This window comes from Stenotrophomonas sp. P2112, assembly GCF_041897515.1.
GTDB lineage: Bacteria > Pseudomonadota > Gammaproteobacteria > Xanthomonadales > Xanthomonadaceae > Stenotrophomonas > Stenotrophomonas sepilia.
Genome location: NZ_CP169216.1, coordinates 225376 through 279886, shown reverse-complemented (window position 1 = coordinate 279886; position 54511 = coordinate 225376). Strand labels below are relative to the sequence as shown.

Below are 54511 nucleotides of genomic sequence, written 5' to 3'. Positions count from 1 at the left end.
CTGGCGCTCAAGGTTCTCGCGCTCGCTTTCGATGAAGGCGTTGATGCTGTCGGTCAGCGGTTCCAGCTCGCGCGGGTGGCGCTCGCTCATGCGCTCGGTCTCGCCGCGCTGCACCTTGGTCAGCTCGGTGATCACCCGGCGCAGCGGGCGCAGGCTCCACTGCAGGATGACGGTCTGCAGCAGCAGCAGGATCAGGCCGATGCCGCCCAGGTAGAACCAGACGCGGCCACGGAACACGCGCAGCTGCGCACCCAGCGCGCGCGAGTCTTCCATCACGTAGATGGTGTACGGGAATTCGGTGGCGGGGTCGGCGTCGGCGCCCCACACCAGGCCCAGGCCATAGCGGTACACCGAGCCCTGGCTGCCATCGATCTGGATCATCGGCAGCGGACCTTCGAACACTTCCTGGCGCGGCGCCAGCAGGCCGCCACCGACGGTGGGCAGCATCGGGCCTTCGGCGGACATCGAATTGCCCTTGCCGTGCGGCATCACCACCTGCAGGTACAGGCCACTGCCCGGTACGTCGAAGCGCGAATCCGGCGGCTGCTCGCGGATGTACAGCGAGCGGTCGCGGGTGAAGTCGATGCCGGCCGCGTAGGAGGTGGCGTAGTTCTTCAGGCGCTCACGCAGGTTCGCCTTCGCCGTATCGGCGAAGGCGGCGTCGAGCGCGTAACCGGCCAGCGCCAGGAACGCGACCAGGCCCACGGACGCGGCGAGCATCTGGCGCGCCTGCAGTGAGCGCGGCCGCCAGCGTCGGAAGAACCACAGACGGCCGGACATCGTGTTATCGCCAGGGTGAGCCGGCTCAGCCCTCGTTGCGCGGGATCGCGAAACGGTAGCCGCGACCGCGCACGGTCTCGATCGGCTTCAGTTCTCCATCCGGGTCCAGCTTCTTGCGCAGGCGGCCGATGAAGACCTCCAGCACGTTGGAGTCGCGGTCGAAGTCCTGCTGGTAGATGTGTTCGGTGAGGTCGGCCTTGGAGACCAGTTCACCGGCATGCATCATCAGGTACTCCAGCACCTTGTACTCGTAGCTGGTCAGGTCGACATTGCTGCCGGCCACGCTGACCGTCTGGGCAGCAAGGTCCAGGGCGACCGGGCCGCATTCCAGGGTCGGCTTGCTCCAGCCGGCGGCGCGGCGCAGCAGCGCGTTGACGCGGGCCAGCAGCTCTTCGACGTGGAACGGCTTGACCAGGTAATCGTCGGCGCCCTGCTTCAGGCCCTCGACCTTGTCCTGCCAGCTCGAACGCGCGGTCAGGATCAGTACCGGGAACTTCTTGCCTTCGTCACGCAGGGCCTTGATCAGCTCCATGCCCGACATCTTGGGCAGGCCGAGGTCGATGATGCCGACATCGAACGGAACTTCGCGCCCCATGTAGAGGCCTTCCTCGCCGTCCTGCGCAGCATCGACGGCAAAGCCTTCGCGCTTGAGCCGGGCTGCCAGGGTCTCACGCAGCGGGGCTTCGTCTTCGACCAGAAGGATACGCATGAACTCTCCCTAGTGTCCTGGGTGTGGCCCGGAGGCCTGTGGGGTACGGGTTGATACCGACGACTATCCCTGTTCAGGGGTTATCGCCGCGTAGTGATGACATATCCGACCGCGGCGTGCGCGGCTGTGAACGCGACGGGGCGGGGTCGTCCATGTAGCGGACCCGGCCCCGGTCGTCCATGTACTTCACCCGGTTGATATCACGACCATCGAACGGCACGCGCTCGGCGCCGAGGATGTGGCCGCCGGTGCTGCGCTGCACGCGGCGCACGGCATCGGACAGCGAACGCTCGTCGCCACGGTTGCCGCGCTCTCCCCGATCCATCATTTCCGCCCGTGCCTGCTCGCCGCGCGGCGGCTGTTGCGCCAGCGCCGACGACAGCGGCGCAGCCGACAGCACCACGCAGGTGGCCAGGGCAATGCGGCAATGGAAGGGAGCGGAAGACATCGATGCGATCCTAGCCGAGCACGGCGATTCGTTCAAAAGTCGTAAATCCGGGAGCCGGGTGCGGGACCCGGCCTTTACAATTCCTTTGCAAATTCTTGGTTTGGGGCAGTGAATCCGGTCTGAACTTTTCCGGCCGCAGCCCTGCGATGTTCAGCTAGGTGAACATTCGGGACGAATCGCCGTCCCTTGTCAAGTCAGGAATGTGACTGCGGTCACGCTGCGGCACGATCGGCATCGCGCTCGGTGACCGACAGCGCCTGCTCGACCAGGCTCCAGTCGGCGCCCGGGCGGTGCGCGCCCTCGCTCAGCACCTGGCGGAACGCGCGGCCACCGGGCTGGCCGTGGAACAGGCCGAGCAGGTGGCGGGTGATGTGCTTCAGTGCCAGACCTTCGCCCAGGCGCGCTTCCACGTAGGGACGCAGCGTGCGCAGCAGGTCACCGCGCGCCTGCAACGGCGCGCCGGTCTGCAGCGCCTCCAGCTGATGCAGCAGGTAGGGGTCGTGGTAGGCCGCGCGGCCCAGCATCACGCCATCGACGTGCGCGGCCTGCGCCTGCACCGCCTCGATGCTGGCCAGGCCGCCATTGAGCACCACCGGCAGCGCCGGGCGCTCCTGCTTCAGGCGGTAGGCCCAGTCGTACTTCAGTGGCGGAACCTCGCGGTTCTCCTTCGGCGACAGGCCCTTCAGCCACGCGTTGCGCGCATGCACCACCACCATTGCGGCACCGGCGGCGACCTGGCGGTCGACGAAGGCGGCGAACACGTCATAGTCGTTGTCCTCGTCCACGCCCAGGCGGCACTTCACCGTCACCGGGATCCCGATCGCGTCGACCATCGCCGCCACGCAGTCGGCTACCAGCGCCGGCTCGCGCATCAGGCAGGCGCCAAAACGCCCGGCCTGCACGCGGTCGGACGGACAGCCGCAGTTGAGGTTGACCTCGTCGTAGCCCCACTCCGCGGCGATGCGCGCGGCCTGCGCCAGCAGCGCCGGGTCGCTGCCGCCCAGCTGCAGCGCCAGCGGCTGTTCGCTGCGGTCGAAGCCGAGCAGGCGCTCGCGGTCGCCGTGGATGACCGCGTTGGTGTGCACCATTTCCGTGTACAGGCGCGCACCCGGCGCCAGCACGCGGTGGAACACGCGGCAATGGCGGTCGGTCCAGTCCATCATGGGGGCCACGGACAGGCGAATTTCATCACTTCTCAACGTTTTCATATACTTAAGACCTGTCAGGGGCACAGCAAAGCACCCAATTTTTCCCAATTTTTCCCGGTGATTCCCATTCATCTGTACCATCCGTGTGCCAAGCCGGCCTTGGCACAACACGGACTGGCACAACGATGGCAACACTGCAGAATCGGAACGGCCGCTGGCGCGCTATGGTGCGCCGCAAGGGCCACAAAGAACAAACCCGCACATTCCCCACCAAGACCGCCGCTAAGACCTGGGCTGACCGCGTAGAGCGCGAGATGGCCGACCTTGAAGCGCGAGGCGGGACCGCCGGCGACGAAACCACGATCAACGAACTCATCGCCTGGCGCACGGAGACCCTGTCCAGCGTAAAGGCGGTGTCGAAGACACAGTCCGGCAACATGACCCGCCTGCAGGAGAGCCTGGGGCACATCGCGGCCAGACAACTTACGGCCGGCGACGTGATCGAGCACGCTCGGCGCCGGGTCACCGGAAACCACATGACCGGCAAGGGGGTCATTATCCCAGCTTGCTCGCCGGCAACCATGAACGTAGAGCTGGGCTACCTCTCCGAGCTGCTGAAGCTGGCCGCACCCCTGAAAGGCGTAAAGCTGCTGGTGGACCCAGTCGCGGAGGCCCGCCCCGCCCTGCGGCTGCTTGGGCTGGTTGGGAAGTCCAAGCGGCGCGACCGAAGGCCGACCGATGCGGAGCTGGAGCAGCTGCGCGACCATTTCATGCAGGCGGCCTGGCGCTCGCAGATTCCGATGGCGGACATCATCGATTTCGCGATTCTGTCGGCGAAACGCGAAGGCGAAATTACCCGCCTACTGTGGTCAGACATCGACGTGGCCACGCGGACCATCCTCCTGCGTGACGCCAAGCATCCAAGGAAAAAGGCGGGCAACCATAAGCGGTTTGCGCTGCTGGGTGATGCCTGGTCAATCGTGCAGCGGCAGCCGCGGACCGAGGGGGAAGACCGTATCTTCCCCTACAACACGAAATCGATCAGCACATCATTTACGCGGGCCTGCATCCGTTTAGGCATCGTGGATCTGTGCTTCCACGATCTCCGACACGAAGCCACGTCGCGGCTGTTCGAGCAGGGCTACGATATCCCCGAGGTGGCCTCGGTCACCCTACATGAGTCATGGAATGAGCTGAAGCGATACACGCAGCTTCGCCCTGAGTCATTGCATCGCCATCCGGAGTAGAAACGGTCCATCAGGAGAACATTGGACATGCGGCTGTACAAGTTCAAAGGAAGTGCGGATTCGCTGTACGCGCTTGATATTGCCATTCATGAGCGCCTTTTCTGCTCTCCATACGAGGCGTTGAATGACCCTTTTGAAGGGCAGTTTCGAACCCTCGTGTCGGGACCACCCTCGCGGGTTTTTGGCATGCAATTCGGGGGGAACTTCGGCCCAGGTAGAGGCCGCGAGGTTTATACAAATGCCGGCCTTGCGCGCCTCACCGGCGGCAAGAACGTTTGCAGCCTTACCACTGCCTGGCAAGACGTTAGGATGTGGGCGCTCTATGGCGACAGTTTTCGCGGCCTCGCGTTTGAGTTCGAGGTCGATGACAACCACCCCCAGCTCCGACAGGTTCAGTATGTCGACCGCTTACCGAAGATCCCCACGGGCCTGCTCACTTCCAGCACCGTCGAGGACGCCCTTAGCTACAAGACGCACCACTGGGAGTACGAGGCGGAGTGGCGCTTCATCACTGACCAATCCTATGTTCTTCTAGAGGGTCGATTGCGAAGCATCCTGCTTGGGACACGTGTGCCTGATGCGGTGAAGGAAGCGATCCTCAAGATCGCGCCCCCCGATTGCACGGTGCATCAGGTTGGCCTAGACCCCGAAGGCATCCGAGTGACCCGCCACGTGCAGCTACCGCGACCTCAGCGCAACGTCTAACTGGCGCTGGAATCCGGCCTGTGCACGTGGGCTCCACGTGCCATGGCCTTACGCTGCGTCTCATGTGCGGTCGATTCGTCCAGCGCCCTGTCCTCGACTTCGGTCTGCCGTCGCTGGTCGACCTCGCGCCGGCGTTGGCCGAGATCCCACCCAGCTACAACCTGGCGCCTACACAACGGGCGTCCGTAATCCTCGATCGAGGAACGGGCAGGCAGCTGTCTCGGCTCGCGTGGGGCCTGTTGCCGTTCTGGGCCAAGACCAAGAGCCTGCAGGGCTCCACCATCAACGCCCGCATCGAGACGGTGGCCACCAAGAACAGCTTCCGGGCCGCGTTCAAGAAGCGCAGATGCCTGGTGCCAATGGCGGGCTACTACGAGTGGTCGATCAGCGACGTGGACGGCAAGAAAGATCCATGGTTCATCCACGCCGACGGTCCACTTTGGGCTGCAGGTCTGTGGGAGGACACCAGCCCGCTGCTGCCAGACGACAACCTGGGTACCTTCACCATCATCACGGGCGACAGCAGCGGGGTGTCGGCCGATATCCACGACCGGATGCCTGTCTGGATCGACCCTGGCCAGCTCGACGCGTGGCTCACGGCTGAGCCGGAGGAAGCGATGGCGATGCTGCTGGCTTCCGAGCCGCCCGCTATGCAGGCTTACCGCGTGAGCCGGGCTGTGAACACCCCACGCAACAACACCGAGCAGCTCCTGCAGCCCGTAGCCTGAGCGTATGCCGGCAGGCGTCTACCCCTGCCAGCCGAAGGGCGGCTCGATGTGCAGCTTCTTCAACCTGTTCGCCCGCACCGCCTCTCGATAGGCCTCGATCTTGGCCACATCCTCTCGCAGGCGGTTCTCGTGCCTGGTCACCCACATCTCGGCGCCGGCACGCCCCTGCTCGTAGCTGGTACACCAGCGGAACGGCCCGCCGGGACCATGCCGGTGCCGGTCAAGACTGGCGATCCAGATCCCGTCGTTCACCCGTTGCATCAGTGCGACCACCCACACGCCGCTGCAAGCGATGACCGTAGGGGCATCGTCGGGGAGGCTGGCAGAGCGCGTCGTCCAGTAGAAGTCGGGGGGAAGCGGCATGGCCGGCAGGATACGGCTGGGCGTCGCAAACGCTGCGACAAGGGCGCGAGTTGCGGGCGTGAGCGCGTGCGGCGGCAGGGAAGCTGATGGCCCCCCTTACGCGCGATAGAGTGCGATTTTTGAGGTGACCACGGGAAAGAGGTAACAAAGGTAATCAACCCATCGAATTCTGCCAATTAACTTTTAAAATCAATTACTTATATGATCTTCATGAAGGTAACAATCGGGTAACCTTGGAGTAACCCGATTACCTATTGGGGAGGTAACATCGGCAGAGTAGAAATTCCTTATGAATCAATGACATTACTTTGTAGGGGGCAGAAAATTACCTCCCATCACCTCAAAAGGTAACCACCTTTATTCTTTTGAAATCACAGGCTTAGACCATGTTCTGGGCCGCGTGTTACCTGGTTACCTCCTTCCCGTGGTCACCTGAAAAATCGGGCCTTTCGAGAAGGGCCAGGGAACGGCCGCAGAGGGCCTCGCAGGCGCCGCTCTTGCGCAGGGAACCGCAGGACCGGGCGCTGGCTGGAAACCCCGGAGAACGCCACACAGGGCCGGGCTGGGCTTTGCCGCAGGGAGTGCAGAAAAAGCACGCTATGAAGTGCGCAGGCGTGGCGGGGAGACGAGTGCGCACGTGGAGGTCTGGACGGCCTGACCGTACGAATTGAAATCCATCCGTACGCAATCACAACTTCAGGCACACTGGCGGCGTAGCCACCACGCCCAAGAGGCCATGACGCCGCTCATCACCCAAACGCTCGCGCTCGCGACCGAACAGTTGACCGCAGTGAACACGCTGATCGGTTGCATGCGTCCGCCCCTGGCTCCGCCTGGCCGCCCTCAATGCGCCTTGTTCCTGACCGTGGCCGAGCAGTTCGAAGCGGCGGTCCGGTTGGCCCATGCCGGCCTCATTACCCACAGCGCGGTGCATGTACGCTCAATGCTGGAGGCCACGGCTGATCTCCATCTGCTCGGGCAGGACAGCCAGCACGTGGAGCGCATGAGGTATAAGCAGGCTCGCGGTGAGAAGCGGTTCTATGACCAGATGCTCGCCTACGAGGGTTTGCCGGATGGCGTCCGGACAATGATTGATGGCCGGATGGCCGATTGCCTCGCTCGCTACGAACCTCTCCACGAAGAGTTCGCGGGAACGCTGCCCACCCAAGCTGCGAGCTTCAAGGCGGCAGGCATGGACTTTGTCATTGGCCTCTACACCATGCTGTGCGGCTTTTCGCACAATGATCTGAGCGCGTTGGCGCTACGCCACCAAGGCGACTCTACGATGATGCATAGGGCAGAAGTGCCAGAGGCGGTCGCCTCACTGATCCTCTCGCTTGCCAGTACCGCGCTGATGCACGCTACCTATCCCATGAATGGCATAGCCTGGACACCCGAAGGCGAATTCGACCGGCTCTTCGGCACAATGAACGACTTGCACGGGAAGATGATGGATCTCCGCGACGCGTCACAGACTGCAGACGTGCAGTAAGAAAGCCGCCCGAGGGCGGCTTGTGGTTGGCTCAGTTGCGACGTGGGTTACAGCTTGGGTAGGCGCGCCCTGGCCACGTCGAAGTAGTGCGCGGTCATCTCGATTCCGGTCCAGTTGTACCCCTCGGCATCTGCGGCCACCAGCGTGGTACCGGAGCCGGCGAACGGGTCAAGGATGCGGCCACCCTGCTCGCAGATACGGACAAGCTGGCGCATGAGATCGGTGGGCTTGCCGGTCAGGTGATGCTTGTCGGCTTTGCGTACCGCCTCGCGGAACACACCCGGCAGCGTGGGTGCCGCCCGCCCCAGCGGCATCCCGCCCTTGCTGCCCCACACTACGTACTCGGCCTGGTTGGAGAAGCGGCCACGCTGCGGTCGCACGCCGCCCGTCTTGTCCCACACCGCCACACCGCGCCAGGTGAAGCCGGCGCACTGCATTGCGTCGGTAGTCAGCGGCAGCTGCCTCCAGTCGGTGAACAGCAACACGGGCGCACCATCGCGCAGGACGCGGTGGCACTGCGCGAGCCACAGGTGCATCCATGCCAGATGTGATCGCTGGTCGCGTTCGTCGCTTGGGAAGTCGGCATGCAGGTGTGGGCCACCGCTCTGCATGTACTTCTCGTTGGGGCTGCGCTGGCGAGCGGAGGCGTGGGTGCCGCCGCTGGCGTATGGCGGGTCAGTGATGAGCGCGTCGAAGCTGTTGGCCGGCAGGGTCGGCAGGACGGTCAGCGCATCGCCGTGGATCAGTTCGTTCTTCATGGATAGAGCCTTCTTCGTGGTGTCGCTCGCGGCGATCCGTGGAGAGGCTCTGGGCCTTCATGTGGTTCATATCCCCACACCGGGGGCACTTCATCTGTAGGTCGTAGTCGCCAGCCGCTTTGGCCAGCAGGCGCGCACAGGCGCCGCAGCGGAGGTTCTGTCGTGCTTGATTCATGCCGCTGCCGCTCCCAGCTCGAAGGCGTCGAAGCGGATCACCTCCTGCCCCAGCCACTCGTTGATCGCGGTCATGCGCGTCTGCAGCGGGGCAAGCTCCATCGCCGCCCACACCGCCGCTGCGTCCCGGATCGATCCAAAGCCGCCGCTGTTCTGGGGCACGATGCCCAGCAACTGCGGCGGTACACGTAGCGCTGCCAGCATGTCGTCGCGGGTCACGCTCTTGATGCCGGTGAATTCATCCCTTGCCGCCACCTCGCTGACCGGGATCACCTGCAGGCCGTCCTTCTTTCCGTTGGGCGAGTGCACGAACAGGTTCTTGAAATTGCCCGGCCCGCGCGACTGTCGCAGTGCGTCCCGCAACGCATCCACGTCCATTCCCTCGGGTTGGGGGTCGGTCATGTAGAGGATGTAGCCGGCGTGCGATCCGTTGTTGTAATACTTCCGCCGGAACAGCGTGGCCGACTCGTTCAGCAGCGCGGCCTGTACGGCTGGCATCCATTCCGGCAGACCGTAGATTTCCTGATCGGCATCTGCCTCCCGCAGCTGGAACACCTCACCGGCCGGAAACTCATGCTCTACCCGTCCGGCGCGCACCTGGAAGAACTCACCGGGCCGCACGCCACGGCGCACGTACTGCGCCAGCGGCACGGCCAGGCTGTGCGCGGTACCGGACATAGCGCGGCGGCGTTCGACGTAACCCATACCAAAGGTGGTGTAATCCAGCGCCAGCTGCGAGAACGCCTCGCGGCTCAGCAGCCGGTGCGGCCGGAACGTGCGCACCAGCATGTTGCGTTTGAACGTCAGGCCGCTGTGCAGGTAGGGGTTGGAGCGCGTGGTGCGCGACAGCCCTTGCAGATCCACCGGCGGCTCGAAGTAGCGGCCATTACGCCAGCATTCGAGGTAGTCGAGGAAGCCACGCGATTCCAGCACGGGGCTGGCCTCGCCAAAGGTGAACGCTTCGATACTCACCGGCGGCGCGGCCATGGCGCCCTGGTCGGTGTCGGTCATCAGAAAATCTCCATGGTGCCGCGCGCAGCCTGTCCGCCTTCCAGCGGCTCGTTCTGCAGCGCGTGCATGAGTGCCCAGGCCAGGTCAGCATGGCCAGTGGTGCGCGAGCGCCCGGCGGTGTAGGTCACCTGGCGCCCGCTCGGGGTGATGGTTTTCTGGATCGCCAGCAGTGACTGCGTGAGGTCGGTCCAGCCTGCGTCGTATTCCAGCCGTTCGTCATTGATTACGTCGTAGGCTTTCAGCACCAGCCGCGTTTTCACCTCGGGCGAGTAGTTGAAGACGGTCACACCGGGGAAGAACTGGCGCACCAGCTGTGCAACGCCGGTGCCCATGCCGGTCGCGTCCACGCCGATGTAGGTCACCCAATAGCGCTTGGTGATCTGCTCGATGAACGCGGCCTGGTCCTTGAACTCCATGCCCTTGAACTGGTGCCGCTCCAGCACGCGGAACTTGCCCCCGGGCACCAGCGGCGGGGCCACCACCACAATGCCCGCGCTGTCGCCGGTCTCGGCCGGGTCGTAGCCGATCCACACAGCGCGGTCGCCGTAGGGACGGACGGCAAACGGCTTATAGTCGTCCGCCCACTCGACCCAGCTGTCGACCTGGCAGGGCTGCAGCATGGTTAGCGGGAACACGCTGGCGCTGTCATCCACGAACTCGCACATCAGCAGATTGGCGAATTCCTCGGCGCTGTAGTCGCGGCGCAGTTCCTCGATATCGAACAGGTCACAGCCACGGCCCGCCGCATCGAGAACGGTCACGATCTGGCGCCAGATCGCGTCCTCACAACGCCGGCCCCCCATCAGGCGCGCGTGGCTCACATCCAGCTGGATCTGCTGGGACACCGAGCGTCCCTTGTTGAAGCGCTCGCCGGTCCAGAAATCGAAGGCTTCATGCGCCATGGTGGACGGCGTGCTGAAGTAGGTCTTGCGCCACTTCTTGTGCATCGCCATGCCGCTGGCGACCTTGTTCAGCTGGTTGAAACCGTAGGTCCAGAAGAACTCGTCAAAGTAGAAATTGCCGTGGTAGCCCTGTGCGGTACGGGCGTTGGTGCCCAGGAAGAACAGCTCGGCGCCATTGGCCAGGGTGATCGGGTCGCCGGTCAGGTCACGGTCCAGCACCTCACGCACGAAGCCCCGCATGTAGCTGAGGAAGATGTGCGCCTGGCTCTTGGATGCGCTCAGGAAAATCTGGTTGCGGCCGGTGGTCAGCGCGTCGATCAGCGCCTCGCGGGCGAAGTAGTAGGTGGCACCGATCTGGCGCGACTTCAGGATGATGCGCGTGCGTTCGCTCCCCGCCCGGTACCAATCGCGCTGGTAGTCGAAACAGCCATCTACGAACGCCGTCTGCAGGCGCTCGATCTCTTCCTCGCTGAACTCGTTCTTTCGCGCCTTCTTCTTGGGCGCTGCGTTGCGGTTGGCCACTGCCGGATTGAGGTCGGCCTCGTTGCCACCGCCCTGGTACCGTTGAATGCGCGCCTGCCGTTCGAGCTGGCGGTGCAGCAGATCAATCTCTTTGAAGTCACCGCCGGTCTTGCCTTCCTTGTGGATCAGGATGGCCAGGCGTGCCTCCAATGCGCCGCCGATGCGCTCGACGGTGTCGGCGCGGTCCCATTCGTCGCGCGCCTTCCAGCTGTGGACCGTCTTTTCCTTCTCGCCGATCAGCGAGGCGATATCGCACACGCGCCAACCCATCCAGTACAGGAACTTGGCTTGGCGTCGTGGATCGACGTGGAGTTTTTCGGCTACGCTGGTCACGTGAACAGGTTGCCCGCAGCCACGCGCGCGCGACACGAAAAACCCACGTAGAACAGCGGCTTACAAACTGACCGCGTTGCCGCTACAGCGCCCTCATTCGACCATGGGTCATCGCATCGAGAACCGATGCGCAACGACACCAGCAGAGGGCGAGATGGCCAGCAAAACCAAGAAGCGTTCCGAGTTCTTTCGTGTTGCCGTCGAAGGCGCCACCACCGATGGGCGCGTGATCGAGCGGCAGCAGATTGCCGAGATCGCCGAGACGTACAACCCGGAGGTCTATGGCGCCCGGATCTGGATGGAGCACATCCGCAGCTCGCTGCCGGATAGTCCCTTCCGCGCCTACGGTGACGTGCTGGCAGTCAAGGCCGAGGAGGTCGATATCGCCGGCAAGAAGAAGCTCGCCCTGTTTGCGCAGGTGGAGCCAACTGACGACCTGGTGGAGATCGTCAACAACCGTAAGCAAAAGGTCTTTACCAGCATCGAGATTTCCCCGGAGTTCGCCGACAGCGGCAAGGCGTACCTGTTCGGCCTGGCCGTGACCGACTCCCCCGCCAGCCTGGGCACCAGCATGCTCGCGTTCTCGGCCCAGCACCCGGAGAGCAGCCCGCTCAAGGACCGCAAGCAGGCCCCGGAAAACCTGTTCACCGAGGCCACCGAGACGGTCATCAAGTTCACCGCCGAGGATGAGCCGGAGGGTCGCCCCGGCCCGGTCGCCGCGTTCCTTTCGAGCCTGGGCCTGGGCAAGAAGGCCGCGCCGGCGCCTGCCAAGGAAGATCCCGAGTTCAACGTGGCCGAGTTCGCCGCTCAGCTGCTCGGCGCGGTGGGTGAACAGGATGCGGCCATGGCCAAGCTCGGCCAGGACAACCGCGCACTGCGCGAGCGGGTGCAGACGCTGTCCACTCAGGTTGCTGGCCTGCGCAAGAGGCTGGACGACACCCCGCAGGCATTCACCCAGCGTCCGGTTGTTCCGGGTGGCAAGGACGTGGACGCCGCCAACATCACCGACTGCTGATCGGCCTCTCTTTCACCATCTACGGAGCTTCCCATGCGTACCGAAACCCGCCGCCTGTTCGAGGGCTACACCCAGCAGGTTGCCACGCTGAACAACGTCAGCGGTGTGGCCAACACCTTCTCTGTCGAGCCGACCGTGCAGCAGAGCCTCGAAGCCCGCATGCAGGAAAGCAGTACCTTCCTGCAGGCGATCAACATGGTCGGCGTGAACGAACTGAAGGGCCAGAAGGTTGGCGTTGGCATCACCGGCACCATTGCCGGCCGCACCGACACCAGCGGCGATGGCGAGCGCAACCCGTCCGATCCGACCTCGCTGGTGTCCAACACCTACGAGTGCCAGAAGACCGACTTTGACACCGCCCTGCCCTATGCCCGTCTGGACGCCTGGGCACATCGCCCTGAGTTCCAGACCCTGATCCGCGACGCGATCATCCAGCGACAGGCACTGGACCGGATCATGATCGGTTGGCACGGCACCAGCATTGCCATCAACACCAACCGCGTCGCCAATCCGATGCTGCAGGATGTGAACAAGGGCTGGCTGCAGAAGTACCGCGAGCATGCGCCCGAGCGCGTCATGACCGAAGGCGTCGATGGCAGCGGCAAGATCAAGGTGGGCGGTACCGACGCTGACTACGGCAACATCGATGCCCTGGTGATGGACCTGGTCGCCAACCTGATCGACCCGTGGCATCAGGAAGATCCGAGCCTGGTGGTGATCTGTGGCCGCCAGTTGGTGCACGACAAGTATTTCCCGATCATCAACCGTGACAACGCCCCCACCGAGAAGGTCGCGGCCGAACTGATCCTCGGCGCCAAGCGCATCGGTGGCCTGCAGCCGGTCATCGTGCCGTTCTTCCCGGCCAAGTCGCTGATGGTGACCAGCCTGAGCAACCTGTCGCTGTACTGGCAGATTGCCTCGCGCCGCCGTCACATCATCGAGCAGCCGAACAAGAACCGCGTCGCCAACTTCGAGTCGTCCAATGATGACTATGTGGTGGAGGACTACGGTCTGGGCGCGGTGGCCGAGAACATCGAGTTCGGGATCTGACCATGGCCGACACCCCCGCCAGCCGCCATGTGAAGCGTGCGCTCGCCTCGAAGGAGGCGGCGCGCACCGCCGGCAGCAACCTGATGGAAGGGACCACGATCTACCAGCAGATGCAGGTGCGCTTGGCTTCCGACCGCGCCCGGCTGAAGCAGATCCAGTCCACGCAGGGCAAGGCTCAGCTCAAGACTGCGCTGCTGCCGTCCTATGCCCCGTATCTTGACGGCGTGTTGTCGGCGGACGCCGGCGGCAAGGACGATATCGTCTCCACGCTGATGCTGTGGCACTTCGATGCCGGGCTGTTCGATGCCGGCCTCGACATTGCTCGGTATGTCCTGGCCCATGGTCTGGATATGCCGGACACCCACAAGCGCACAGCGGCCTGCGTGGTGGCTGAAGAGATCGGGTTGGCCGCTCTGAACGCGCTCAAGACCAGCGCCCCGTTCGACCTGGATGTGATCGACCGGGCGGCCACGCTCACCGAGGGCCAGGACATGCCCGACGAGGTGCGTGCCCGCCTGCTGCTGGCGCGTGGACGCAGCCTGCTGGCCACCGATACCGAGGCTGCGCCGCTGAGCGCCGACGCCGTCGCACGGGCCATCGAGGACCTGCGCACCGCCATCCAGCTGCATGACAGCTGCGGCGGCAAGGAAGACCTCAAGCGCGCCGAGCGTCTGCAGAAGAAGTTCGAGGCCAGCCAGTCCAACGACTGACCTCACACCGAGCGTACCCCGCGACCCCGCCGGCTCGGGGCCGATCACCAAGACCTCTCTCCCTTGGTGTGACGCCCCGACCACCGGCGACCTACGGACACACCATGAGCGCATTCACTGCCAACGCTTCCCCTGCTCCCAAGCTCGATCCCGTCTCCGCCGGCGCATTCTGGCCGGAGGTCGACGTAGAGGCGCTACGCGAAGCCATCCGGGTGCCGGGTGACGTGCTGGCGGCGCGGCTGCGCAACACCGTGGTGCTGGCCGTGGCCTCGGTGACGCGGGAGCTTGCGTCGTGGCAGGCCCGCAAGGAAGCGGACGGCTACTCGGCGCTGGCAGACGTACCGGCGCAGCAGCTCGACGGAGAGTCGGTGCTGCTGCAGCTGTACCGGCGCGCAGTCCAGTGCTGCACCGCCGTGGAGCTGCACGAACGCTACCGCTCCTATGACGCTACCGCCCAGGGCAATCAACGTGCCGACGATCTGACTCCGACCATTGATGAACTGCGGCGCGATCAACGCAACGCCATCAGCGACCTGCAGGGGCTGCGCCGGGTCACGGTGGAGCTGATCTGATGCGCGTCATTGCCCAGCAGGGGGACACCCTCGACGCACTGTGCTTCCGCCACCTGGGCACCACCGCCGGCATGGTCGAGAAGACCCTCGCATTGAACTACGGCATCAGCCTGCTCGGGCCGGTGCTGCCGATGGGTACCGAGGTCGATCTGCCCGACGTTCCCGCATCACCCACCGGCGCGGCAACGCGTCCCCTTGTTCAGCTATGGGATTGAAGATGACCGAACCCACTTCCACCGGCAGCATGGCCGCCCTGGCCACCGGCGTCGGCCTTGCCTCGCTGCTGCCTGGCATCGAAACCGACGCCTTCATCGGCGCCTTTGCCGGGGCCACGTTGTTCGTGGTGTCGGCCAAGGATCTGTCGCTGTTCAAGCGGCTGATCTATCTGGCCATCAGCGTCGTGGCCGGCTACATGGGCGGCACCGAGGTCATGCGCCGCTTCGATGTGGCCTCCAGCGGCCTGGCTGCCTTCCTGTGTGCGGCCACCATCATCACCCTCACCTTGGCCCTGATCGAGCGCAGCCGCAGCGCAGATCCGAGCCGTCTGCCGCGCGGAGGCTCCGATGGCTGAGCTGCTGACCACCGCCACGCTGCTGTGCTGCGTGGCCATCTGCGTGCGCCTGCTGACCTACCGGCCGGCGCCCAACGCCAACCATCGCCACGGCATCGCCTGGTGCGCCTGGCTGCTGATTGCCAGCACCGGCGGGCAAGCCCTGCAGATCATCCTGCAGGGCGCCGGCGCCCGCGTCACCGGGTGGCAGCTGGCACTGCTGCTGGTGCTGCTGGTGGCCGTCTACCGGGCACGCGGGAACGTGGCCCACCTGTTCGGGAGCAACTGACATGCTGACCCCCACCCTGCTCGCTCAGATCATGCAGTGCCCGCTGCAGCGCGCACAGCGCTGGGCCGAGCCACTGAACGCAGCCATGAAGCGCTTCGGCATCAACACGCCGGTGCGCGCGGCCTACTTCCTGGCGCAGCTCGGCCACGAAAGCCTCAGCCTGTCGCGCGTCGAAGAGTCGCTCAGCTACAGCCGCGAACGCCTGCTGGAAGTGTTCGGCCGTTACATCACGCCGGCCGAGGCAGCCGGGTTCGTTCATCAGCCGGCAAAGCTCGGCAACCGTGTCTACGCCAACCGCAACGGCAACGGTAGCGAGGCCAGCGGCGACGGCTATCTGTTCCGCGGCCGTGGCCCGCTGCAGCACACCGGCCGTGCAAACTACGAGCGCATTGGCCAGCTGATCGGCCAGCCACTGGAAGATCAGCCCGGCCTGCTGATCGAGCCGGAGATCGGCGCCATGGCGGCGGCGGCGTTCTGGCGAGACAACAGTCTCAACGGCTACGCCGATCAGCGCGATGTGCTGGCCGTCAGCCGCGTCATCAACCTGGGCAACGCCCGCAGCCGCGCCACGCCCAATGGCTTGGCCGACCGCACCGCCCGCACCATGCGCGCCCTGGCCGCGCTGGAAGCGCGCTGATGCTCTACCGCGCCCTCGCATTGGCCGCCCTGGTGCTGGCCACCGCCGGCCTCTTCAGCTGCCAACAGGGGCGCGTCAATCGCGCCACCACCGCGCTGGACAAGGCCAACCTCGATTTGGCCAAGGCCAGGGCCGAAAACGCCGCCTTGGCCAGCAGCCTCAAGCTGGCCGAAGGCACCACCCGCGTCGTGACCGAGTACGTGGACCGCGTACAGCGGGTGCATGAGCGCGGCGACACCATCGTCAAAGAGGTCCCCATCTATGTCACCGCGAACGCTGATGCTGCCTGTACTGTTTCTGCTGGCTTCGTGCAGCTCCACGACACCGCCGCGAGCGGCAGCGCCACCGCCGGCCCTGCCGGAGATCCTGATGCGCCCGCCTCCGGCACTCCGCTCTCTGCCGTCGCCGAAACCGTCACTGGCAACTACGCCATCTGCCACGCCACCGCCGCGCAGGTAGTGGCCCTGCAGGAGCTGGTACGCAATCTGCACGCCGAGCTTGAGCGGCAGGCAGGTACGCCGTGAAGAAGCCGCAGCTGCTGCGGGACCACCTGGTCGCCGCCGTCCCCGCGCTGGCCAACGACCCGGACAAGCTGCTGATCTTCGTCGACAGTGGTGGCCTGGCCGGCACCTACCGCCCCGGCCTGGCGTTCGAGTACCGCTACACACTCGACCTGGTGCTGACCGACTTCGGCGGCGCCCCGGAGGCGGTCATGGTGCCGCTGCTGCAGTGGCTGACCCGCCACCAGCCCGAACTGCTGGCCAACCCTGCCAACCGCGAGAAGCTGACCTTCGAGGTGGACGTTCTCAGCGACAACCTGGTGGATCTGGCCATCAAGATGCCGCTCACCGAACGGGTGTTGGTCACCCGCGCCGCCGATGGCAGCGTGCAGCTGCAGCACCTGCCCGAGCCTCCTGCGGAGGATGCGCACGCTGACGCGCTATCCGGCGGCGCCTTGGTCGCGGACGGGATCCATATCGCCACCCTGCCGGCGATCACCGGGTGAACGAGGATCTGCAGCGGTTGGAAGCCTGGGCGGCGCCGCTCTTGCGGCGCCTGCAGCCGGCCGAGCGCGGCAAGCTGGCGCGCAGGGTCGGTACGGCGCTGCGCCGGGCGCAACAGCTGCGCATCACCGCTCAGAAGAACCCCGACGGCACGCCCTACGCGGCGCGCCGTGCGGCGCCCCTGCGCCGGGCCAAGGCAGGACGCATCAAGCGCGGAGCAATGTTCGCCAAGATCCGGCAGGCTCGGCACCTTCGCGTGCGCGTGACCCCCAATGAGGTGGCCGTCGGCTTCACCGGCCGCGTATCGCGCATTGCACTGATCCATCAGGAGGGCCGCAGCGATGCGGTCAGCAAGGGCGGTCCCCGCGTCACCTATGCACGCCGGCGTCTGCTGGGCTTCTCCCCTGCCGATGAGCAGCTGGTGCGCGATCTGATCCTCGATCATCTGCGCGAGCTGTAGCGTAATAGCTGGATCTACACAGCCTGCGCCATGACCACGCGCGCGCGCGATGGGAAGCTGCCACCACGCTCCCAGCCGATGCCGCCGTGTCCACCTTCACCGCCGTTGACCTCTCCCGCCTGCCGCTGCCGGATGTGTTCGAGCAGCTGGATTTTGAACAGCTGCTCGCTCGTCGCGTGGATCAGTTCCGCACGTTCATGCCTGAGTACGACGCCCTGGTCGAGTCCGATCCGGTGTACAAGGTGCTGCAGGTCAGTGCCTACAACGAGCTGATCCTGCGCGAGCAGTTCAACCAGCGCGCCAAGGGTCTGTTTCTGGCGTATGCCCAGCGCGGGGATCTGGACAACCTGGCGGCGCCCTTCGGTGTGACCCGCAAGCAGCTCGCCCCAGCCGATCCGGAAGCGGGGACGCCGGCGGAGTTTGAAACCGATACGGAGTTCCGTCGCCGTATCCAGCTGGCGCCGGAGGGGCTGTCTGTGGCCGGGCCGGAGGGCGCGTACATCTTCCACACTCTCTCGGCCGACAATGCCGTGCTCGATGCGAGCGCAACCAGCCCCGCCCCCGGTGAGGTCGTGGTCACCGTGCTGGCGCGCGATGGAGACGGTACGCCGTCCGATTCACTGCTGGCCACCGTCAATGCCGTGCTGCAGGACGGTCAGGTACGCCCGCTGACCGACTTCGTGCGCGTGGTCGGCGCCCAGATCCTGCCCTACGTCGTGGAGGCGGATCTGTACACCTTCGACGGCCCGGATGCGGCCGTGGTCATTGCAGAAGCTCGGCGCCGCTTGGAGGCTTTCATGGCTGACTCGCACCGGCTGGGGCGCGATGTGGCGGTGTCGGCCATCTACGCGCAGCTGCACGCAGAGGGGGTGCAACGGGTAGTGCTCCACGCCCCGGTCGCTGACCTGGCCGTGGAGCGTCACCAAGCCGCGTACTGCACCGCGCTGACACTGAAGCACCGGGGCAGCAATGAGTAGCCTGCTGCCGCCCAACGCGACACGACTGGAACGTGCTGTCGAGGCGAGCGATGCCCAGGTGTTGGGCATGCCGATGGGGCACAGGTGGATCAAAGATCCGCAGCGTTGCCCTGTCGATCTGTTGCCATGGCTGGCTTGGGAACTGTCGCTGGATACCTGGGACAGCGAGTGGCCCGAGCACATCAAGCGCCAGCGCATTGCCAGTGCCATCACCATCCAGCGCCACAAGGGGACCGCCGGCAGCGTTCGCGACGTAATCGAGTCGTTCGGTGGCAGCGTGCAGATCCGCGAGTGGTGGGAACAGCAGCCACCCGGCCAGCCGCACACCTTCGATCTGACCCTGACGCTTTCCGGGCGCCCCGGCGTTGACCCATCGGCCAAATACGTCGAGGACGTAATCGCCGAGGTCAACCGGACCAAGCCGGTGCGCGCCCACTTCACGTTCACCCAAGGCGCCGAGTTCTCCCAGCGGCTCGGCCTCGCCGGCTCGCTGCGCCCCGCCGTCTATCGCCGCCTGCAGCTGGCACAGGAGTAACCCAATGCTTTTGCAGTTCACCACCGCCGGCCGCGCTGCCCTGGTCAATGCACAGCACACCGGCACCCGCACCGTCACCGTGACCCAGATCGGTATCACCGAGCAGCCGTTCATTCCTGACCCGGAGGGTGGTGACACCGTGCTGCCCGGTGAGCGCAAGCGCCTCGATACCTTCGGCGGTATGTGCGTGGCGCCGGATGTCATCCACGTCACCGTGCGCGACGAGACCGACGACGCTTACAGCCTGCACGGTATTGGCCTGTACCTGGACGATGGCACGTTGCTATGCGTGTACGGCCAGATGAAGACGCTTCTGGAAAAATCACCCCAGGCGCTGATGCTGTTGTCGGCAGACATGGCACTGGCCGATATCGACGCCACGCAGATCCAGTTCGGCAGCACGGAATTTCTCAACCCGCCGGCAACCGTGGAAGTGCAGGGCGTGGTCGAGCTGGCCACCGACGAAGAAGCCATCACTGGCCGGGACTCTGCCCGTGCCGTTACGCCGTCCACACTGCGCGCAACGCTCGATGATCGCCTCGGCGGCGCGGCACCCACCGATCTCTCCAAGGATCTGCTGGCTGCAGCCACGGCTGCGGCAATGCGCGTCCTGCTTGAGGTGAAGGGCGCAGCGCTCAAGGACGACGGGCACGGCAACGAGCTGGATGCCGATCTGCTCGATGGTCAGCACGGGGAGTTTTATCTCGATTGGGCGAACATGACCGGGGTGCCCGCCAGCACCCACATCCCTGGGCAGGTCATCACCTTCGCCGGTGTGGCCGCTCCGCAGGGCACGCTGCTGTGCGACGGACGTACCGTCCTGCGCGCTGATTACCCGCGCCTGTTTGCGGCCATCGGCCTGACCTATGGCAACGACGTGGCCGATGACAGCTTCCGCCTGCCGAAAATCGATGAGGGGCTGGGCATTGTTCATACGGCTGACCCCGCCTTGGTGGGACAGATCAGCGTTGGCGAGGTCATCGCCCATGGTCACGGCGCGAAGTCGTCCGGCGCAGGCGCCCACGGGCATACCATCACCATCGGAGGTGGCGGTGGTCACTCCCACGGTGCCAGTGCCAGCGCGGTAGGCGACCACGCCCACGGTGCGTGGACGGATGGCCAAGGAAGCCACACCCACGGCGTGGGCGATCCGGGTCATTCACACACCTGGACCGGTCCAAACTCCGGCGGCGGTGGCGGCGGTTGGTCTGCATCCGGGATATCCAGCCCCAGCCCCGTCGGGACCAGCCACAACGGTACCGGCATCTGGATCGGAGAAGGTGGTCATCACGCCCACAACATCGGCATGAACGGCGCCGGCGGCCACGGCCACACGATCAGCGTTGCAGCGGTCGGGGATCACACGCACAGCGCCTCAGCCAGTGGCGTGCCTGACCACAGCCATGCGATCGACGTAGCCTCTACCGGCGGCACCCGCAATCTGCCTGCCGGCGTGCGCATGCTCTATTGCATCACCTACTGAGGATTCCCATGCAGCTACAGACGATCCATGAAATCTACGCTCACAGCTTTGACGCCACCACTGGCCAGTATCTGCTGCCGGTGCGCGTATACCCGGAAGCTGATGGCACCTGCCCGCTGCCGCAGGACACCGTTGATTTCCCGCCCGCCGAACCTGTCGGACCGCGCCAGACGTGGCGCATCAACGCCGCGCGCAGCGGTTGGGATGTGGTCGATGATTTCCGGGGAGTGATGCTGTGGGACACCGCCACCGGCTACCCGGTCCAGAACCAACTGGCCTTGGCCGAGCGCCCACCCATCGGCATCACCACGCTGGCACCGCTGAGCGTCGCGCCAGGCCAGCCGCTGTCCAATCGCTGGAACCCTCAACGCAGCGGCTGGGAGCTTGTGCCTGACTATAGCCAGACGCCGATCTGGGACAAGGCCACCGGCAGTGTGCTGCCGTTGCTGGCCGCTGGCCTGGCGTTGCCGGATGCGGCCATTGATATCGCTCCCCCCACCGGGGGCGCACAGGTGCGCTTTGACGATGCGCAAGGTGCATGGGTGACCCGAGAGGGCACAGACACATTGCCGTTTGACGATCAGACCGTGGAGGTCGACGGCGGTAGCGCCGGTTAAGCCAACCGCATTACGCCGCGTGTAGTACCCGGTCCTACACGCGGCACCACGTGCGCGCGCGAGCTGCCACGGCGAGCATGGCCCTATGGATAGCGGCCTGCCCCAGAAAGTAAGCAATCTGATGCGCGACGGCGTGGTGACGGAAGTCGACCACGCCGCTGCGCGTTGCCGCGTGCGCAGCGGCGAGATGCAGACCGACTTCATTCCTTGGCTAACACCCGCCGCTGGCAACGTGCGCGTGTGGTGTCCGCCGAGCGTCGGCGAGCAGGTGCAGCTGCTGTGCGTAGACGGCGACCTGGCCAATGCGGTTGCCGTACCCGGCATGTTCAGCGATGCCTTCCCGGCACCGTCCAGCAATCCCGGCCTGGTGCTAATCCAGTTCGCCGACAGCGCCACGGTTGGCTACGACAGCGACGCGCACGCGCTGGCCGCCAACCTGCCGACCGGCGGAACCGTGAGCATCGTGGCGGATGGCGGCGTGAGCATCACCGGCCCGGTCTCCATCCAGGGCGACGTGACCGTCACCGGCAAGGTCGAGGTCAGCGAAGACGTAATCGGTGGCGGCATCAGCCTCAAGCAGCACAAGCACAGCGCCGTGCAGCCCGGCAGCGGCACCTCGGGACCGCCGCAGTGATCGGCATGGACGCAAACAACGGCGGTACCGCCGAGGGTACGGCGCACCTGGTGCAGTCCATCCGCGATGTGCTGACCACCCCTCTCGGCTCGCGCATCCAGCGCCGGGACTACGGCTCGCTGCTGCCCGAGCTGATCGACCAGCCGTTCAACGACCACACGCGCCTGCAGCTGTTCGGCGCCACTGCCACCGCGCTGATGCGCTGGGAGCCACGGATACGGCTCGCCCGTGTATCGCTCACCCGCAGCGATACCCCCGGAGCGTTCCTGCTTGATCTGGACTACCAGCCGGCCGGAACCCGGCAACAGCAGACCGTCACCGTCCCCCTCCGCTTTCACACCCCATAACCGCAGGAGTCACCATGGCCCAGGACTATCACCACGGCGTACGCGTCATCGAGATCGATGGCGGCGCCCGCTACATTCGCACCGTTGCCACTGCCATCGCCGGCATTGTCTGCACGGCCCCTGATGCAGACGACGCTACCTTCCCCCTCGACACCCCGGTATTGCTGACCGACGTTCGTGGCGCCATCGCCAAGGCGGGCACCAGCGGCACGCTGGCCGGCGTACTGGGTGCAATCGCCGACCAGTCCAATCCGGTCACCGTGGTGGTGCGCGTGGCCGAGGGCGAGGACGCAGATACGACCACCAGCAATGTGATCGGTACTGTCGCCGGCGGCCGCTATACCGGCCTGCAGGCGCTGCTGGTGGCTGAAAGCAAGCTGGGGGTGAAGCCCCGCATCATCGGTGCACCGGGACTGGATACCGAGGCGGTCACCACGACCCTTGCCTCGATCTGCAAGAAGCTGCGCGCCATGGCCTACGTCGGCGTAGGCGAGGCCAAGACCGTTGCCGAGATCCTGCTGTACCGGAAGAAGTTCGGCGACCGCGAGCTGATGATGATCTGGCCGGACTTCCTCTCTTGGGACATCGCCGCGAAGAAGGAAGCCACCAGCTTCGCTACCGCCCGTGCTATCGGCCTGCGCGCCCTGATCGACCAGCAGATGGGCTGGCACAAGACCCTGTCCAACGTGAAGGTACAGGGCGTGACCGGCATCAGCGCGGATGTGACCTGGGATCTGCAGGACCCGCAGACCGACGCTGGCCTGCTCAACGCCGCTGCAGTCACCACCCTCATCAACAGCCAGGGCTACCGCTTCTGGGGATCGCGCACCTGCAGCGACGATCCGCATTTTGCCTTCGAGTCAGCCACGCGCACCGCGCAGATCCTGGCCGACACGATTGCCGAGGCGCAGATGATCTACGTCGACAAGCCGATGCACCCCACGCTGGTGAAGGACATGCTGGAAGAGATCAATGCCAAGTTCCGCGAACTGAAGAACGGCGGCTATGTGATCGACGCCAACGCCTGGTACGACGAAGCGGCGAACCTGCCCACGCAGCTGGCAGATGGCCAGCTGGCCATCGACTACGACTACACGCCGGTGCCGCCGCTGGAAAACCTGACCCTGCGCCAGCGCATCACTGACCGCTACCTCTCCGACTTCGCCACGCGCATCAGCGCCTGATGCACTGAGGAACCTATCCCATGTCCCTCCCAAGCAAACTGAAGAATCTCAACCTGTTCAACGATGGCGCCAGCTACCTCGGCCAGGTGGTCGAGGTGAAGCTGCCGACCCTCACTCGCAAGATGGAAGAGTTCCGCGCCGGCGGCATGGTCGGTCCCATCGATATCGACCTCGGCCAGGAGAAAATCGAGCTTGAGTGGAAGTGCGGCGGCCTGATGCGCGATGTGCTGCGCCAGTACGGCGCTGTGCGCCACAACGCCGTACAGCTGCGCTTCGCTGGCGCCTACCAGCGCGAGGACAGCGCCGACGTCGATGCGGTGGAGATCGTCGTGCGCGGCCGTCACAGCGAAATCGATGCGGGTACCGGCAAGGTCGGCGACGACACCGAGTTCAGCACCAAGACCACCGCCAGCTACTACAAGCTGAGCATCAACGGCCGCACCGAGATCGAAATCGACATGGTCGGCATGGTGTTCATCGTCAACGGCGTGGACCTGCTCGCCGCACAGCGCCGCGCCATCGGCGCCTGACCCCACAGAGCCGGGCCACACCTGTGGCCCGGCCAATCCTTCCTGAGAGAGACGCACCATGACTGCCAAGACGAAGACTTCCACCGACGCGACCGACACCGTCGATCCGCACACCGTCACCCTCGATTATCCGATCCAGCGAGGCGAGCAACTCATCAGCGCCGTGAAGTTGCGCAAACCCAGCGCTGGCGAGCTGCGTGGCATCAAGCTGGTGGATCTTCTGCAGATCGACGTGAGCGCGGTGGCCACCCTGCTGCCGCGCATCACCGAGCCGACCCTGACCGCCGCCGACGTGAACAATCTGGACCCGGCCGACCTGGTCGCCATCGGTACCCACACGGCGAGTTTTTTCGTACCGAAGGCGCAGCGGGAATCCCTCAACGGGTAGAGGATTTCATGGCCGATATCGCGGTGATCTTTCCCTTCACCCTCACCGAGCTGTCGGCCCTCTCGCTGTGTGAACTGATCGAATGGCGCGAGCGCGCCCGTGTAAGAAGTGGAGCCGAGCCGTGATACCTTCCGCCCATGGCCACCTTGATCGCCATCGCTGTGTCGCTGCTCCTGCTGGCCTCGGTCGGTGGGCTACTTGTCTGGGCGCTGAGCGCGCTTTGCCGGCTCCTGGCTGCATTCGCTCCCGATCCGTCCGATACCACCGCGCCGTAGTCGACGTCTCGGTTGTCGTCGCATGAGCGGCGGCAACCTTCGGCTGCAGGTGGTTCTGCAGGCCCTCGACCAAGCCACGGCGCCCTTCCGCAAGGTGATGGCCGGCAGCAAAGGCTTGTCCAGCGCGCTGCAGCAGCAGCAGGCCACCCTCCGCCGCCTCAACAGCGCCCAGCGCGATGTGAGCGCCTACCGTCAGCAGCAGCAGGCCCTGCGCGGCACCGAACAGAGCTACCAGCAGGCGCAGGCCCGCGTGGCGGCGCTGGCCCGGCAGATGAAGGAAGCCGGCACGCCCACGCGCAAGCTCAGCCGCGAGTTCAGCCAGGCCAAGACCGCCGCCGCGCAGCTGAGCACTCAGCAGAAGCAGCAGCAGGTGGAGCTGCAGCGGCTGCGTTCGGGGTTGGATCGCGCCGGCATCAGCACGCGGCAGCTCGGCGCCCATGAGCGCAAGCTACGCACGGATATCGCCGCCGCCTCGCAGCAGATGGAGCAGCAGCGCGCTCGCTTGGCTGCGCTGGACGCAGCAAAGGCCCGTAGCCAGAAGATCCACAGCGCCGGCATGAACGCCGCCGCGCACGGCGCCGGCGTCGCCCTGGCCGCTTTCGGCGCGCTGCGCGCCCAGGGCCTTCCTGTCGCCCAGGCCATGGAGTTCGAATCCGCCATGGCCGACGTCAAGAAGGTAGTCGACTTCGACACGCCCGATGGCTTCGAGAAGATGGGCAACGATATTCAGGAACTGTCGCGGCGCCTGCCCATGGTGCCCACCGACATCGCCAAGATCGTCGCCGCTGCCGGTCAGGCCGGCATCGCCAGCAACGAGCTGACCCGCTTCGCCGAGGACGCGGCGAAGATGGGCGTGGCCTTCGACACCACCGCCGAAGACGCCGGCCAGACGATGGCCACCTGGCGCACCGCCTTCCGCATGGGCCAGGATGACGTTGTCGTGCTGGCTGACAAAATCAACTACCTGGGCAACACCGGCCCGGCCAGCGTCCAGAAGATCAGCGAGGTGGTGAACCGTATCGGTGCGCTCGGCGAGGTCGCTGGCCTCGGTAGCGGCCCGCTGGCGGCCTTGGGCGCCACGGTGGCCGGTATGGGCATCGAGTCGGAAGTGTCTGCCACGGGCATCAAGAACATGCTGCTCACCCTGTCCTCGGGCGAGGCGGCAACGGCCCGTCAGGTGGCATCGTTCGACAAGCTCGGCCTGAAGGCGGGCGACCTGGCCAAGGCGATGCAGGACGACGCCGGCGGCGCCATTCTCGATGTGCTAGAGAAGCTCAAGCAGCTGCCCAAGGCCGAGCAGGCCGCGACCATGACGCAGCTGTTCGGCCGCGAATCCATCGGCGCCATCGCCCCGCTGCTGACCAATCTCGACCTGCTGAAGGAGAACCTGGGCAAGGTCGCCGATGAGCAGAAGTACGGCGGCTCAATGAACGCTGAGTACGCGGCCCGCGTCGGCACCGCCGAGAACGGCCTGATCCTGCTCAAGAACAGCGCCATCGTGCTATCCCAGCGCATCGGCAAGACGCTGCTGCCCATGGTGAAGGAGCTGGCTGCGCGCGTGGCCAAGGTCGCCGACCGCATGGCCGAGTGGGTCAAGAACAACCCGCAGTTGGTCGCCGCCATCGCCAAGCTGGTCATCGGCGGCACCGCGCTGGCTGCTGCGCTCGGCGGTCTGGTTGTCGCAGGCGGCGTCGGTGCGATGGCGCTGACGCAGATCCACAAGGCCGTGATGCTGCTCAGCGGCGGCGGCGGCCTGGGCAAGCTGGTGGGCCAGGTGCTGTCCCTGGGCGGCCGCGCCTTTCCCATGCTGCTCAACGTTGGCCGCATGCTGCTGCCGCTGCTCGGTGGCATCAGCCTGCCGGTCCTGGCCATCGGCGCCGCCATCGGCGTCGTGGCAGCGCTGGTGTGGAAGTACTGGGAGCCGATCAAGGCGTTCATGATCGGCACGTGGCAGGGCATCCTCGACGTGGTCAACCCGATCATGTCCGAGCTGGCCACCGCGCTCGAACCACTCGGCCCGGTGTGGGACATGGTGTCCTCGGCGATGAGCCAGGCGTGGGACTGGGTGATGAAGCTGTTCGCCCCGTTTGAGGCCACCAGCGAGCAGCTGCAGGGCGCCACCGATGCCGGGCGCGGGTTCGGCCAGATCCTGGGCACCGTGCTCACCGTGAACCTGCGCATGGCGGTGAAGGCCATCGGCTGGCTGGTCAGCGCGTTCACCACGATCCTGCCGGTGATCCAGAACGCCGTCGGCGGCGCGTGGACGTACCTACAGGGCGCGTGGAATCTGATCGTGGGCCTGTTCACCGGCAACGGTGAGAAGATCCGTTCGGGCCTGAGCACGATGTGGGCGGGCGTCAATCAGATCCTGCTCGGGTGGCCCGCGCAGATGATGCAGGCCGGCATCGACATGGTGCAGGGCCTGGTCAACGGCATCGTGTCCAAAGGCAGCGCGGCCATGGACGCCGTCGCCGGCATCGCTTCGGGCGTGGTGGGCAAGTTCAAGGGCATGCTCGGCATCCACAGCCCCTCGCGCGTGTTCGCGCAGTTCGGCGACTTCACCATGCAGGGCTTGGCCGGTGGCCTTGACCGCAGCCAGGGCGAGCCGCTATCGCAGGTAGCGAGCGTGGCCGACCGCATGAAACAGGCCGGCGCCGGAATCGCTCTGGGAGCGGCCGCAATGCCGGTGATGGCCGGGGCCTCCCCAGTGGTATCCCCCGGCGCTGCGGCGGCCGCAGCGGGCGCCTCCGGCGGCTCCAGCTACACCATCCAGATCACCGTGCCCGCTGGCACCGATGGCCAGGGCATTGCTGCCCAGGTACGCGCCGAGATCGAGAGGATCGAGCGCGAGAAGGTCAGCCGGCGCGCCTCCCGCCTGACCGACTGAGATCCGCCGCCATGATGATGAGCTACGGCACGTTTGTGTTCTCCCTGCCCACAGCTGCTTACGAGCAGCTGCAGCGGCAAATGAGCTGGCGCCACGCCAGCAGTGAGCGCCTGCACGCCCGTCCGGCGCGGCAGTTCGTGGGGCTGGGCGAGGACACCATCAGCCTGCAGGGCGTGATTGCCGGCGAGCTGGCGTCAAACCTGGACGTGCTGGACGAACTGCGCGCCCTGGCCGACGAAGGTAAGCCGCTGGCATTGGTCGAGGGTACTGGCCGCGTCTATGGGGCCTATCTGCTGGTCAGCCTCAACGAGACGCGCAAGGAACTGTTTCCTGATGGCACGCCGCGACTGATCGAGTTTCAGCTGCAGCTCGAACGCGACGACGATGGCGCCGCTGCCGAGGTGCGGGCATGAGGGCCACCGCCTACCCCATTCCCGCGTGGCGTGTGGTGCTGGACGGCGTGGATCTGACCAGCCGGCTGGCACCACGTCTGCTCGACCTGTCGCTGTCGGAGAGCCGCGGCGATGAGGCCGACCAGATCGACCTGCGCCTGCACGACCATGATGGGCGGCTGGCGCTGCCGCGTCGTGGCGTCGAACTGCAGGTGGCCATCGGCTGGGAGGGCAGCGGTCTGTTCGACAAGGGCACCTTTGTGGTCGATGACGTGGAGCACAGCGGCTCACCCGACATTCTCACCATCCGTGCGCGTTCCGCGAACCTCACTGGCGCCGTGCGCAGCCGACGTGAGCGCAGCTGGCACAACACCACCCTGGGCGATATCGTCGGCGCCATTGCCGGTGAGCATTCCCTGCGGCCGTCGATAGCTGCGGATCTGGCGCGCCAGGTCATCGGCCACCTCGATCAAGCAAACGAGAGTGATATCAACCTGCTCACGCGGTTGGGCAAACGCTTCGACGCGGTGGCCACGATCAAGGCCGGCACGCTGATCTTCGCGCCTATCGGTGCCGGCACCACTGCCAGCGGCCAGCCGCTACCCGCTGTGCAGATCACCCGAGCCAGCGGCGACCAGCACCGTTACACCGTGGCCGACCGTGAGAAGTACACCGGCGTTCGTGCCTACTGGGGCGACCGAAAGGCCGCCCGCCGTACCGGCGTGCTGGTGGGCACGGCGGAGAACGAGAAGAAGCTGCAGGCGACCTACGCCACAGCAGACGAAGCGCGGCAACACGCCGAGGCGGAGTTTAAGCGTCTGGATCGCGGCACGGCCCAGCTGAGCTACACGCTCGCGCTGGGCCGCGCCGATATCTACCCGGAGCAGACTGTCACGGTCAGCGGCTTCAAACCGGAGATCGATGGCACCGACTGGCTGGTATCGAAGGTGACGCACACCATTGATGGCGGCAGCGGCTTCACAACCAGCCTCGAACTTGAGCGAGGCAGCTCGCCTACTGAGACGCCCACACCATGAGGTGCCGGAATTGGCGGTACCGGACCGCTCTGTAGGCCTTTGAATGGTAGTCCTTCCACAGCGAATCCTGCACTTTCGCAACGATCTGCCCATTTGCGCTATTTCCCATCACTTCAAGCACAGCCGCATCCGGCAGCATGCACTTGTAGGATGTGTGAGGCTCCACAAAGACGGGACAGCCGGTATCCACGTCGCGGCTGCTAGGGAACCAAACTTTCCAGCTTGGATAGGGATAGCGCCGTCTGTATCGCAGCACATCAATTAACCGGCGCCATGCGGGCACGCGTGCTGGCTGGTACAGCAAGGTGATCGTCTCGATACGTACCCTGAGTGATGACACATTGCGCGCGTAGATATACATGCAGGGTCGGTCGTGCTCTAAACCCGCAACTAGGTTCACTTTCAATCGTGGTCGTGCCCGTACTACCGTCATGGCAAAGGTCAACGTCGACAGTACGGCACCCCACACGGCTAGGAAGTCAGTCAGTTTCAGGTCTGGCCAGTTCACTTCGCTCCCCTCGAATGTCGGTTGTGAGTGACCCTCGCAAGCAGGCGCAGCGCGTGTGACCTGAAGTAGCGCGTGAGAACCCCCGCTACCAGGAACATCAGTGCATGCGCCACCGAAGAGCCGGGTGCGCCATCCATGCCAACGGGTGCATAGACTGCCTGCCAGATTGCTAGCGCGATCAATGCGGTGGATAGCGGGCAACCGCTCTCTTTGGTTTCTCTCACGGATTCCTGTCGCGCCGTAGCTTGCTGCATCGCGTATGGACACTGCATCCGCACGTCGCCCGTGAACAATTGGCCAATCGCGGCCCCCTCGAACACGGTGGTACCGCTGCACACGCACACTGCCTCACCACGCTTTGTCACACCACTGCACGCCATAGTCCCTCACTTCGAATTCCGCGCCGTACTGGCGCCCTTACGCGCGAGTTAGCGGCCTGAGTACGATGCGAGGTGAGACTCAGCGAGCGGCTTTCTTCGATCCTCTTGGCGCCTTGACAACGACTTTTTGTCCACGCAGATCCACGTCACCGCTGATCTGCTGACCGATGCTGGTGTTCTCGAAGGAGGTTCGAGGCGCGCTTGTGGCCGACGCCGGCGCTACGCCGCGCAGCGCGGCCATCACGGCGGCACGTGCCGAAGGCGACGCACTGCGCCACGCATGTAGCAGATCCGCATCAGCCTCGGCCAGGCGGTCCCGCCTGCCGACCAGCACATAGGTCACATCGACGCCGAGTTCATCGGCAGCGACGAAATAAGCACCACCTGGCAGATGGGCATCTTGCTCGAACAGGATCTGCGTGCGCTTGGCAACACCACAGGCCAGTCCCATGGCCTCCTGGGTCAGACCCAGCCGCTTCCGTTCTTCTTTCAGGCGAATACCTACAGACACGCAAATTCCCCCTTGACAGGTGCAGTTAACTTCACCACCATTTCACCCAGAAATACACAGGGGAAACGGAATGAACGCCAAACGACGGACTACCGCATCCAAGCTGCGCACCGCTGAGCAGGCGCGCCAGTGGCTTGTCGACAACGGCCTGTCGGTTGCTGCCTTCGCAGAAGCCAACGGGTTGAGCCGCCATGCGGTGAACAACGCCTTGCGCATCGACAGCAAGTGCCGGATCGGCAAGACCCACGCAGCCGCTGTAGCCCTTGGCATGAAAGCCGCCCCTGATTCTCACACAGAATCGCCCAAATCCGCCCGGATTCGCACCATCAAGACCACGCGGGGTGCGGCCTCGGCGACGGCGAAGGCTGTCGCGACCGTTGCCAAGCGCAGGGCCAAGGCATGAGCGCCGTCATGGGCCAGCGCGCCATCTTCACCTGTGACGCATGCGGCACACCGTTGACGAAGCGCACCAGCGCCCTACAGCACCGCCATCTGCGCACCGACGCCTATGTGTGTCAAAACCCGGTATGCGGCGCTACCTACACCGGCCACTCTGAACTGACCAGCATTTCCAGCCCCAGCGGCATGCCCAACGCGCCGGCCTGCGAACTACCGCAGACACCCAGCTACGAGCGCGCCCTGCTGCTGCAACGCTGGAGACAGGACCGAGGCGAAATGCAGCTGGATTGGATCGACACCCCCCACGTCACACCACAGGACGGCGGCGAACAACCCGCCACCTGATCCACCTTTCCCCTTCCACGACCACTGACCTGGCGCCCACCGGCGCCAGCAAGGGAGCGCTGCGCCCGTGATGCGCCACAAGACACAATTTGATGGATGGTCCTCGGCGATGCAGCCGAGTTTCGTCACCGCACCGGCTGGGATCGAGTACGTGCCATTCGCGCAGAAGCAGCGCGACGCTGCCGAGCTTCGCACCCTGGTCGAGGCCCACATCGCAGCCGGTGGCGCGTATGACGTGTTGCCTGCAACGACTGCTGCACAGGTGCCCGCATGAGCCTGTCCGCCGCTTCAACCAATCTGCACATTTCTACACAGATTTACTTGACTTCCCCACGGACGGGGAGCAGGATCTGCCGCAAGGAGCGTAAGAACTCCGAGTCAACAGCGGTATCCGCGCCCGTCAGCATCGCGGTTTTTTTGCGCCTGCTTTTCGTGCGCACCGACGCTTTCCTGCGTCGGGAGGGCGGCAGCCATACAACACCCGCAAGGGGAAAACTGCCCGCCGGACTGTTGACCGGTTCTTACCCTCCCGACACCCTCGGTGCGTCGCGTAAGAACGTCTCGCCGAGGTTTCCAATCTCGTCAACAGGAGACGTCCCCGTGCCTCACGGTGCCCCTTCCACGCCCGGCAACCCGTCCGCGCGTCAGATTTCGCTCGCCTTCGGCCTGATCGCCGACACCCTCGAATGGCCCAACGAAGACTATCAGGCGTTCATCGCCCGGCTGGTCGGTGTGGGCGTGTCCCCGCTCGCCATCACCCTGGGCGACGTGCTGATGGCCTACACCGCACAGTGCGATGCCCGCAGGGACGCCCGTGGCGCTGACGGTAAGGGGGCGCACTGATGGCGCCGCCCAACAACGTCACCATCCCCGAACCGTGCCTGCGTCCGGTCATCGTGCTGGAAACACCGATTCCTGGCCTCGGCCTGCGCGCCTCGTTCGACCAGCACAAGATCCTGTTTCTGGCGCTGGTACAGATCGAATCGGACACAGCAGCGACGTTCACCGCGCATCACTCACGCAATCTGTTGCGGACTGCTGCCGGGGGAATCCAGATTGGAACCGTCGTCTACCTGCTCGCCGAGGGCGAGGCCGAGCGCTTCTTCCAGTGGCTGCGCACGGGCGAGAGCTACCCAGGCGGGGTGAACTGATGGCCAGCAGCAACGGGCATACGCCGGTGCTGCCCGGCCCGATGGATCGCGGCGACCAGGTCATCAGCCTTGCCGACTACCTGCGGCTGTGCCGTATCGCGGCTGCGGCCGAACTGCTGGCCAAGCTGCCGAGCGAGGCAGCAAAGATGCTGGAAATCGAGGCCGACCACACCTCCGCCGTCGCGCAGTACATGGCTGAAGACCTCGCCGCGATCATCGGCCGCTCTCGCCCCGCCGTTGAGTAATGCACCACCCCGCCTCCGGCAGCGCGCCAACGCCGCCGGGGGCGGACAGGAGAGAACCATGCAACACCACCGCACCGCCGCTCACGCGGCGAACGAAGGCTGAGCCGCCATGCAAGAAGAAATCCGCCAACAGGTACTGGCGCGCATCCAGCGCGACTATGGCCTCAAGCACCGTAGCGGCACCCCCTACATGCGCGGGGGCAAGTGCCCGCACTGCGGCAAGAAGGAGCTGTACACCAGCTACGAGAAGCCTTGGGTACTGCGCTGCGGTCGACAGGCCAAGTGCGGCCAAGAGGTCCGCGTGCGCGACCTCTACGACGACCTGTTCGACGACTACTCCAAGACCAACCCGCAGACGCCGCAGGCGCCGCACGCAGCAGCCGACGCGTACCTGGCCACCGGCCGCGGATTCAACGTGAAGCCCCTGCGGGGCCTGTATGTGCAAGAGAGCTACCACGACCGCACGAAGAACCTGGGCACAGCCACCGTGCGCTTCCCGCTGGTCAAAGGCGGCTGGTGGGAGAGGCTGATCGACCGCCCCCACCGGTTCGGCAAGATGAAGGCCCGGTTTGCGCCGGGCGAGAGCTACGCTGGGGTGTGGTGGGGTGCCGCCGCACAGGATCAGCTGCGCACCGCCCGTGAGGTCTGGATCGTGGAGGGCATCTTCGACGCCATCGCGCTCCTGCAGCGCGGCATCTGCGCCGTTGCCGCGATGTCGAGCAACGCCTATCCCGAACTGTCCCTCAAAGAACTGAAGGCCGCACGTCCCAACGATCTGCCGGTGCTGGTGTGGGGTCTGGACAATGAGCCGGGCGCACGCGCCTACACCATCAAGCACGCCCGCCGAGCCGAGAAGCTGGGCTACCGCTGCTTGGCCGCGCAGATCGAGCAGGTGGGCGAGAAGAAGACCGACTGGAACGATCTGCACCTGCGTGCGCAGGCGGCGGAGGACGGCGACGCACAGTGGCAGGCCGACCTCGACCAGGCGCGCCACAACGGCGCCGTGTTGATGGCGCGCACGGCCGTGGACAAGGGGTTGGTGATCTACCAGCGCGAACAGAAGACCGAGTTCCACATCGAGTTCGCCTCGCGCCTGTTCTGGTTCGAGTTCGACGCGGTGCGCTTCGACAAGATGATGCGGGAGAAGAACCCCGACGACGAAGAAGGGACGCTCAGCGATGAGGCGGTGGCCAAAATCCAGCGCGCCTGCGCGTCGGTGCAGCAGATCTCCAACTGTTACCCCGAGGCGCTCTACTTCCAGCGCCACGAGGCGACCGACGAAAGCTGGTACTACTTCCGCGTTGACTTCCCGCACGACGCGCCGTCGGTGAAGGGCACCTTCACCGGCGCCCAGGTTGCCAGCGCCACCGAGTTCAAGAAGCGGATCATCAGCCTTGCCCAGGGCGCCGTGTTCAGCGGCAGCGGCCAGCAGCTGGACCGAATGATGGAAGACCAGCTGTTCAACATCAAAAAGGTGGATACGGTCGACTTCGTCGGGTACAGCCCCGAGCACAAGGCGTACATCTTCCCCGACCTGGCCGTGCGTGCCGGCGAGGTGACCCTCGCCAATGCCGAGGATTACTTCGAGTTCAACAAACTGCGTATCAAGACCACGCAGCGTTCGATCCGCATGGACATTCAGCGCGATCACGAAAACTACTCCACCGACTGGCTCGGCTGGTTGTGGACGTGCTTCGGCACGCACGGGATCGTGGCCCTGACGTTCTGGTTCGGCTCGCTGTTCGCCAACCAGATCCGCAGCAGTCACAAGTCGTTCCCGTTCTTGGAAGCCACGGGCGAGGCCGGCGCCGGCAAGACCACGCTGCTCAACTTCCTATGGAAGCTGCTCGCCCGCGCCGACCATGAAGGCTTTGACCCCGCCAAGTCCACGAAGGCCGGCCGCGCCCGCGCCATGGGGCAGATTTCCGGCATGCCCATTGTGCTGCTGGAAGCCGACCGCAGCGACAACGGCGACAAGGCGCACGCCAAATCGTTCGAGTGGGACGAACTGAAGGACTACTACGGCGGCGGCACCCTGGCCACGCGCGGCGTGCGCAACGGCGGCAACGAAACCTACGAACCGCCGTTCCAAGGCACCATCGTCATCAGCCAGAACGCGCCCGTTGATGGCAGCGAGGCCATCCTCACGCGCATCGTGAAGCTCCATTTCAAGAAGCCGACCGCGACGACCGAGAGCCGGCAGGCTGCGGACAATCTCAATGCGCTACCGGTTGAGAAGCTGAGCTACTTCCTGCTGGCAGCGCTCAAGGCGGAAACCGCCGTGATGGAGAAGTTCGCCGAGCGCGTTCGGTTCTACGAAGCCAGGTTGCGCGAGGAGAAAGAGCTGCGCGTCGAGCGCATTATCAAGAACCACGCGCAGATGCTTGCCCTGCTCGATGCGCTGCGGCTGGTGGTCAACCTGCCGGAACACATGGTGCGCGAAACCCGAGACGCCCTGGTCAAGATGGCCACCGAACGTCAGGACGCCATAGGCGCCGATCACCGCATCGTCTCCGAGTTCTGGGATGCATACGAGTACATCGAGATGCAGGCCAGTGGCGACAGGCGAACCGTGCTGAATCACTCGCGCGACGACACCCGCATCGCCATCAACCTCAACGAGTTCATTCAGAAGGCGGGCTACTACGGCCAGCAGGTGCCCGACATTGGCGACCTGCGCCGACTGCTGGTTGAGTCCAAGCGCCACAAGTTCGTGAGCGCCAACACCGCCGTCAACAGCGCAATCCGTTCCACCCCGATGCTCAGCAGCACCGTGAAGTGCTGGGTGTTCCAGAAGTAAGACACGCAGCAACAGCAAAGGCCCGGCGGGGAGTGCGCCAACACCGCCCCCAAGGCCATCCACCAACGAAGTTCAGGAGAGAACCATGCAACAGATGACAGGCCAAGCCTTGACCACCCTCGCAAAGTCGCTGGATTCCAGCACCGGACCCGGTGCGGAGGCTATCACGGGTGTGCATAACTGTGTGAATGCTGCGGCAGACGGTGATACCGACGCCAGCGCTACGGTCACCCTCCATATCACCCACAACCGCGTCATCGCCACGGCGATGCTGAACATGGGACCGGCCAAGATCGCGCAGTGCGTGTTCGAGCGCCGCAGGGGCAGCAGGAAGGGCTGGGAACTGGTGAAGGGAACCGACTTCAACGACGAGACCAGCTGGATTTCGCCCGAGCTTGCCGACCTGGCCAGCCGCATTCCGTTCCCCTACGAAGTGGCCAACATGCTGCCCGGCAAGCGGGCAACCGCCGCTGCCGTCGCACAGGCCGCGCAGGAGGTGGCCAATGGCTGATTTCGTTGCCCTGCTGGCCATGTGCGTGCTGCTGCCGGTCGCTGGCGCCACCATGCTCAAGATGTGGCAGACCCGCCCACCCCGCCGTCGGCACAGCGGCCTGGCCGTGGGACAGATCCCACAGGCGCTGCGCCGCCGAACCCCCATGGCTGTGCGCCGGGAGGTGGCCCATGGTTGAACCGATGATCCGTGACCCACATCGGTACTGCCCGGACTGCGGCATGGCTGGCTATATCGACTACACAGAAATCCCCGCTTCGGTGCGCACATACACGCGTGCTGACGGCGAGTACTCGGACCACGTTGGGCCCTCCCGCGACTGCGAATGCCGGGACTGCGGCGCGTCGTTCACGCTGACCGCCTGGGAGAACTGCCATGGTTGATATCGACGACGCCCGCCGATTCCTCATTGTTACCAGCCGCAGTGAGGCTCAGGCATGAAGGCTATCGACTTGTTCGCCGGCGGTGGTGGGTTCACGGAGGGCGCGGAACAGGCGGGCTGCGAGGTGGTGTTGGCTGCGAACCACTGGCCCGCAGCAGTAGCAACACACGCAGCGAACCACCCACGCGCCAAGCACATCTGCCAGGACCTGCAGCAGGCCGACTGGACCCAGATGCCCCGCTACGACCTCCTGCTGGCCTCGCCCGCGTGTCAGGGGCATACCCCTGCGCGCGGCAAGGAACGCCCCCATCACGACGCCACACGTTCAACTGCTTGGGCTGTCGTCTCTGCGTTGGAGTGCAATTCGCCCGAGGCGGCTGTGGTCGAGAACGTACCCGCCTTTCTCAAGTGGAAGCTGTTCCCGGCCTGGTGCGCTGCAGTGCATGCATTGGGCTACGCGATCAGTCCGCACTTGCTGGACGCCGCCGACTTCGGCGTCCCGCAGCACCGCGTGCGCGTCTTCGTCCTGCTGACGAAGAGCAAGCATCCCTTGGAGCTGAGGCTGCCGAAGATGCCGCACGTGCCGGCCAGCAGCTTCATTGACTTCAACACCGGTACGTGGACACCGGTGGAGCGCCCCGGGCGTGCCGCTGCCACTATTGCCCGTGTACGCGCTGGCCGAGCTGCTTTCGGCGAGCGCTTCGTGGCGCCCTACTTCGGCACCGGATCTGGCTTGACCGGCCGGTCACTGGATCGGCCCATCGGTACGATCACCACGCGGGACCGCTGGGCCGTGATCGACGGTGACCGCATGCGCATGGTTTCGGTGGATGAAGCCAAGATCGCCATGGGCTTTCCCCAGCGCTACGTGCTGCCCTCAAACAAGAAGGACGGGATGCAGATGATGGGCAACGCAGTTTGCCCACCCAAGGCATGCCAGTTCATTCAAGCATTGAGGGCCGCCGCATGACACAGCAGCAGAAGGCGCCGCCGCGCGCCCTCCCCGCCTGCGCGGCGGGCCATAAAGCCAGGTACGTCCATGATCTACGCCGTGAGAGCGCGGGCGGCGGCCACCTGATCGAGTGCCGTTGCAGCACCACTGCAAAGCATCCGTCGTTCGACTTGGCTTGGGCTCATTGGCACAAGCAACACGGCCTGCAGACAGTGCAACCGGCCACGCCTATGCCGGCGCCCGCACCCCAGCTGCAGCTGCGGCTGGTTGGGGGAACAGGTTGATGGCAGCGCCGGGAACGGCAGGTGGAGGTGGGTTCGGCACGTTCTGGATGCTGTTTGGACAGTTTGGGGCAACTCTGACCGTCGCACAGTTGCGTGACGCGTTCTTCCCGTCATCAACCATGAAGACCATGGCCAACAAGCACAGCGCGGGTCTTTTGCCACCCCGTATCGGGGAGGTCTACGACACCCGCGACGTAGCAGACTGGTGGGACGAACAACGGACGAATAGGACGCACTGACTAGGTAACGAAAAAGCCGCCTTGCAAGGCGGCTTTTCCCTTAGCGCTGCTCTACTCGCTGTCGCTCAAGTAGTCGCTGCTTTGCCTTGGAGGTTTGTTCCTCAAGACGTGGCTCCCAATCGCGGCACATCCATTCAAGGTGTTCAAATGCGAGGTCTTGACCGGCACCGAGCGGCTTAGGATCACGAATCCACTTCACCAGCTTTTGCGATCTCTTAAATCGGCTCACAACGATCTGACCCACGGTATCTAGAAGCAGATCACAATCAATGTCATTCGCTCTGACGCCTACAGCCATAAATTCGAAGTAGTTGAGGATGTAGCGCAAAGCGGCGATTGCACGCGCTTGCTCAAGCTTGATGGGGCAAAGAGGTTCGTCTGCAGTGGCAGCATCCTTTAGGCGCTTTTCCGCGCCAGGAGCAAAGTACGGAATGTACTCATCGGGGATGTCTTCGACACTGGACGGGAAGTGATCGCTTACCAAAGCGTTGCGGGCGAGGTACTCCGAACTCTTCATCATCTCCATGACCAGCGCAAAACTGCTGTTCATGCGCTGAGTGCGAGCAGAGAACTGATAGTGCACGTACCAGCCCAGACCACCAAAGACGATTGCAGTCAGAACCGGAACTACGTTCAAGATGCGGTCATTCTGGTCGTTCGCATTGAAGCCCGGCCAGTTGAAGAACCAGTAAAGGAACGTTGCTACCGCAGTAGCAAGCCAGACCACTGTCCATGCGCAGACAGTGGGAACATGTTTGTGTCCTTTCTTAGCCGCTCGAAATACGGTGGGAGCCAAGAAGGCACCCAGGCCAAGCTGTGATACGACCGCTAAAAGGACCACTGCCTTAGCTTGGTAAGCGCCACTGCATGCCAAAGTGAGCGTTACAAGGCTAACGACAAGCGACAGCCAGCTCCACACTGGCGCGAACTTCAAATCCGTGAAGATCCTTTCCATTTTTCCCCTCATACGAGAGAGGCCCCTAACGTGTAGGGGCCTCTGCTTTTTCTATTCCGTTGCTTGGGCCTTAGCCTTCAACACCATTGTTCTTCATACAGACCTCCATGACGGGTGAAGCGGATGGGACGGCACCAGTGTATCTGGGTGCTATGAGGAAAGTGTAGACGGTCCGCAAGAATTTCCACACTCCCCCTCAGCTATCGGCTGGGCCTCCCGGCGACTTTAATGCGCCATTAATGTGCCTGAACCCGCAAAAGCCTTGTCCCACAAGGCTGTAGGTCCAGTCCATCATGGGGGCAACGGACAGGCGCAGGGAATCAGCGTAACGGGCGGTGGCGGACGTCATCGGGGTGTTGATCGCGGAGACTGGCATTGCCAGTGAGATCAATAGTTTACACCGGACGGCTGAACGGCGGCGGGTGGCGCCGGGACTGGCCGCTCGACCGGCCCCGGGGTCGCCGCGTGGCTTACAACCCGCGGTTGCGCACCTGTTCCTGCTGCTGCTCCTGCGCACGCTGGTTGAACTGGCTGTCCAGCGCTTCGCTTTGCCGGCTGCTGGCCTCGACCGAGTGCGATACCGCCTGCTGGCGGTCGACGAAGGTCCGCTGCGCCGCCGGGTCGCCCAGCTCGCCCTGCACCGCAAACAGACCGGTGCCGTCGGGGCGGGCCACGACGTGGTCGATCTGGCGCATCCCGGACACCTTGCTTTCGTACGCCAGCTGGCCGGCCGCCCGCTCAACCTCCTGCGGGTTGGCGAACAGTGGCTTCAGGCCGGCCTGGGCACGCTGCTGCTCCAGCGCCTGCAGCTTGCCCAGCGCCTGGCCGAAGCGCGCGTTGTCGGCGTGCCCGGGGTCGCGCATGCTGGCCGGCTCTGCGGGCTCGGCCCGGGCCGGTGCCGCCGGCGGGGTACCGGCCTTGACCGCGTTGGGGGCATCGACCTGCGCCAGGGTCTTGCGGCCTGCCTTGCCATCGTCGTCCAGGCCGTTGTTGGCCTGGAACTGCTTGACCGCCGCAAAGGTGTCCTTGCCATACACACCATCGGCGTGCAGCGGCTTGCCATTGGCCCCGGCATAGCCCAGCGCCGCCAGCTTGCCCTGCAAGGCCTTGACCTCATCGCCGCGCTCGCCCTGCTTCAGCACGCCATCGGCCATCGGCGCCTGCTGTGCACTGCGTGCGGCCTGCGCGGCCTCGGGGCCCTGCGCGTGGACCTTGCCGCCCAGGGTGATGCGGTCATTGAGCATGTCACCCAGGAACCTGCGGTACTGGTCCGGCTCGAGCTCGATATGTGCGTGCACGGCACCCGGGGTGCCGGCATCGGACTGGCGGATCAACGGCGCGCCGTACTCGACGAAATCACCAGTCTTGTAGGGGGTGCTTCCACGTGCACCATGCAGCACCTGCCCGACCAGTTCACGCTGCGGATGCCCGGCCGGATGGCTCCAGATGCTGATGGAGTTCCACTTGTCGTTGTTGACCTGCACGTAGCCCGCGACCGGATTGGGAATCATCACTTCCCGGTCGCCGCGCGAAGTACTCAGGATCAGATCCTTGTGCACCAGCGGAATGCCGTTGCGATCACCACGGGTCCGCACCGTTTCCAGCTCGCCCTCGACCATTGCCGACGGGCGGTCAGCCTTGGCGGCATTGCCGGTGCGCACGGCCTCGGCGTTGGTGTTGGGGTGATGGATCTTCAGTTCGCGGTAGGCATCCTCGCCACTGGTGCCATGACGCAGTGTGCGGTTGCTGCTGCCGTTGCCAAAGGGTTCGACCACGACGATGCGCTGGCCACCGGGTGCGGCAGCGGCATCGGGTTCGCGCGCAGTCGCGGGTGCGGGTGCCGCAGCAGGCGTGGCCGGTGCCACAGGCTGCGCCGGCGTGTGCTCGCGTACCACCGTATCCAGAGCCTGCAGGGTCTGCCGGCCGGCCTTGCCATCAACGGTCAGCCCATGCGCCTGCTGGAACTCGCGCACTGCATGCTCGGTGTTGGCACCGTAGTGGCTATCGGCTGTCAGAGGTTGCCCGTTGCGGCCGGTATGGCCGGCCTGGATCAACTTGGCCTGCAGGGCCTGGACCTCGGTACCGTGCTCGCCGGGTGCCAGCACGCCGTCGGCCATCGCCGATGCGGCCGCGCGCTGCCCGCGCCGGCCCGGCTCAGGTTCACCGAACGCTTGCTGGTAATCCTTGCCCCGGTAAGCCTCGGGGTTTTGGTTGACCTGGTCGTAGCGCGCCAGCCCGACCAGCGCGTTCTTCTCGGTGAGCGCACGATCACGCAGCGAATCCCACAGGGTGGGCGAGCTCTGGAAGTGCGACTGCACGTTGGCGTGCTTGTAGTCCTGCACCGCGCGGACAATCTGCTCGTCACTCAGCTCAGCCAGCTTGAAGTCTTCGCTGTAGGCTTGCTGGAGACCCTTCTGGAACACCGAACGTGTCATGCCGCGGTACTGCACCGAGGTGCTCCACAGCGCGTCCTGCACGGCCGGACCACGGCCGGAAAGATCAATGCCTACATCCTTCAGGCGGCCCATCTGCACGTCGTAGTACTGGTGCTGGATGAAGTCGTGCTGATCCCTGGCAAACCCTGCCGGATCGGCCGCCGCCACTTCCTTCCAGCGTTCGGTGAAGGCCGGGGTTCCTGCCTGCAGGCCGTTGAAGCGGTTGCCATAGCGCGAGGCGGCGACGTATTCGTCCACGCCGCCAACGTTGGTGGCGTACTGGTAACTGCCATACGACACGCCACCATGGTCGCCCCTGCCGGTGGAAACGTGGCCGGGGCCACGACCTCCGGTTTCGAAATGCGCCGACGTCTGGCCGCGATGCCAGCTGTCCATTGCCTGCTTTGCCTGGGTCACAACATCCATCTTCCTGCACTCCTTTGCGGGGGATTTACTTTGAGGTCAGTGCCTGCAGCACATCGGCACGGTTGGCGGTGCGATTGATCCGGCAGGACTGCGCGTCCAGCATCTGCCCCTGCCCGTCTTCGGCAGGGTTCCAGCTGCAGTAGCGATTGGTATCGGACATGTAGGCAGCCTGCTCGTCCATCAGCCTGTCCTTGTCCTTGCCATCGGGGCCGTCAACGATCTTCATGAAAGCCTGCTCGAGCCGCTGCTCCTGCCAAGCAAGCTCGTCATCACCACACGCCTGCAGTGCCGATGTCTCGCCGCCGCTGGATCTCACGCATGCAGCATACTGCGGCCGCAACGTCGCCTTGTTGTAGGAATCATCCGGGCGCTGCGGCGGCATGTCCTGGTCATCGGCATCGGCCACCGTCGTGGCAGGTGCGGCACGTGCAGGCTCTGCAGTGGCGGGCGGCGATGCAGTGGCCGGCGCGGCGGCCGCGGGAGCAGCTGCCGTATCCGCCTCCGGGCTCTTGGCCTGGCATGCCGCCAGGCTGAGGCCAAAGGCCAGCGCAAGGGCGATGGCCCCAGCCTTGCCGAACGTTTCACGGGGGGCCGCTGGAAGGTGGTTTATTCCCTGCATTGCTTGCATCTCCTTGGCATCCAGGCGCGTGGCCCGTCAACGCGGGGCCGTCCATCGGCCCCATCAGGAAACGCATGCTACGCGAGCGCCGGTTTCAGATGCCTGACCGGATTCAGAATGCGTGCACCTCGTCGCAGAAGCAGGATGCGTAAGCCTCAATGCCCGCCCGCGCGCCCGCCCACCTGTTCGATCAGCGTCTGGCTAGCCACATTGAGGCTTACCACCACCACCTCCGCCCCATGCGCGGCCAGCTTTTCCTGCGCACGTTCCAGCGCGGCCACTGCGGTCAGGTCCCACAGGTGGGCGTCACGCAGGTCGATCTGCACCTTCGGCGCGACGTGCTGGTAGTCAAACGCCGCGCCCAGCTGGCCGGCAGACGCAAAGAACACCTGCCCGCGTACGCGGTAGACCTGCGTGTCTCCGGCATCCTCGCGCTGCACCTCCAGCATGCGGCCGACCTTGCGGGCGAAGAACAGCGCCGACAGCAGCACGCCACTGAGCACGCCCTTGGCCAGGTCGTGGGTGGCCACGGTGACCACCACGGTCAGCAACATCACGGCCGAGGAACTGCGCGGATGCGTGCGCAGGTCGCGCAGCGAGCGCCAGCTGAAAGTGCCGATGCTGACCATGATCATCACCGCCACCAGCGCAGCCATCGGGATCTGCCGCACCAGGTCGCTGCCGTACACCACCAGCACCAGCAGCAGCACGCCGGCCACCAGGCAGGACAGGCGGCCGCGGCCACCAGACGTCACGTTGATGACCGACTGGCCGATCATCGCGCAGCCGGCCATTCCGCCGAGGAACCCGGTGACCGTGTTGGCCACGCCCTGGCCGACGCATTCGCGGTTGCGCTCGCTGGGCGTCTCGGTGATGTCCTCGACGATCTGCAGGGTCATCATCGATTCGAGCAAGCCGACCACGGCCAGCGTGGCCGACACCGGCAGCAGGATGCGCAGCGTTTCCCAGCTGAGCGGTACATCGGGGATGAGGAACTGCGGCAGGCTGTCCGGCAGCTGGCCCATGTCACCAACACTGCGCACGTCCACGCCAAAGCCGATCACTACGGCGGTGAGCACGACGATTGCCACCAGCGGCGAAGGCACAGCGCGGGTGAGGCGCGGCAGCAGGTAGATGATCGCCAGTGCGGCGGCACACAGCACGTAGACGGTGGGACCGCGGCCGATCAGTTCCGGCATCTGCGCCAGGAAGATCAGGATCGCCAGCGCGTTGACGAAGCCGGTGATGACCGAGCGCGAGACGAATCGCATCAGCGACCCAAGCTTGAACACACCGGCCAGCACCTGCAGCAGGCCGGCCAGGATGCTGGCGGCGAACAGGTACTGCAGGCCATGGTCCTTGACCAGGTCGACCATCACCAGCGCCATTGCACCGGTGGCGGCGGAGATCATGCCCGGCCGGCCGCCAGCGATGGCGGTGACCACCGCGATGGAAAACGCGGCGTACAGGCCAACCTTGGGGTCGACGCCGGCGATGAGCGAGAAGGCGATGGCCTCGGGAATCAGGGCCAGGGCGACGACCATGCCGGACAGCAGATCACCACGGATGTTGCCGAGCCATTGCTGGCGCAGGGGGTAGGACGTTTGCATGGAAAAACTCCGCGCGCACGCGGGCGTGGCCGCATGGCGCTGCAGTGGAAAGACGCGGGTTCCTGAGCCGGGCGGGCCGGCTGCCGAGATGCGGCAAGGGTCAGGGTGGCGTGATCACTGCAGGCGGGAATCGGTACGTGGGAGGGACGCAGTCTACGGCACAGGGCTGCCAAGGGACAGCGTCGACAGTCCGCAACGGCAGCGGAGCATGGCTCCGCTCTACAATCGCGCCATGGCCACCGACCACGCACAGTTCTTCGATCCCGCCACCGAACAAGGCGTGCTGCGCCTGTCCATCGCCGCCTCACTGCTGCTGGCCGCGGCAGCGGTGGTGTTCGGCCTGCTGGCCAATTCCTCGCTGATCATCTTCGACGGCATCTACGGCCTGATCGATGTGGTGATGACCTGGCTGTCACTGCTGGTCGCGCGGCTGATCGCACTGTCCACCAGCACCGACGCGCTGCAGTCGCGGCTCAACCAGCGCTTCACCATGGGCTTCTGGCACCTGGAGCCGATCGTGCTGGGGGTGAGCGGCACGCTGATGATCGGCGCTGCGCTGTATGCGCTGGTCAATGCGGTCGACGCGCTGATGTCCGGCGGCCGCCACATCGCGCTCGGTCCGGCCATCGCCTTCGCCGGGTTGTCGATCGTCGGCGAAGGTGCGCTGGCCTGGTTCGTGCTGCGCGCCAACCGCCGCATCGGCTCGGAGTTCATCGCACTGGATGCGAAAAACTGGGTGATCGCGGCCAGCATGTCGGCCTGCTACCTGCTGGCCTTCCTCGGCGGCGTGCTGGTGCAGGGCACCTCCTGGGCCTGGGTCGGGCCGTACATCGACCCGGCCATCCTCGCCTTCGTCTGCGTGCTGGTGATGATCGCCCCGCTCGGCACCGTGCGCCGGGCGCTGGCCGGCATCCTGCTGGTCACCCCGCCGGAACTGCAGGCGCATGTGGATGCGGTGGCACGCGCGATCGTGGCCAGGCACGGCTTCGTTGAGCACCGCAGCTACGTCGCGCAGGTGGGGCGTGGCGAGCAGATCGAGCTGTTCTTTGTGGTGCCGGAAGACGACCCGCCGCGGCCCTTGGTGGAATGGGACCGGCTGCGCGACGAGATCGGCGAAGCGCTGGGCGAGGCCTCGCCGGACCGCTGGCTGACCATCATGTTCACCACCGACCGCGAGTGGACGATCTAGGCCGGCAGGACGATTGATCAAGTTTTTCGTACGCGTTGCAACCCAACGTACGCGGAAAGCGGGCAAAGTAGGCTCCAACGCAACACCCACCCACTGACCAGGAGCATCCCGATGTCCATCGAAAAGGTTCTGTACACCGCCCAGGCCACCTCTACCGGCGGCCGCGAAGGCCGTTCCGTCTCCTCCGACAACGTGCTGGACATCCAGCTGTCGACCCCGCGCGAGCTGGGCGGCGCCGGCGGCCCGGGCACCAACCCGGAACAACTGTTCGCCGCCGGCTACTCGGCCTGCTTCCTGGGCGCGTTGAAGTTCGTGGCCGGCCAGGCCAAGGTCGCGTTGCCGGCCGACACCACCGTCACCGGCAAGGTCGGCATCGGTCAGATCCCGACCGGTTTCGGCATCGAGGCCGAGCTGACCATCAACGTGCCGGGCGTGCCGCGCGAGCAGGTCGAAGAGCTTGTGCAGAAGGCGCACATCGTGTGCCCGTACTCGAATGCCACCCGCGGCAACATCGACGTGACGCTGATCGTTGCCTGATGCAGCGCCGGGGTCGGATCCCTTTGCCAACAGCAAAGGGCTCTGACCCCATCCCAGGCCCGGCACGGCTATATGGGGTCAGAGCCCTTTCGCGTTGCGAAAGGGATCCGACCCCAGTGATCAGCCCCCCCAAAAAAATGGGCGGATGCCGGTCGAAACCGAGCATCCGCCCATCCCACCTCGGGTGGGCCCCGGCACGTGGCCGGGGACGCATTCGCTACGGCGCGCATCCATCCTTCTGGAGGAGAGCCCCCTTGTTGTTCAAGGGGGTGCGCCAACGGCGCGGGGATAAGGTGGAATGCGCGGACCAGCGACCGGTTACCGGTCGCTGGTGATGAGCTGCACGACGCTGGAGAAATCCAGCTTGCCGCGGCCGGCCTGGTGGTTCATCGAGTACAGGTTGCGGGCCACTTCGCCCAGCGGGATCGAGGCGCCGACACTCATCGCCGCTTCCACCGCCAGGCCCATGTCCTTCAGCATCAGATCGCTGCCGAAACCGCCGCTGTAGCCGCGCGAGGCCGGCGCATTTTCCAGCACGCCCGGCCACGGGTTGCACACTTCGGTGGCCCAGCTGCGGCCGGTGCTGACCGCCATCATCTGCGACAGCACCTTCGGGTCCAGCCCGTGCGCAACACCCAGCGCGATGGCTTCACCGGTCACCGCCATGATCACGCCCAGCGCCATGTTGTTGCACAGCTTGGCGACCTGGCCGGCACCGCTGGCGCCGACATGGAAGATGTTCTTGCCCATCGCCTGCAGCACCGGGCGAGCGCGTTCCAGCGCGTCCTCTTCGCCACCGACGATGAAGGTCAGGGTGCCGGCCTGGGCGCCCGCGGTACCGCCGGAGACCGGCGCGTCGATCATCTGCAGGCCACGCGCGGCGGCCGCTTCGGAAACCTTGCGGGCACTGGCCGGTGCGATCGTGCTGCAGTCGATGACCAGTGCACCCGCTGGGATGGCGGCGAGGATGCCGTCATCGCCCAGGTACACGCCTTCGACGTGGCGGCTGGCCGGCAGCATCGAGATCACGACTTCCGCATCGGCCAGGGTGTCGCGTGCCGACGACGCCGCGCTGGCACCGGCATCGACGGCGGCCTGCACCGCAGCCGGGACCAGATCGAACACGCGCACGGTGTGGCCGTTCTTGACCAGATTGGCGGCCATCGGGCCACCCATGTTGCCCAACCCGATGAATGCAATGCGGCTCATGCAAGGCTCCTTTCAACAAGGGGAGTGCCCAGGTCGGCCAGCGGATGCGCGGCAGCGGCCCAGGGGGAAGCAAAGAAGGTGTCGGCCCACGCGCCGGTGGCCTCGGCCAGGGTGGCCGGGTTCCACTGCGGATTGCGGTCCTTGTCGATCAGCAGTGCGCGGATGCCTTCGGCGAAATCGCCGTGGGCGGCGCAGTGCAGCGCGGTGATGTACTCCAGCCGGTAGACGCTGGCCAGGTCCTGGCCGGCGCTGCGGCGCTGCAGCTCGAACGCCAGACGTGCCGAGCCGGGCGCGCCGGCGGCAAGCGTCTTCTGTGCCGCCTGCAGCCAGGCATCGTCGGTCTGCAGCGCGCTGATGCGTTTGATGATCGCGGGCAGGTCATCGCCTTCGCACAACGCATCGACCTGCGCCGCGTTGGCCAGCAGCGGACCGGTCGCAGCATCACTGGCATGCGACTGCAGCAGATGGGTCAGGCGTTCGTGGTTGTGTGCGGAATCACTGGACCAGGCCACCTGCAGCAGCGCATCGAACACCGCGCTGCGGCGTTCTTCAGCCACGTGCACATCGGCCAGGCCGGCATAGATGGCATCGCCCGGATTGAGCAACGCGCCGGTCAGGGCCAGGAACAGGCCGCCCTTGCCCGGCACGCGCGGCAGCAGCCAGCTGCCACCGACATCCGGGAACAGGCCAACGGTGATTTCCGGGAAGGCCAGCTTGGAGCGCTCGCTGACCACGCGGTGGCTGGCGCCGGACATCAGGCCGATACCGCCGCCCATCACGATGCCGTGGCCCCAGCACAGGATCGGCTTGGTATAGGTGTGGATGAGGTAATCGACGCGGTACTCGACGTCGAAGAACTCGGCGGCGTAGTCGTTCTCGCGGATGTCGCTGCGGCCGTCCTCACGGAAGGCGACCATGGCCTTGTACAGGCTGTGCAGGTCGCCGCCAGCGCAGAACGCCTTTTCGCCAGCACCCTGCAGCACCACCATGGCGATGCCGTCGTCGTCGGCCCAAGCGTTCAACTGCTCCAGCAGCAGGTGTGCCATCGGCAGCGAGAAGCCATTGAGCGTGCGCGGCGCGTTGAGCGTGGCGAGGCCGATGCGCACGCCGTTACCGGCCACGCGCTCCTCGAACAGCACCGGTGCGTCGTCGGCAGCGGTGTCGGCGCTCATGCGTTCTTCCACTGCGCGGCGCGCTTTTCCAGGAAGGCAGTCACGCCCTCGACCTGGTCGGCGGTGTCGAACAGGTCGACGAAGGCTTCGCGCTCGGCCACCAGCGCCGAGGCGTGGGTGCCGGTGCGGGTGGACTGCACCAGGGTCTTGCAGGCGGCGATGCTGGTCGGGCTCTGCTTGCCGGCCTTTTTCGCCCATTCCAGCGCCAGTGCCTTGGCTTCGCCCTTGCCGACCTTTTCTTCGGCCAGCCCGATGCGCAGCGCGGTCTCGGCGTTGATGCGCTCACCCAGCAGGATCATGCGCTTGGCCCAGCCTTCGCCAACCAGGCGCGGCAGGTTCTGGGTGCCACCGGCGCACGGCAGCAGGCCGACGGTGGCCTCCGGCAGCGCCACCTGGGCGTGCTCTTCGATGATGCGCAGGTCGCAGGCCAGTGCGCATTCCAGGCCTCCGCCCATCGCGTAGCCGTTGATCGCGGCGATCGACACGCCACGGAAACCGGACAACGCCTCGAAGGCTTCGCCGAAACGGCGCGCGGCTTCGCGCGCTGCGGCCTTGTCGCCGGAAGCGAACTGGTTGAGGTCGGCACCGGCGGAGAAGAACTTCTCGCCGTCACCGGTGATCACCAGTGCGTAGACGTCACGGTCTGCGTTGAGCGCGCCGACCAGGTCGCGCAGCGCCGACAGGCTGTGCACGGTCCAGGTGTGCGCCGGCGGGTTGTTCAGGGTGACCACGGCGGTGTGGCCGTCGGCCTCGACCTTCAGGCCCACGTGCTCCTGGGTACGCCAATCCTTCATCGCAGTTCCTCTTCGGTGTTGAGCAGGTGACGGGCAACGATCACCCGCATGATCTCGTTGGTGCCTTCCAGGATCTGGTGCACGCGGCAGTCACGCAGCAGGCGCTCGATCGGGTACTCGCGGATGTAGCCGTAGCCACCGTGGATCTGCAGCGCTTCATTGCAGACGTTGAAGCCGGCATCGGTGGCGAAGCGCTTGGCCATCGCGCACCATACGTTGGCATCGCTGGCCCCGGCATCGAGCTTGCGTGCGGCGGTGTGCACCATCTGCCGCGCGGCCACCAGCTGGGTGACCATGTCGGCCAGCTTGAACTGCAGCGCCTGGAACTCGGCCAGCGCCTTGCCGAACTGGCGGCGCTCGCCCATGTAGCGGCGCGCGGCATCCAGCGCGCCCTGCGCGGCACCCAGCGAGCAGGCGGCAATGTTGATGCGGCCACCATCAAGCCCCTTCATCGCCAGCTTGAAGCCGCCGCCTTCCTCTCCCAGAAGGTGGCTGACCGGCACGCGGACGTTTTCGAAGGTGATGCCACGGGTGGGCTGGCTGTTCCAGCCCATCTTCTCTTCCTTGCGGCCGAAGCTGATGCCCGGCAGGTCCGACGGCACTGCAATGGCGCTGACGCCGCCGGCACCGGCACCGCCGGTACGTGCCATCACCACCAGCAGTTCGGTGGCACCGGCGCCGGAGATGAAGGCCTTCGAGCCGTTCAGCACGTAATGATCGCCGTCGCGCACGGCGGTGGTCTTCAGCGAGGCCGCATCGGAGCCGGCACCCGGTTCGGTCAGGCAGTACGAGGCCAGCCTGTTGCCCGAGGACAGGTCAGTGCCCCACGCATCGCGCAGTGCTGGCTGGCCCCACGTGGACACCATCCACGAGGCCATGTTGTGGATGCTGATGTAGGCCGCAGTCGACGGATCGACGTTGGCGAGCTCCTCGATGACGACGGCGGCGTCCAGCCGGCTCAGGCCGCTGCCGCCCACTTCCGGGTCCATGTACAGACCGCAGAAGCCCAGTTCACCGGCCTTGGCGATCGCCTCGCGCGGAAAGATGCCCTCCGCATCCCATCGCGCGGCGTGTGGCGCCAGTTCGGCCTGTGCGAAGTCGCGCGCCGCCTCGCGGTACGCCTGCTGCGCTTCTTCCAGTTCCGTCGTCATCGAGTGGCTCATGGCTGCTCCTGCCGTTACTTCAGGCTGATCGTGGTGTTGACGCCGTGGCTCAGCGTCTCGTCATCGAACCAGCGCGCGGTGACCGTCTTGGTCTGGGTGTAGAACAGCACCACCTGCTTGCCATACGGGCCCAGGTCACCCAGCTTGGAGGCGCGCGAACCGGTGAACGAGAACAGCGGCACCGGCACCGGGATCGGCACGTTGATGCCGACCTGGCCGACGTCGATGTCTTCCTGGAACTTGCGCGCGGCCGCGCCGGACTGGGTGAACAGTGCGGTGCCGTTGCCGTTCGGGTTGCTGTTGACCATCGCGATGGCGTCTTCCAGCGTTTCTGCTTCGAGGATGACCAGCACCGGCCCGAAGATTTCTTCCTGGTAGATGCGCATGTCGGTGGTGACACCGGCAAAGATGGTCGGGCCGACGAAGTTGCCCTTCTCGAAGCCATCGACCTGCGGGTTGCGGCCGTCGAGTACCAGCTTGGCGCCCTGCTCCACGCCCGAGGCGATCAGGCCTTCCACGCGCTCGCGGGCGCTGCAGGAAATGACCGGGCCGACGTCGGTGCCGGACACGGTGCCGGCGCTGACCTTCAACGTCTTGGCCTTTTCGACCAGGTCCTGCACCCAGTTGCGCGCCTCACCGACGAGCACCAGGGTGGAGGCGGCCATGCAGCGCTGGCCCGCGGCACCAAAGGCGGCACCGACCATCGCGTTGAGGGTCTGTTCCTTGTTGGCGTCCGGCAGCACCACGGCGTGGTTCTTGGCGCCCATCATGCACTGCACGCGCTTGCCGGCCAGCGAGGCGCGGTTGTAGACGTGGGTGCCGACGCGGGTGGAACCGACGAACGACACGGCCTTGATGTCCGGGTGGTCGCAGATCGCGTTGACCACTTCTTCGCCACCGTGGACGACGTTCAGCACGCCCTTCGGAATGCCGGCTTCCAGGGCAAGCTCGACCAGGCGCATGGTCACCATCGGGTCCTGCTCGGACGGCTTGAGGATGAAGGTGTTGCCCGTTGCAATCGCCATCGGGAACATCCACAGCGGGATCATCGCCGGGAAGTTGAACGGTGTGATGCCGGCGCACACGCCCAGCGGCTGCATGATCGTGTAGGTGTCCACGCCATTGGCCACGTTGTTGGCCAGCTCGCCCAGCTGCAGGTTGCCGATGGCGGCGGCGTGCTCGACCACTTCCAGGCCGCGGAACACATCGCCTTCGGCGTCGGGCAGAGTCTTGCCCTGTTCGGCGGTGAGGATGTGGGCCAGCTCGCTCATGTTCTCGCGGATCAGCTGCTGGTACTTCAGGAAGATGCGCGCGCGGGTGCCGATCGGGGTCTTGCGCCAGGTCTTGAAGGCTTCCTTGGCGGCGGCGACGGCGGCGTCCACTTCGCCGGTGGTGGCGAAGGGCACCTTGGCCAGCACGTCCTGGGTGGCCGGATTGATCACGTCCTGCCAGTGGGAGGTGGCCGATTCAACGAACTGGCCATCGATCAGCATGCGGATACGGGGCGCTGCAACAGTCATGACGACAATCCCACAGGGTGCGAAAGATGCTTGGCATTATTCACAGCACCCAGCTCGATTTCTGGGCTGAATCCGCTTAATCTGGCCAACACGCCCCACGATTCCTGTTAATTCTGTGAATCCCTCAGCTCCCCAGCGGCAACTCGGCCTGCGCCTGCGGCGGTTGCGCGAACAGCGCGGCTACAGCCAGGTTGACCTGGCGCGGGCGCTAGGGCTGTCGGCCAGCTACCTGAACCAGATCGAGCGCAACAAGCGCCCACTGACCCCGGCCGTGCAGAAGAAGCTGGGCCAGGTACTCGGCGATGTTTCCGCACTGTTCGACGAAGATGAGCCCGCCGCGCTGCAGGAAGCGCTGGGCGAGACCCTGCGCGACCTGGGCCTGGCCGAAGTCAGCGCCACCGAACTGCGCACCCTGGCGGGCAACCTGCCGCAGGTCAGCCGTGCGCTGCTGGACCTGCACCGCCGCCACCTGGCACTGCGCGAGCATGCCGCCGCGCTGGAATTCCAGCTGGGCGAGCCCGGCGCCGGCAGCACCCTGCCGGCCGGCGACCAGGTACGCGAGTTCTTCAACCGCATGCACAACCATATTCCCGAGCTGGACGAACTGGCCGAGCGCCTGTTCGCCGAGTGGGGGCTATCGCCTGGGCATGTGGCGCCGCGCTTGCGCCAGCTGCTGGCCGACCGCCACGGCGTGCTGGTGGAAGTGGCCGCACTGCAGGCCGGGCGCGAGAAGCGCCATTACGATGCCGGCACGCGCCGGTTGTGGCTGCCGGACTACCTGGAGCCAGGCCAGCAGGCGTTCCAGATGGCCGCCGAACTGGCCCTGCACGGCTACCTGCCGCAGATCGACGCGGTGGTGGCGCGTGCGGGCTTCACCGATGACGCGCGCATCGCGCAGGCGCGGGTGGGTCTTTCGAACTACTTCGCCGGCGCGCTGGTCATGCCCTACATGCGCTTCCTGCGTGCGGCCGAGGCCAGCAGCTACGACATCGAACTGCTGGCGCACCAGTTCGGCGTCGGCTTCGAGGCGGTCTGCCACCGGCTGAGCACGCTGGCACGGCGCAGTGCGCCCGGCCTGCCGTTCTTCTTCATCCGCGTGGACCGCGCGGGCAACGTATCCAAGCGCCATTCGGCCACCGACTTCCACTTCTCGCAGGTGGGCGGCTCGTGCCCGCTATGGATCGTCTACGAGGCGTTCAACCAGCCAGGCCGCATCCTTACCCAGACCGCGCGCATGCCCGATGGCCGCCGCCATTTCTGGCTGGCGCGGCAGGTCAGCAGTGGCCCGGTGGGCCATGGCCAGCCCCGCAAGACCTTCGCGGTGGCGCTGGGCTGCGATCTGCAGCATGCCGAACGCATGGTGTATTCGCTGGGGCTGGATGTGCAGAGCCCAGGGAACTCGGTTTCGATCGGACCGGGTTGCCGGGTGTGCCCACGCGAGGACTGCATGCAGCGTGCGTTCGCGCAGTTGCCGGGCAGGTAGGGGGTTTTGCAGAGCTGCGCCCCGCACCTGCGGTAGTGCCGGCCGCTGGCCGGCAACCTCAAAGGCAAAAGCGGGCATTCCGTGGGTTGGCGGGGTGGGTCCGGTTGCAGGGGACGCTGCAAGTACCCCTCCGGGGCCCGGCCCAGCCGCTGGCGGCTGTGCGTTCGGGCGCTTGCGAAGCAGTGCTTCGCAAGCAAAGCGTCCTCACCCATGTAAGCTCGGTCGCCGCTTGCTCGTGTGCGCTGTCCTGCGCACACGGCAAGAGCGGGGTTGGGCGTCCTGCCCAACCCGCCCGAGGCACGCCTCGGGCCCATGCGGCTCACGCCCCTGCCACCGGACCCACCCCATCCGGATGAATTCTCATTTTGGAATGCATCCACGCGTGGCGTGGCTCTACTGGTAGGTGCCAACCCTGGTTGGCGCGTTTTAGTCCCAGAACACGGTCAGTACGCGGTGGCCTTCCGAGGGCACAGGTGCGTCGATGTGTTGGCCGTACGGCCAGCCTTCGCCCACACCGTCGCATTCCAGACCCTGCAGCCAGCCTTCCACGGTCTCGACGTCGGCACTGGTCAGCACATGCACGTTCTCCGCAGCAGGCCATTCGCTGTCGTCTTCCAATGCACTGCCCCAGTCCTGGTGCAGGCCGACGTACACGCCTTCCACTTCAGGCTTCGCTGCAATCACGGCCAGGCGCGCGTACAGCTCGGCAATCGGCGGGCGGCCGAAACCCCATTGGTTGGGCGCGATGCATTCTTCGAAATCATTGCCTTCGAAGTACGCAGCCAGTGGCACCACCGGCAGGTGTTCCGGGTCGCGAGTATCGAGGCGTTCAAGCAGATCCAGCAGTTCCTGGCGGGCAGACATCCACAGCTCCTTGCGACATGAAGCACGATTGTATCGATCGCGCTCAGTAGATCGGCGTCACCTTCATCTGCGGCAGCGGGCGCGGTGCGCCGTCGGTCAGGTCCGGGCCAAGGTCTTCCCACGTGCGGCCCTGCTCGACCATCTGCGCCCACAGCTGCTGCGAGCCGCGACGTTTGTCTTCCGAGCCGAGCTTGTACGACGGCGGTGCCGGCTCGCCACGGGCAACCATCGAGTACGCCGCGCGATAGGCCAGCACCTGCTGCGCCGGGTCGTCGGTACGCGCCACTTCCAACGTGTAGCGCTGATAGGCCGAGGCCAGGTTGCGCCAGCGGATCCAGTAGTGGTTCCCGAACGAGAACGAACAGAAGCGCGCGCCCGCCAGGCTGCCCTTGTCGGCGATGCGGGTCAGCACCTCCTGCGGCATGTCCAGGTTCATGCCGCCTTCGTCGCCCTGCAGGCTGACGTGCACGATACGGTCGCGGTAACCCGGCGCGCGTGCCTGCAGCAGGTCACGCCAGTTCTGCATGGTCGCCACGACTGCGAACAGGAAGCGCCCCAGCTCGGCTGCGGCGAGCGGCGTGGCAATGGACTGGTAATGCCGTTGCCAACCGTGGCGGTTTTCGGTGGGCAGGAACACGGCACGTTCCAGCGCCTGTCGGCCATCACTGCCACGTCCCACGTCCTCGGCATGCTGCGGGTAGACCAGGTTGATGGCGAAGGTCGGCCAGCGCGGTAGCGCGGCATCAAACAGATGGATCGGGAAGTTGCTGCTGATGCCACCATCGGAGAACCAGCAGATGCGGAACGCGGTAATCACCGGGCCGCAGGTCTGCCCGGCGCTGGTCAGCCCTTCCATGCTGTCGGCCACGTTGTGTTCCTGATCGGCGGCAGGTGCAGTGGGTTCGCAGCGGCGTTCGCGGCGCGAGGGCTCATGC

At 65.4% G+C, this 54511-nt stretch carries 63 protein-coding genes (2 of these 63 running past the window's edge); 41 read left to right on the top strand and 22 right to left on the bottom strand.

All coding sequences use genetic code 11. The features are described from left to right. From ACEPA4_RS01305 to dusA, 4 genes are all read right to left on the bottom strand, one after another. On the bottom strand, positions 1-780 hold the 5' portion of the coding sequence (locus ACEPA4_RS01305; RefSeq protein WP_014645620.1) for a sensor histidine kinase. 645 nt of this gene lie to the left of the window's left edge; only the first 780 of its 1425 coding nucleotides appear in the window; the start codon lies at positions 778-780; its stop codon lies beyond the left edge, outside the window. Between the two features lie 25 nt (positions 781-805). Then, positions 806-1489, bottom strand: coding sequence for a response regulator transcription factor (locus ACEPA4_RS01300; protein WP_004136763.1), 684 nt, complete (start codon positions 1487-1489; stop codon positions 806-808). A gap of 73 nt (positions 1490-1562) precedes the next feature. Continuing rightward, complete coding sequence (locus tag ACEPA4_RS01295; RefSeq protein ID WP_005420623.1) at positions 1563-1937, bottom strand: hypothetical protein; 375 nt, start codon at positions 1935-1937, stop codon at positions 1563-1565. Positions 1938-2149: 212 nt separating this feature from the next. After that, positions 2150-3145 (bottom strand): tRNA dihydrouridine(20/20a) synthase DusA, encoded by a 996-nt coding sequence (gene dusA, locus ACEPA4_RS01290; protein ID WP_374082958.1) that lies wholly within the window; start codon positions 3143-3145, stop codon positions 2150-2152. Positions 3146-3270: 125 nt separating this feature from the next. On the opposite strand from dusA, the gene ACEPA4_RS01285 reads away from it, so the two are divergent. The 3 genes from ACEPA4_RS01285 to ACEPA4_RS01275 all read left to right on the top strand — a co-directional run bounded on the left by ACEPA4_RS01285 (position 3271) and on the right by ACEPA4_RS01275 (position 5765). Further along, complete coding sequence (locus tag ACEPA4_RS01285) at positions 3271-4332, top strand: tyrosine-type recombinase/integrase (RefSeq protein ID WP_374082957.1); 1062 nt, start codon at positions 3271-3273, stop codon at positions 4330-4332. A gap of 27 nt (positions 4333-4359) precedes the next feature. After that, positions 4360-5037, top strand: coding sequence for a DUF2971 domain-containing protein (locus ACEPA4_RS01280; protein WP_180886000.1), 678 nt, complete (start codon positions 4360-4362; stop codon positions 5035-5037). Positions 5038-5099: 62 nt separating this feature from the next. Continuing rightward, positions 5100-5765, top strand: a complete 666-nt coding sequence (locus ACEPA4_RS01275) for an SOS response-associated peptidase (protein WP_374082956.1) — start codon at positions 5100-5102, stop codon at positions 5763-5765. Between the two features lie 18 nt (positions 5766-5783). On the opposite strand, the gene ACEPA4_RS01270 is transcribed toward ACEPA4_RS01275, so the two are convergent. Further along, entirely contained in the window at positions 5784-6128 is a 345-nt protein-coding gene (locus tag ACEPA4_RS01270; protein ID WP_235643097.1) for a hypothetical protein, read from the bottom strand. A gap of 736 nt (positions 6129-6864) precedes the next feature. On the opposite strand from ACEPA4_RS01270, the gene ACEPA4_RS01265 reads away from it, so the two are divergent. Next, positions 6865-7620 carry a DUF5677 domain-containing protein gene (locus ACEPA4_RS01265; protein ID WP_338167631.1) on the top strand — a complete coding sequence of 252 codons (756 nt, stop codon included), beginning with the start codon at positions 6865-6867 and terminating at the stop codon, positions 7618-7620. 47 nt (positions 7621-7667) lie between these two features. On the opposite strand, the gene ACEPA4_RS01260 is transcribed toward ACEPA4_RS01265, so the two are convergent. The 4 genes from ACEPA4_RS01260 to ACEPA4_RS01245 are packed head-to-tail and all read right to left on the bottom strand — an operon-like array spanning position 7668 to position 11320. Next, a complete protein-coding gene (locus tag ACEPA4_RS01260; protein ID WP_374082955.1) occupies positions 7668-8378 on the bottom strand; it encodes a site-specific DNA-methyltransferase in 711 nt (236 codons plus the stop codon). Further along, entirely contained in the window at positions 8296-8553 is a 258-nt protein-coding gene (locus tag ACEPA4_RS01255; RefSeq protein ID WP_374082954.1) for a Com family DNA-binding transcriptional regulator, read from the bottom strand. The genes ACEPA4_RS01260 and ACEPA4_RS01255 overlap by 83 nt, the downstream gene beginning before the upstream one ends. After that, positions 8550-9563, bottom strand: coding sequence for a phage portal protein (locus tag ACEPA4_RS01250; protein ID WP_374082953.1), 1014 nt, complete (start codon positions 9561-9563; stop codon positions 8550-8552). The genes ACEPA4_RS01255 and ACEPA4_RS01250 overlap by 4 nt, the downstream gene beginning before the upstream one ends. Further along, positions 9563-11320 (bottom strand): terminase ATPase subunit family protein, encoded by a 1758-nt coding sequence (locus ACEPA4_RS01245; RefSeq protein WP_374082952.1) that lies wholly within the window; start codon positions 11318-11320, stop codon positions 9563-9565. The genes ACEPA4_RS01250 and ACEPA4_RS01245 overlap by 1 nt, the downstream gene beginning before the upstream one ends. A 154-nt stretch (positions 11321-11474) precedes the next feature. On the opposite strand from ACEPA4_RS01245, the gene ACEPA4_RS01240 reads away from it, so the two are divergent. From ACEPA4_RS01240 to ACEPA4_RS01125, 24 genes are all read left to right on the top strand, one after another. Next, positions 11475-12335: a GPO family capsid scaffolding protein gene (locus ACEPA4_RS01240; RefSeq protein ID WP_374083042.1), complete on the top strand. Its 861-nt coding sequence runs from the start codon at positions 11475-11477 to the stop codon at positions 12333-12335. Positions 12336-12368: 33 nt separating this feature from the next. After that, positions 12369-13385, top strand: a complete 1017-nt coding sequence (locus ACEPA4_RS01235) for a phage major capsid protein, P2 family (RefSeq protein WP_053461915.1) — start codon at positions 12369-12371, stop codon at positions 13383-13385. A 2-nt stretch (positions 13386-13387) separates the two neighbouring features. Continuing rightward, positions 13388-14095: a phage terminase small subunit gene (gene gpM / locus ACEPA4_RS01230; protein ID WP_374082951.1), complete on the top strand. Its 708-nt coding sequence runs from the start codon at positions 13388-13390 to the stop codon at positions 14093-14095. Between the two features lie 104 nt (positions 14096-14199). Then, positions 14200-14667, top strand: a complete 468-nt coding sequence (locus ACEPA4_RS01225) for a head completion/stabilization protein (RefSeq protein WP_374082950.1) — start codon at positions 14200-14202, stop codon at positions 14665-14667. Beyond that, positions 14667-14882, top strand: a complete 216-nt coding sequence (locus tag ACEPA4_RS01220; protein ID WP_070489469.1) for a tail protein X — start codon at positions 14667-14669, stop codon at positions 14880-14882. Before ACEPA4_RS01225 ends, ACEPA4_RS01220 begins: the two co-directional genes overlap by 1 nt. Before the next feature lie 2 nt (positions 14883-14884). Next, positions 14885-15238: a putative holin gene (locus ACEPA4_RS01215; RefSeq protein ID WP_070489467.1), complete on the top strand. Its 354-nt coding sequence runs from the start codon at positions 14885-14887 to the stop codon at positions 15236-15238. Further along, positions 15231-15506 (top strand): phage holin family protein, encoded by a 276-nt coding sequence (locus ACEPA4_RS01210; protein WP_235643090.1) that lies wholly within the window; start codon positions 15231-15233, stop codon positions 15504-15506. Before ACEPA4_RS01215 ends, ACEPA4_RS01210 begins: the two co-directional genes overlap by 8 nt. 1 nt (position 15507) lies before the next feature. Further along, entirely contained in the window at positions 15508-16143 is a 636-nt protein-coding gene (locus ACEPA4_RS01205) for a glycoside hydrolase family 19 protein (protein WP_374082949.1), read from the top strand. Then, on the top strand, positions 16143-16667 hold the full coding sequence (locus ACEPA4_RS01200) for a hypothetical protein (protein WP_374082948.1): 525 nt from the start codon (positions 16143-16145) through the stop codon (positions 16665-16667). Before ACEPA4_RS01205 ends, ACEPA4_RS01200 begins: the two co-directional genes overlap by 1 nt. Then, positions 16664-17149, top strand: a complete 486-nt coding sequence (locus tag ACEPA4_RS01195; protein WP_374082947.1) for a phage tail protein — start codon at positions 16664-16666, stop codon at positions 17147-17149. The genes ACEPA4_RS01200 and ACEPA4_RS01195 overlap by 4 nt, the downstream gene beginning before the upstream one ends. Beyond that, on the top strand, positions 17146-17607 hold the full coding sequence (locus ACEPA4_RS01190; RefSeq protein ID WP_374082946.1) for a phage virion morphogenesis protein: 462 nt from the start codon (positions 17146-17148) through the stop codon (positions 17605-17607). The genes ACEPA4_RS01195 and ACEPA4_RS01190 overlap by 4 nt, the downstream gene beginning before the upstream one ends. A gap of 86 nt (positions 17608-17693) precedes the next feature. Then, complete coding sequence (locus ACEPA4_RS01185) at positions 17694-18584, top strand: baseplate J/gp47 family protein (protein WP_070489456.1); 891 nt, start codon at positions 17694-17696, stop codon at positions 18582-18584. After that, a complete protein-coding gene (locus tag ACEPA4_RS01180; protein WP_374082945.1) occupies positions 18577-19119 on the top strand; it encodes a phage tail protein I in 543 nt (180 codons plus the stop codon). The genes ACEPA4_RS01185 and ACEPA4_RS01180 overlap by 8 nt, the downstream gene beginning before the upstream one ends. A gap of 79 nt (positions 19120-19198) precedes the next feature. Continuing rightward, on the top strand, positions 19199-20602 hold the full coding sequence (locus ACEPA4_RS01175) for a phage tail protein (RefSeq protein ID WP_374082944.1): 1404 nt from the start codon (positions 19199-19201) through the stop codon (positions 20600-20602). An 8-nt stretch (positions 20603-20610) separates the two neighbouring features. Next, positions 20611-21219 (top strand): phage tail protein, encoded by a 609-nt coding sequence (locus ACEPA4_RS01170; protein WP_374082943.1) that lies wholly within the window; start codon positions 20611-20613, stop codon positions 21217-21219. Positions 21220-21304: 85 nt separating this feature from the next. After that, entirely contained in the window at positions 21305-21853 is a 549-nt protein-coding gene (locus ACEPA4_RS01165; protein WP_374082942.1) for a phage baseplate assembly protein V, read from the top strand. Further along, positions 21850-22200 carry a GPW/gp25 family protein gene (locus ACEPA4_RS01160; RefSeq protein ID WP_374082941.1) on the top strand — a complete coding sequence of 117 codons (351 nt, stop codon included), beginning with the start codon at positions 21850-21852 and terminating at the stop codon, positions 22198-22200. The genes ACEPA4_RS01165 and ACEPA4_RS01160 overlap by 4 nt, the downstream gene beginning before the upstream one ends. Before the next feature lie 14 nt (positions 22201-22214). Continuing rightward, entirely contained in the window at positions 22215-23384 is a 1170-nt protein-coding gene (locus tag ACEPA4_RS01155) for a phage tail sheath protein (protein ID WP_374082940.1), read from the top strand. Between the two features lie 20 nt (positions 23385-23404). Further along, a complete protein-coding gene (locus tag ACEPA4_RS01150; protein WP_235643080.1) occupies positions 23405-23914 on the top strand; it encodes a phage major tail tube protein in 510 nt (169 codons plus the stop codon). Between the two features lie 58 nt (positions 23915-23972). Next, complete coding sequence (locus ACEPA4_RS01145) at positions 23973-24302, top strand: phage tail assembly protein (RefSeq protein WP_374082939.1); 330 nt, start codon at positions 23973-23975, stop codon at positions 24300-24302. Positions 24303-24310: 8 nt separating this feature from the next. Next, positions 24311-24427, top strand: a complete 117-nt coding sequence (locus ACEPA4_RS01140) for a GpE family phage tail protein (protein WP_374082938.1) — start codon at positions 24311-24313, stop codon at positions 24425-24427. Positions 24428-24599: 172 nt separating this feature from the next. Continuing rightward, positions 24600-27464, top strand: a complete 2865-nt coding sequence (locus tag ACEPA4_RS01135) for a phage tail tape measure protein (protein ID WP_374082937.1) — start codon at positions 24600-24602, stop codon at positions 27462-27464. 11 nt (positions 27465-27475) lie between these two features. After that, entirely contained in the window at positions 27476-27877 is a 402-nt protein-coding gene (locus tag ACEPA4_RS01130; protein WP_235648731.1) for a phage tail protein, read from the top strand. Then, positions 27874-28893 carry a phage late control D family protein gene (locus ACEPA4_RS01125; protein WP_374082936.1) on the top strand — a complete coding sequence of 340 codons (1020 nt, stop codon included), beginning with the start codon at positions 27874-27876 and terminating at the stop codon, positions 28891-28893. Before ACEPA4_RS01130 ends, ACEPA4_RS01125 begins: the two co-directional genes overlap by 4 nt. On the opposite strand, the gene ACEPA4_RS01120 is transcribed toward ACEPA4_RS01125, so the two are convergent. Both ACEPA4_RS01120 and ACEPA4_RS01115 read right to left on the bottom strand, forming a co-directional pair. Further along, positions 28871-29254, bottom strand: coding sequence for a hypothetical protein (locus ACEPA4_RS01120; protein WP_374082935.1), 384 nt, complete (start codon positions 29252-29254; stop codon positions 28871-28873). The genes ACEPA4_RS01125 and ACEPA4_RS01120 overlap by 23 nt on opposite strands. Before the next feature lie 606 nt (positions 29255-29860). Next, complete coding sequence (locus tag ACEPA4_RS01115; protein WP_374082934.1) at positions 29861-30292, bottom strand: helix-turn-helix domain-containing protein; 432 nt, start codon at positions 30290-30292, stop codon at positions 29861-29863. A 70-nt stretch (positions 30293-30362) separates the two neighbouring features. Here ACEPA4_RS01115 and ACEPA4_RS01110 point away from each other — a divergent pair, with 70 nt between their 5' ends. The 10 genes from ACEPA4_RS01110 (at position 30363) to ACEPA4_RS01065 (ending at position 37095) form a co-directional block, all read left to right on the top strand. Then, positions 30363-30695, top strand: a complete 333-nt coding sequence (locus tag ACEPA4_RS01110; protein WP_374082933.1) for a DNA-binding protein — start codon at positions 30363-30365, stop codon at positions 30693-30695. After that, complete coding sequence (locus tag ACEPA4_RS01105; protein ID WP_374082932.1) at positions 30692-31036, top strand: ogr/Delta-like zinc finger family protein; 345 nt, start codon at positions 30692-30694, stop codon at positions 31034-31036. The genes ACEPA4_RS01110 and ACEPA4_RS01105 overlap by 4 nt, the downstream gene beginning before the upstream one ends. 109 nt (positions 31037-31145) lie before the next feature. Continuing rightward, entirely contained in the window at positions 31146-31310 is a 165-nt protein-coding gene (locus ACEPA4_RS01100; RefSeq protein ID WP_374082931.1) for a hypothetical protein, read from the top strand. After that, entirely contained in the window at positions 31307-31879 is a 573-nt protein-coding gene (locus ACEPA4_RS01095) for a hypothetical protein (RefSeq protein WP_374082930.1), read from the top strand. Before ACEPA4_RS01100 ends, ACEPA4_RS01095 begins: the two co-directional genes overlap by 4 nt. Next, on the top strand, positions 31879-32187 hold the full coding sequence (locus tag ACEPA4_RS01090) for a hypothetical protein (protein WP_374082929.1): 309 nt from the start codon (positions 31879-31881) through the stop codon (positions 32185-32187). The genes ACEPA4_RS01095 and ACEPA4_RS01090 overlap by 1 nt, the downstream gene beginning before the upstream one ends. After that, positions 32187-32432 carry a hypothetical protein gene (locus ACEPA4_RS01085; protein ID WP_329888251.1) on the top strand — a complete coding sequence of 82 codons (246 nt, stop codon included), beginning with the start codon at positions 32187-32189 and terminating at the stop codon, positions 32430-32432. Before ACEPA4_RS01090 ends, ACEPA4_RS01085 begins: the two co-directional genes overlap by 1 nt. Positions 32433-32541: 109 nt before the next feature. Next, positions 32542-35232, top strand: coding sequence for a toprim domain-containing protein (locus tag ACEPA4_RS01080; RefSeq protein WP_374082928.1), 2691 nt, complete (start codon positions 32542-32544; stop codon positions 35230-35232). A gap of 184 nt (positions 35233-35416) precedes the next feature. After that, entirely contained in the window at positions 35417-35743 is a 327-nt protein-coding gene (locus tag ACEPA4_RS01075) for a hypothetical protein (RefSeq protein ID WP_374082927.1), read from the top strand. After that, entirely contained in the window at positions 35736-35921 is a 186-nt protein-coding gene (locus tag ACEPA4_RS01070; protein ID WP_061478818.1) for a hypothetical protein, read from the top strand. The genes ACEPA4_RS01075 and ACEPA4_RS01070 overlap by 8 nt, the downstream gene beginning before the upstream one ends. 259 nt (positions 35922-36180) lie before the next feature. Beyond that, positions 36181-37095 carry a DNA cytosine methyltransferase gene (locus ACEPA4_RS01065; RefSeq protein ID WP_374082926.1) on the top strand — a complete coding sequence of 305 codons (915 nt, stop codon included), beginning with the start codon at positions 36181-36183 and terminating at the stop codon, positions 37093-37095. Positions 37096-37640: 545 nt separating this feature from the next. On the opposite strand, the gene ACEPA4_RS01060 is transcribed toward ACEPA4_RS01065, so the two are convergent. From ACEPA4_RS01060 to ACEPA4_RS01045, 4 genes are all read right to left on the bottom strand, one after another. Next, positions 37641-38555 carry a DUF4760 domain-containing protein gene (locus ACEPA4_RS01060; protein ID WP_064237441.1) on the bottom strand — a complete coding sequence of 305 codons (915 nt, stop codon included), beginning with the start codon at positions 38553-38555 and terminating at the stop codon, positions 37641-37643. 470 nt (positions 38556-39025) lie between these two features. After that, positions 39026-41416: a peptidoglycan-binding protein gene (locus ACEPA4_RS01055; protein WP_235648718.1), complete on the bottom strand. Its 2391-nt coding sequence runs from the start codon at positions 41414-41416 to the stop codon at positions 39026-39028. A gap of 25 nt (positions 41417-41441) precedes the next feature. Continuing rightward, positions 41442-42044, bottom strand: coding sequence for a lysozyme inhibitor LprI family protein (locus tag ACEPA4_RS01050; RefSeq protein ID WP_329953537.1), 603 nt, complete (start codon positions 42042-42044; stop codon positions 41442-41444). Positions 42045-42190: 146 nt separating this feature from the next. Continuing rightward, positions 42191-43645, bottom strand: a complete 1455-nt coding sequence (locus ACEPA4_RS01045; RefSeq protein ID WP_065178425.1) for a SulP family inorganic anion transporter — start codon at positions 43643-43645, stop codon at positions 42191-42193. A gap of 208 nt (positions 43646-43853) precedes the next feature. Between ACEPA4_RS01045 and ACEPA4_RS01040 the strand changes: the two genes are divergently transcribed. Continuing rightward, complete coding sequence (locus ACEPA4_RS01040) at positions 43854-44834, top strand: cation diffusion facilitator family transporter (protein ID WP_262089783.1); 981 nt, start codon at positions 43854-43856, stop codon at positions 44832-44834. A gap of 111 nt (positions 44835-44945) precedes the next feature. Then, positions 44946-45371 carry an organic hydroperoxide resistance protein gene (locus ACEPA4_RS01035; protein WP_004153735.1) on the top strand — a complete coding sequence of 142 codons (426 nt, stop codon included), beginning with the start codon at positions 44946-44948 and terminating at the stop codon, positions 45369-45371. A 318-nt stretch (positions 45372-45689) separates the two neighbouring features. On the opposite strand, the gene mmsB is transcribed toward ACEPA4_RS01035, so the two are convergent. From mmsB to ACEPA4_RS01010, 5 genes are read right to left on the bottom strand one after another with little or no spacing between them, the layout of a single operon-like run. Further along, positions 45690-46580, bottom strand: coding sequence for a 3-hydroxyisobutyrate dehydrogenase (mmsB, locus tag ACEPA4_RS01030; protein ID WP_005420650.1), 891 nt, complete (start codon positions 46578-46580; stop codon positions 45690-45692). Then, positions 46577-47752, bottom strand: a complete 1176-nt coding sequence (locus tag ACEPA4_RS01025; protein ID WP_164093131.1) for an enoyl-CoA hydratase/isomerase family protein — start codon at positions 47750-47752, stop codon at positions 46577-46579. Before ACEPA4_RS01025 ends, mmsB begins: the two co-directional genes overlap by 4 nt. After that, the gene (locus tag ACEPA4_RS01020; RefSeq protein WP_139726615.1) at positions 47749-48546 is read right to left on the bottom strand and encodes an enoyl-CoA hydratase; all 798 of its coding nucleotides are present in this window, start codon (positions 48544-48546) and stop codon (positions 47749-47751) included. Before ACEPA4_RS01020 ends, ACEPA4_RS01025 begins: the two co-directional genes overlap by 4 nt. Continuing rightward, positions 48543-49709: an acyl-CoA dehydrogenase family protein gene (locus ACEPA4_RS01015; protein ID WP_065185591.1), complete on the bottom strand. Its 1167-nt coding sequence runs from the start codon at positions 49707-49709 to the stop codon at positions 48543-48545. Before ACEPA4_RS01015 ends, ACEPA4_RS01020 begins: the two co-directional genes overlap by 4 nt. A gap of 14 nt (positions 49710-49723) precedes the next feature. Next, positions 49724-51229 (bottom strand): CoA-acylating methylmalonate-semialdehyde dehydrogenase, encoded by a 1506-nt coding sequence (locus ACEPA4_RS01010; protein ID WP_005420657.1) that lies wholly within the window; start codon positions 51227-51229, stop codon positions 49724-49726. A gap of 115 nt (positions 51230-51344) precedes the next feature. On the opposite strand from ACEPA4_RS01010, the gene ACEPA4_RS01005 reads away from it, so the two are divergent. Further along, positions 51345-52712, top strand: a complete 1368-nt coding sequence (locus ACEPA4_RS01005; RefSeq protein WP_065196016.1) for a short-chain fatty acyl-CoA regulator family protein — start codon at positions 51345-51347, stop codon at positions 52710-52712. A gap of 426 nt (positions 52713-53138) precedes the next feature. Here the strand turns inward: ACEPA4_RS01005 and ACEPA4_RS01000 are convergent, their stop codons facing one another. Together ACEPA4_RS01000 and ACEPA4_RS00995 are read right to left on the bottom strand one after the other, a co-directional pair. Beyond that, entirely contained in the window at positions 53139-53576 is a 438-nt protein-coding gene (locus ACEPA4_RS01000; protein WP_065185588.1) for a hypothetical protein, read from the bottom strand. Between the two features lie 43 nt (positions 53577-53619). Then, positions 53620-54511: the 3' portion of a patatin-like phospholipase family protein gene (locus ACEPA4_RS00995; RefSeq protein ID WP_065178417.1), read on the bottom strand. Its footprint extends 956 nt past the window's final position; only the last 892 of its 1848 coding nucleotides appear in the window; its start codon lies off the right edge, out of view; the stop codon is at positions 53620-53622.

Coding starts and splice junctions, on each gene's coding strand:
- ACEPA4_RS01300 (WP_004136763.1), bottom strand. CDS start 1,489: ATGCGTATCCTTCTGGTCGAAGACGAAGCCCCGCTGCGTGAGACCCTG.
- ACEPA4_RS01295 (WP_005420623.1), bottom strand. CDS start 1,937: ATGTCTTCCGCTCCCTTCCATTGCCGCATTGCCCTGGCCACCTGCGTG.
- dusA (WP_374082958.1), bottom strand. CDS start 3,145: ATGAAAACGTTGAGAAGTGATGAAATTCGCCTGTCCGTGGCCCCCATG.
- ACEPA4_RS01285 (WP_374082957.1), top strand. CDS start 3,271: ATGGCAACACTGCAGAATCGGAACGGCCGCTGGCGCGCTATGGTGCGC.
- ACEPA4_RS01280 (WP_180886000.1), top strand. CDS start 4,360: ATGCGGCTGTACAAGTTCAAAGGAAGTGCGGATTCGCTGTACGCGCTT.
- ACEPA4_RS01275 (WP_374082956.1), top strand. CDS start 5,100: ATGTGCGGTCGATTCGTCCAGCGCCCTGTCCTCGACTTCGGTCTGCCG.
- ACEPA4_RS01270 (WP_235643097.1), bottom strand. CDS start 6,128: ATGCCGCTTCCCCCCGACTTCTACTGGACGACGCGCTCTGCCAGCCTC.
- ACEPA4_RS01265 (WP_338167631.1), top strand. CDS start 6,865: ATGACGCCGCTCATCACCCAAACGCTCGCGCTCGCGACCGAACAGTTG.
- ACEPA4_RS01260 (WP_374082955.1), bottom strand. CDS start 8,378: ATGAAGAACGAACTGATCCACGGCGATGCGCTGACCGTCCTGCCGACC.
- ACEPA4_RS01255 (WP_374082954.1), bottom strand. CDS start 8,553: ATGAATCAAGCACGACAGAACCTCCGCTGCGGCGCCTGTGCGCGCCTG.
- ACEPA4_RS01250 (WP_374082953.1), bottom strand. CDS start 9,563: ATGACCGACACCGACCAGGGCGCCATGGCCGCGCCGCCGGTGAGTATC.
- ACEPA4_RS01240 (WP_374083042.1), top strand. CDS start 11,475: ATGGCCAGCAAAACCAAGAAGCGTTCCGAGTTCTTTCGTGTTGCCGTC.
- ACEPA4_RS01235 (WP_053461915.1), top strand. CDS start 12,369: ATGCGTACCGAAACCCGCCGCCTGTTCGAGGGCTACACCCAGCAGGTT.
- gpM (WP_374082951.1), top strand. CDS start 13,388: ATGGCCGACACCCCCGCCAGCCGCCATGTGAAGCGTGCGCTCGCCTCG.
- ACEPA4_RS01225 (WP_374082950.1), top strand. CDS start 14,200: ATGAGCGCATTCACTGCCAACGCTTCCCCTGCTCCCAAGCTCGATCCC.
- ACEPA4_RS01220 (WP_070489469.1), top strand. CDS start 14,667: ATGCGCGTCATTGCCCAGCAGGGGGACACCCTCGACGCACTGTGCTTC.
- ACEPA4_RS01215 (WP_070489467.1), top strand. CDS start 14,885: ATGACCGAACCCACTTCCACCGGCAGCATGGCCGCCCTGGCCACCGGC.
- ACEPA4_RS01210 (WP_235643090.1), top strand. CDS start 15,231: ATGGCTGAGCTGCTGACCACCGCCACGCTGCTGTGCTGCGTGGCCATC.
- ACEPA4_RS01205 (WP_374082949.1), top strand. CDS start 15,508: ATGCTGACCCCCACCCTGCTCGCTCAGATCATGCAGTGCCCGCTGCAG.
- ACEPA4_RS01200 (WP_374082948.1), top strand. CDS start 16,143: ATGCTCTACCGCGCCCTCGCATTGGCCGCCCTGGTGCTGGCCACCGCC.
- ACEPA4_RS01180 (WP_374082945.1), top strand. CDS start 18,577: ATGAGTAGCCTGCTGCCGCCCAACGCGACACGACTGGAACGTGCTGTC.
- ACEPA4_RS01170 (WP_374082943.1), top strand. CDS start 20,611: ATGCAGCTACAGACGATCCATGAAATCTACGCTCACAGCTTTGACGCC.
- ACEPA4_RS01165 (WP_374082942.1), top strand. CDS start 21,305: ATGGATAGCGGCCTGCCCCAGAAAGTAAGCAATCTGATGCGCGACGGC.
- ACEPA4_RS01155 (WP_374082940.1), top strand. CDS start 22,215: ATGGCCCAGGACTATCACCACGGCGTACGCGTCATCGAGATCGATGGC.
- ACEPA4_RS01150 (WP_235643080.1), top strand. CDS start 23,405: ATGTCCCTCCCAAGCAAACTGAAGAATCTCAACCTGTTCAACGATGGC.
- ACEPA4_RS01145 (WP_374082939.1), top strand. CDS start 23,973: ATGACTGCCAAGACGAAGACTTCCACCGACGCGACCGACACCGTCGAT.
- ACEPA4_RS01140 (WP_374082938.1), top strand. CDS start 24,311: ATGGCCGATATCGCGGTGATCTTTCCCTTCACCCTCACCGAGCTGTCG.
- ACEPA4_RS01135 (WP_374082937.1), top strand. CDS start 24,600: ATGAGCGGCGGCAACCTTCGGCTGCAGGTGGTTCTGCAGGCCCTCGAC.
- ACEPA4_RS01130 (WP_235648731.1), top strand. CDS start 27,476: ATGATGATGAGCTACGGCACGTTTGTGTTCTCCCTGCCCACAGCTGCT.
- ACEPA4_RS01125 (WP_374082936.1), top strand. CDS start 27,874: ATGAGGGCCACCGCCTACCCCATTCCCGCGTGGCGTGTGGTGCTGGAC.
- ACEPA4_RS01120 (WP_374082935.1), bottom strand. CDS start 29,254: ATGTATATCTACGCGCGCAATGTGTCATCACTCAGGGTACGTATCGAG.
- ACEPA4_RS01110 (WP_374082933.1), top strand. CDS start 30,363: ATGAACGCCAAACGACGGACTACCGCATCCAAGCTGCGCACCGCTGAG.
- ACEPA4_RS01105 (WP_374082932.1), top strand. CDS start 30,692: ATGAGCGCCGTCATGGGCCAGCGCGCCATCTTCACCTGTGACGCATGC.
- ACEPA4_RS01100 (WP_374082931.1), top strand. CDS start 31,146: ATGCAGCCGAGTTTCGTCACCGCACCGGCTGGGATCGAGTACGTGCCA.
- ACEPA4_RS01095 (WP_374082930.1), top strand. CDS start 31,307: ATGAGCCTGTCCGCCGCTTCAACCAATCTGCACATTTCTACACAGATT.
- ACEPA4_RS01090 (WP_374082929.1), top strand. CDS start 31,879: ATGGCGCCGCCCAACAACGTCACCATCCCCGAACCGTGCCTGCGTCCG.
- ACEPA4_RS01085 (WP_329888251.1), top strand. CDS start 32,187: ATGGCCAGCAGCAACGGGCATACGCCGGTGCTGCCCGGCCCGATGGAT.
- ACEPA4_RS01080 (WP_374082928.1), top strand. CDS start 32,542: ATGCAAGAAGAAATCCGCCAACAGGTACTGGCGCGCATCCAGCGCGAC.
- ACEPA4_RS01070 (WP_061478818.1), top strand. CDS start 35,736: ATGGCTGATTTCGTTGCCCTGCTGGCCATGTGCGTGCTGCTGCCGGTC.
- ACEPA4_RS01065 (WP_374082926.1), top strand. CDS start 36,181: ATGAAGGCTATCGACTTGTTCGCCGGCGGTGGTGGGTTCACGGAGGGC.
- ACEPA4_RS01060 (WP_064237441.1), bottom strand. CDS start 38,555: ATGGAAAGGATCTTCACGGATTTGAAGTTCGCGCCAGTGTGGAGCTGG.
- ACEPA4_RS01055 (WP_235648718.1), bottom strand. CDS start 41,416: ATGGATGTTGTGACCCAGGCAAAGCAGGCAATGGACAGCTGGCATCGC.
- ACEPA4_RS01050 (WP_329953537.1), bottom strand. CDS start 42,044: ATGCAAGCAATGCAGGGAATAAACCACCTTCCAGCGGCCCCCCGTGAA.
- ACEPA4_RS01045 (WP_065178425.1), bottom strand. CDS start 43,645: ATGCAAACGTCCTACCCCCTGCGCCAGCAATGGCTCGGCAACATCCGT.
- ACEPA4_RS01040 (WP_262089783.1), top strand. CDS start 43,854: ATGGCTCCGCTCTACAATCGCGCCATGGCCACCGACCACGCACAGTTC.
- ACEPA4_RS01035 (WP_004153735.1), top strand. CDS start 44,946: ATGTCCATCGAAAAGGTTCTGTACACCGCCCAGGCCACCTCTACCGGC.
- mmsB (WP_005420650.1), bottom strand. CDS start 46,580: ATGAGCCGCATTGCATTCATCGGGTTGGGCAACATGGGTGGCCCGATG.
- ACEPA4_RS01025 (WP_164093131.1), bottom strand. CDS start 47,752: ATGAGCGCCGACACCGCTGCCGACGACGCACCGGTGCTGTTCGAGGAG.
- ACEPA4_RS01020 (WP_139726615.1), bottom strand. CDS start 48,546: ATGAAGGATTGGCGTACCCAGGAGCACGTGGGCCTGAAGGTCGAGGCC.
- ACEPA4_RS01015 (WP_065185591.1), bottom strand. CDS start 49,709: ATGAGCCACTCGATGACGACGGAACTGGAAGAAGCGCAGCAGGCGTAC.
- ACEPA4_RS01010 (WP_005420657.1), bottom strand. CDS start 51,229: ATGACTGTTGCAGCGCCCCGTATCCGCATGCTGATCGATGGCCAGTTC.
- ACEPA4_RS01000 (WP_065185588.1), bottom strand. CDS start 53,576: ATGTCTGCCCGCCAGGAACTGCTGGATCTGCTTGAACGCCTCGATACT.